Origin of the sequence: Pseudomonas sp. RGM2987, assembly GCF_022952855.1 — a bacterium.
Lineage (GTDB): Bacteria > Pseudomonadota > Gammaproteobacteria > Pseudomonadales > Pseudomonadaceae > Aquipseudomonas.
The window spans coordinates 1-55,576 of record NZ_JALJDX010000201.1 but is presented as its reverse complement, the minus strand read 5'-3'; the positions used below and the strand labels follow the sequence as shown (position 1 = coordinate 55,576).

55 protein-coding genes, 3 tRNA genes and 1 pseudogene (1 of these 59 cut by a window edge) are annotated in these 55,576 nt (G+C 60.0%); 26 read left to right on the top strand and 33 right to left on the bottom strand.

The annotated features are described in order from the left end of the window. From tig to RGM2987_RS15945, 4 genes are all read right to left on the bottom strand, one after another. On the bottom strand, positions 1-749 hold the 5' portion of the coding sequence (gene tig, locus RGM2987_RS15960) for a trigger factor (protein WP_245142920.1). Its footprint begins 562 nt before the window's first position; 749 of the gene's 1,311 nt are visible here — the first part of the coding sequence; the start codon lies at positions 747-749; its stop codon lies off the left edge, out of view. A gap of 423 nt (positions 750-1,172) precedes the next feature. Next, positions 1,173-1,257 (bottom strand) — tRNA-Leu (locus RGM2987_RS15955). 58 nt (positions 1,258-1,315) lie between these two features. After that, positions 1,316-1,391: transfer RNA gene (locus RGM2987_RS15950), tRNA-His, on the bottom strand. 41 nt (positions 1,392-1,432) lie between these two features. Continuing rightward, a tRNA-Arg gene (locus tag RGM2987_RS15945) sits at positions 1,433-1,509 on the bottom strand. A 281-nt stretch (positions 1,510-1,790) separates the two neighbouring features. On the opposite strand from RGM2987_RS15945, the gene folD reads away from it, so the two are divergent. After that, complete coding sequence (gene folD / locus RGM2987_RS15940; protein ID WP_245142918.1) at positions 1,791-2,645, top strand: bifunctional methylenetetrahydrofolate dehydrogenase/methenyltetrahydrofolate cyclohydrolase FolD; 855 nt, start codon at positions 1,791-1,793, stop codon at positions 2,643-2,645. Positions 2,646-2,898: 253 nt separating this feature from the next. Continuing rightward, entirely contained in the window at positions 2,899-3,837 is a 939-nt protein-coding gene (gene pbpG, locus RGM2987_RS15935; protein ID WP_245142916.1) for a D-alanyl-D-alanine endopeptidase, read from the top strand. A 191-nt stretch (positions 3,838-4,028) separates the two neighbouring features. Here pbpG and RGM2987_RS15930 read toward each other — a convergent pair whose 3' ends face one another. Both RGM2987_RS15930 and RGM2987_RS15925 read right to left on the bottom strand, forming a co-directional pair. After that, complete coding sequence (locus RGM2987_RS15930; RefSeq protein WP_245142914.1) at positions 4,029-4,226, bottom strand: DUF6021 family protein; 198 nt, start codon at positions 4,224-4,226, stop codon at positions 4,029-4,031. Between the two features lie 100 nt (positions 4,227-4,326). Continuing rightward, positions 4,327-5,004 (bottom strand): peptidase C39 family protein, encoded by a 678-nt coding sequence (locus RGM2987_RS15925; protein ID WP_245142911.1) that lies wholly within the window; start codon positions 5,002-5,004, stop codon positions 4,327-4,329. A 224-nt stretch (positions 5,005-5,228) separates the two neighbouring features. On the opposite strand from RGM2987_RS15925, the gene RGM2987_RS15920 reads away from it, so the two are divergent. Then, positions 5,229-5,393, top strand: a complete 165-nt coding sequence (locus tag RGM2987_RS15920) for a hypothetical protein (protein WP_245142908.1) — start codon at positions 5,229-5,231, stop codon at positions 5,391-5,393. A gap of 74 nt (positions 5,394-5,467) precedes the next feature. Here the strand turns inward: RGM2987_RS15920 and RGM2987_RS15915 are convergent, their stop codons facing one another. Both RGM2987_RS15915 and RGM2987_RS15910 read right to left on the bottom strand, forming a co-directional pair. Further along, positions 5,468-6,217: a TerC family protein gene (locus tag RGM2987_RS15915; RefSeq protein ID WP_245142906.1), complete on the bottom strand. Its 750-nt coding sequence runs from the start codon at positions 6,215-6,217 to the stop codon at positions 5,468-5,470. 26 nt (positions 6,218-6,243) lie between these two features. Next, positions 6,244-6,495 carry a hypothetical protein gene (locus tag RGM2987_RS15910; RefSeq protein WP_245142904.1) on the bottom strand — a complete coding sequence of 84 codons (252 nt, stop codon included), beginning with the start codon at positions 6,493-6,495 and terminating at the stop codon, positions 6,244-6,246. A gap of 136 nt (positions 6,496-6,631) precedes the next feature. Between RGM2987_RS15910 and nhaR the strand changes: the two genes are divergently transcribed. Next, the gene (nhaR, locus tag RGM2987_RS15905) at positions 6,632-7,528 is read left to right on the top strand and encodes a transcriptional activator NhaR (protein WP_245142900.1); all 897 of its coding nucleotides are present in this window, start codon (positions 6,632-6,634) and stop codon (positions 7,526-7,528) included. Here nhaR and RGM2987_RS15900 read toward each other — a convergent pair. After that, positions 7,525-8,685: an MFS transporter gene (locus RGM2987_RS15900; RefSeq protein ID WP_245142897.1), complete on the bottom strand. Its 1,161-nt coding sequence runs from the start codon at positions 8,683-8,685 to the stop codon at positions 7,525-7,527. The two genes, nhaR and RGM2987_RS15900, sit on opposite strands and share 4 nt — an antisense overlap. 277 nt (positions 8,686-8,962) lie before the next feature. Here RGM2987_RS15900 and sstT point away from each other — a divergent pair, with 277 nt between their 5' ends. After that, positions 8,963-10,195, top strand: a complete 1,233-nt coding sequence (gene sstT, locus RGM2987_RS15895) for a serine/threonine transporter SstT (RefSeq protein ID WP_245142894.1) — start codon at positions 8,963-8,965, stop codon at positions 10,193-10,195. Positions 10,196-10,584: 389 nt separating this feature from the next. Here sstT and RGM2987_RS15890 read toward each other — a convergent pair whose 3' ends face one another. Further along, entirely contained in the window at positions 10,585-11,094 is a 510-nt protein-coding gene (locus tag RGM2987_RS15890) for a DUF1993 domain-containing protein (RefSeq protein WP_245142892.1), read from the bottom strand. A 129-nt stretch (positions 11,095-11,223) separates the two neighbouring features. Between RGM2987_RS15890 and RGM2987_RS15885 the strand changes: the two genes are divergently transcribed. Next, entirely contained in the window at positions 11,224-11,871 is a 648-nt protein-coding gene (locus RGM2987_RS15885) for a DUF480 domain-containing protein (RefSeq protein WP_245142889.1), read from the top strand. Between the two features lie 3 nt (positions 11,872-11,874). Here RGM2987_RS15885 and RGM2987_RS15880 read toward each other — a convergent pair whose 3' ends face one another. Beyond that, positions 11,875-12,696: a shikimate 5-dehydrogenase gene (locus RGM2987_RS15880; RefSeq protein ID WP_245142887.1), complete on the bottom strand. Its 822-nt coding sequence runs from the start codon at positions 12,694-12,696 to the stop codon at positions 11,875-11,877. A 178-nt stretch (positions 12,697-12,874) separates the two neighbouring features. On the opposite strand from RGM2987_RS15880, the gene RGM2987_RS15875 reads away from it, so the two are divergent. Further along, positions 12,875-13,228 (top strand): hypothetical protein, encoded by a 354-nt coding sequence (locus RGM2987_RS15875; protein ID WP_245142885.1) that lies wholly within the window; start codon positions 12,875-12,877, stop codon positions 13,226-13,228. A gap of 227 nt (positions 13,229-13,455) precedes the next feature. Here the strand turns inward: RGM2987_RS15875 and RGM2987_RS15870 are convergent, their stop codons facing one another. From RGM2987_RS15870 to RGM2987_RS15850, 5 genes are all read right to left on the bottom strand, one after another. Next, positions 13,456-14,979 (bottom strand): nucleobase:cation symporter-2 family protein, encoded by a 1,524-nt coding sequence (locus RGM2987_RS15870; protein WP_245142883.1) that lies wholly within the window; start codon positions 14,977-14,979, stop codon positions 13,456-13,458. A 109-nt stretch (positions 14,980-15,088) separates the two neighbouring features. Then, positions 15,089-15,916 carry an arylamine N-acetyltransferase gene (locus tag RGM2987_RS15865; protein ID WP_245142880.1) on the bottom strand — a complete coding sequence of 276 codons (828 nt, stop codon included), beginning with the start codon at positions 15,914-15,916 and terminating at the stop codon, positions 15,089-15,091. Between the two features lie 104 nt (positions 15,917-16,020). Next, positions 16,021-16,815, bottom strand: coding sequence for an exodeoxyribonuclease III (gene xth, locus RGM2987_RS15860; RefSeq protein ID WP_245142877.1), 795 nt, complete (start codon positions 16,813-16,815; stop codon positions 16,021-16,023). 69 nt (positions 16,816-16,884) lie between these two features. Further along, the gene (locus tag RGM2987_RS15855; protein ID WP_245142875.1) at positions 16,885-19,461 is read right to left on the bottom strand and encodes an EAL domain-containing protein; all 2,577 of its coding nucleotides are present in this window, start codon (positions 19,459-19,461) and stop codon (positions 16,885-16,887) included. 66 nt (positions 19,462-19,527) lie between these two features. Then, a complete protein-coding gene (locus RGM2987_RS15850) occupies positions 19,528-21,099 on the bottom strand; it encodes a GGDEF domain-containing protein (protein WP_245142871.1) in 1,572 nt (523 codons plus the stop codon). A 409-nt stretch (positions 21,100-21,508) separates the two neighbouring features. Here RGM2987_RS15850 and chrA point away from each other — a divergent pair, with 409 nt between their 5' ends. Then, positions 21,509-22,855 carry a chromate efflux transporter gene (gene chrA, locus RGM2987_RS15845; protein WP_245142868.1) on the top strand — a complete coding sequence of 449 codons (1,347 nt, stop codon included), beginning with the start codon at positions 21,509-21,511 and terminating at the stop codon, positions 22,853-22,855. 192 nt (positions 22,856-23,047) lie between these two features. Continuing rightward, positions 23,048-23,536, top strand: coding sequence for a hypothetical protein (locus tag RGM2987_RS15840; RefSeq protein ID WP_245142866.1), 489 nt, complete (start codon positions 23,048-23,050; stop codon positions 23,534-23,536). Between the two features lie 50 nt (positions 23,537-23,586). Here RGM2987_RS15840 and RGM2987_RS15835 read toward each other — a convergent pair whose 3' ends face one another. Next, positions 23,587-23,835: a hypothetical protein gene (locus RGM2987_RS15835; protein WP_245142864.1), complete on the bottom strand. Its 249-nt coding sequence runs from the start codon at positions 23,833-23,835 to the stop codon at positions 23,587-23,589. Between the two features lie 143 nt (positions 23,836-23,978). Next, positions 23,979-25,202, bottom strand: coding sequence for an MFS transporter (locus tag RGM2987_RS15830; protein ID WP_245142861.1), 1,224 nt, complete (start codon positions 25,200-25,202; stop codon positions 23,979-23,981). Positions 25,203-25,821: 619 nt separating this feature from the next. On the opposite strand from RGM2987_RS15830, the pseudogene RGM2987_RS15825 reads away from it, so the two are divergent. Next, positions 25,822-26,102, top strand: a pseudogene (locus tag RGM2987_RS15825) (AraC family transcriptional regulator); the annotation flags it as partial. Positions 26,103-26,235: 133 nt separating this feature from the next. On the opposite strand, the gene RGM2987_RS15820 reads toward RGM2987_RS15825, so the two are convergent. Together RGM2987_RS15820 and RGM2987_RS15815 are read right to left on the bottom strand one after the other, a co-directional pair. After that, entirely contained in the window at positions 26,236-27,117 is an 882-nt protein-coding gene (locus tag RGM2987_RS15820) for a TIGR03915 family putative DNA repair protein (RefSeq protein WP_245142858.1), read from the bottom strand. Continuing rightward, on the bottom strand, positions 27,108-28,328 hold the full coding sequence (locus tag RGM2987_RS15815) for a putative DNA modification/repair radical SAM protein (RefSeq protein ID WP_245142856.1): 1,221 nt from the start codon (positions 28,326-28,328) through the stop codon (positions 27,108-27,110). Before RGM2987_RS15815 ends, RGM2987_RS15820 begins: the two co-directional genes overlap by 10 nt. Before the next feature lie 166 nt (positions 28,329-28,494). Between RGM2987_RS15815 and RGM2987_RS15810 the strand changes: the two genes are divergently transcribed. The 4 genes from RGM2987_RS15810 (at position 28,495) to RGM2987_RS15795 (ending at position 32,363) form a co-directional block, all read left to right on the top strand. Beyond that, the gene (locus tag RGM2987_RS15810; RefSeq protein WP_245142854.1) at positions 28,495-28,665 is read left to right on the top strand and encodes a YhfG family protein; all 171 of its coding nucleotides are present in this window, start codon (positions 28,495-28,497) and stop codon (positions 28,663-28,665) included. Further along, entirely contained in the window at positions 28,665-29,273 is a 609-nt protein-coding gene (locus RGM2987_RS15805; protein ID WP_245142852.1) for a putative adenosine monophosphate-protein transferase Fic, read from the top strand. The genes RGM2987_RS15810 and RGM2987_RS15805 overlap by 1 nt, the downstream gene beginning before the upstream one ends. Positions 29,274-29,447: 174 nt before the next feature. After that, positions 29,448-31,595: a WG repeat-containing protein gene (locus tag RGM2987_RS15800; RefSeq protein ID WP_245142850.1), complete on the top strand. Its 2,148-nt coding sequence runs from the start codon at positions 29,448-29,450 to the stop codon at positions 31,593-31,595. Between the two features lie 45 nt (positions 31,596-31,640). Next, positions 31,641-32,363 (top strand): metallophosphoesterase, encoded by a 723-nt coding sequence (locus RGM2987_RS15795; protein ID WP_245142848.1) that lies wholly within the window; start codon positions 31,641-31,643, stop codon positions 32,361-32,363. Between the two features lie 191 nt (positions 32,364-32,554). Here RGM2987_RS15795 and RGM2987_RS15790 read toward each other — a convergent pair whose 3' ends face one another. Then, entirely contained in the window at positions 32,555-32,908 is a 354-nt protein-coding gene (locus RGM2987_RS15790) for a DUF6124 family protein (protein ID WP_245142846.1), read from the bottom strand. Between the two features lie 751 nt (positions 32,909-33,659). Here RGM2987_RS15790 and RGM2987_RS15785 point away from each other — a divergent pair. Then, the gene (locus tag RGM2987_RS15785; protein WP_245142843.1) at positions 33,660-33,938 is read left to right on the top strand and encodes a hypothetical protein; all 279 of its coding nucleotides are present in this window, start codon (positions 33,660-33,662) and stop codon (positions 33,936-33,938) included. After that, entirely contained in the window at positions 33,935-34,420 is a 486-nt protein-coding gene (locus RGM2987_RS15780) for a PIN domain-containing protein (RefSeq protein ID WP_245142840.1), read from the top strand. Before RGM2987_RS15785 ends, RGM2987_RS15780 begins: the two co-directional genes overlap by 4 nt. A gap of 137 nt (positions 34,421-34,557) precedes the next feature. On the opposite strand, the gene RGM2987_RS15775 is transcribed toward RGM2987_RS15780, so the two are convergent. Then, positions 34,558-34,950, bottom strand: a complete 393-nt coding sequence (locus RGM2987_RS15775; protein ID WP_245142838.1) for a hypothetical protein — start codon at positions 34,948-34,950, stop codon at positions 34,558-34,560. Between the two features lie 13 nt (positions 34,951-34,963). Then, entirely contained in the window at positions 34,964-36,463 is a 1,500-nt protein-coding gene (locus RGM2987_RS15770; RefSeq protein WP_245142836.1) for a polymorphic toxin type 44 domain-containing protein, read from the bottom strand. 430 nt (positions 36,464-36,893) lie between these two features. Between RGM2987_RS15770 and RGM2987_RS15765 the strand changes: the two genes are divergently transcribed. The 4 genes from RGM2987_RS15765 to tal all read left to right on the top strand — a co-directional run bounded on the left by RGM2987_RS15765 (position 36,894) and on the right by tal (position 39,953). Then, positions 36,894-37,214: a transcriptional regulator gene (locus tag RGM2987_RS15765; protein ID WP_245142834.1), complete on the top strand. Its 321-nt coding sequence runs from the start codon at positions 36,894-36,896 to the stop codon at positions 37,212-37,214. Then, positions 37,201-37,512: a helix-turn-helix domain-containing protein gene (locus tag RGM2987_RS15760; RefSeq protein WP_245142832.1), complete on the top strand. Its 312-nt coding sequence runs from the start codon at positions 37,201-37,203 to the stop codon at positions 37,510-37,512. The genes RGM2987_RS15765 and RGM2987_RS15760 overlap by 14 nt, the downstream gene beginning before the upstream one ends. Positions 37,513-37,852: 340 nt before the next feature. Continuing rightward, positions 37,853-38,848, top strand: a complete 996-nt coding sequence (dusA, locus tag RGM2987_RS15755) for a tRNA dihydrouridine(20/20a) synthase DusA (RefSeq protein ID WP_245142829.1) — start codon at positions 37,853-37,855, stop codon at positions 38,846-38,848. A gap of 178 nt (positions 38,849-39,026) precedes the next feature. Continuing rightward, positions 39,027-39,953 (top strand): transaldolase, encoded by a 927-nt coding sequence (gene tal, locus RGM2987_RS15750; RefSeq protein WP_245142827.1) that lies wholly within the window; start codon positions 39,027-39,029, stop codon positions 39,951-39,953. A 163-nt stretch (positions 39,954-40,116) separates the two neighbouring features. Here the strand turns inward: tal and rssC are convergent, their stop codons facing one another. The 3 genes from rssC to RGM2987_RS15735 form a co-directional block, all read right to left on the bottom strand. Next, entirely contained in the window at positions 40,117-40,605 is a 489-nt protein-coding gene (gene rssC / locus RGM2987_RS15745) for an anti-sigma factor antagonist RssC (protein ID WP_003183367.1), read from the bottom strand. Further along, positions 40,605-41,786 carry a two-component system response regulator RssB gene (rssB, locus tag RGM2987_RS15740; RefSeq protein WP_245142825.1) on the bottom strand — a complete coding sequence of 394 codons (1,182 nt, stop codon included), beginning with the start codon at positions 41,784-41,786 and terminating at the stop codon, positions 40,605-40,607. The genes rssC and rssB overlap by 1 nt, the downstream gene beginning before the upstream one ends. A 345-nt stretch (positions 41,787-42,131) precedes the next feature. Continuing rightward, positions 42,132-42,821 (bottom strand): VacJ family lipoprotein, encoded by a 690-nt coding sequence (locus tag RGM2987_RS15735; RefSeq protein ID WP_245142822.1) that lies wholly within the window; start codon positions 42,819-42,821, stop codon positions 42,132-42,134. Between the two features lie 201 nt (positions 42,822-43,022). Here RGM2987_RS15735 and RGM2987_RS15730 point away from each other — a divergent pair, with 201 nt between their 5' ends. Together RGM2987_RS15730 and RGM2987_RS15725 are read left to right on the top strand one after the other, a co-directional pair. Continuing rightward, the gene (locus RGM2987_RS15730) at positions 43,023-43,643 is read left to right on the top strand and encodes an HAD family phosphatase (protein WP_245142820.1); all 621 of its coding nucleotides are present in this window, start codon (positions 43,023-43,025) and stop codon (positions 43,641-43,643) included. Between the two features lie 109 nt (positions 43,644-43,752). Continuing rightward, positions 43,753-44,019 carry a DUF4404 family protein gene (locus tag RGM2987_RS15725; RefSeq protein ID WP_245142817.1) on the top strand — a complete coding sequence of 89 codons (267 nt, stop codon included), beginning with the start codon at positions 43,753-43,755 and terminating at the stop codon, positions 44,017-44,019. Between the two features lie 226 nt (positions 44,020-44,245). Here RGM2987_RS15725 and queF read toward each other — a convergent pair whose 3' ends face one another. Both queF and RGM2987_RS15715 read right to left on the bottom strand, forming a co-directional pair. Continuing rightward, a complete protein-coding gene (queF, locus tag RGM2987_RS15720; RefSeq protein ID WP_245142814.1) occupies positions 44,246-45,076 on the bottom strand; it encodes an NADPH-dependent 7-cyano-7-deazaguanine reductase QueF in 831 nt (276 codons plus the stop codon). A gap of 61 nt (positions 45,077-45,137) precedes the next feature. Beyond that, on the bottom strand, positions 45,138-45,662 hold the full coding sequence (locus tag RGM2987_RS15715) for a cupredoxin family protein (RefSeq protein WP_245142811.1): 525 nt from the start codon (positions 45,660-45,662) through the stop codon (positions 45,138-45,140). Between the two features lie 149 nt (positions 45,663-45,811). Here RGM2987_RS15715 and RGM2987_RS15710 point away from each other — a divergent pair, with 149 nt between their 5' ends. Together RGM2987_RS15710 and RGM2987_RS15705 are read left to right on the top strand one after the other, a co-directional pair. Beyond that, entirely contained in the window at positions 45,812-46,492 is a 681-nt protein-coding gene (locus RGM2987_RS15710; protein ID WP_245142809.1) for a heavy metal response regulator transcription factor, read from the top strand. Continuing rightward, on the top strand, positions 46,489-47,841 hold the full coding sequence (locus RGM2987_RS15705) for a heavy metal sensor histidine kinase (protein ID WP_245142807.1): 1,353 nt from the start codon (positions 46,489-46,491) through the stop codon (positions 47,839-47,841). The genes RGM2987_RS15710 and RGM2987_RS15705 overlap by 4 nt, the downstream gene beginning before the upstream one ends. 121 nt (positions 47,842-47,962) lie before the next feature. Here RGM2987_RS15705 and RGM2987_RS15700 read toward each other — a convergent pair whose 3' ends face one another. The 3 genes from RGM2987_RS15700 to RGM2987_RS15690 form a co-directional block, all read right to left on the bottom strand. Continuing rightward, a complete protein-coding gene (locus RGM2987_RS15700) occupies positions 47,963-49,207 on the bottom strand; it encodes a lipoprotein-releasing ABC transporter permease subunit (RefSeq protein ID WP_245142805.1) in 1,245 nt (414 codons plus the stop codon). Positions 49,208-49,270: 63 nt separating this feature from the next. Next, complete coding sequence (gene lolD, locus RGM2987_RS15695; RefSeq protein ID WP_175459445.1) at positions 49,271-49,954, bottom strand: lipoprotein-releasing ABC transporter ATP-binding protein LolD; 684 nt, start codon at positions 49,952-49,954, stop codon at positions 49,271-49,273. Between the two features lie 7 nt (positions 49,955-49,961). Beyond that, positions 49,962-51,212 (bottom strand): lipoprotein-releasing ABC transporter permease subunit, encoded by a 1,251-nt coding sequence (locus RGM2987_RS15690; RefSeq protein ID WP_245142802.1) that lies wholly within the window; start codon positions 51,210-51,212, stop codon positions 49,962-49,964. A gap of 94 nt (positions 51,213-51,306) precedes the next feature. On the opposite strand from RGM2987_RS15690, the gene RGM2987_RS15685 reads away from it, so the two are divergent. Together RGM2987_RS15685 and RGM2987_RS15680 are read left to right on the top strand one after the other, a co-directional pair. Further along, positions 51,307-51,903 carry a PilZ domain-containing protein gene (locus tag RGM2987_RS15685; protein ID WP_245142799.1) on the top strand — a complete coding sequence of 199 codons (597 nt, stop codon included), beginning with the start codon at positions 51,307-51,309 and terminating at the stop codon, positions 51,901-51,903. Next, positions 51,900-52,622 (top strand): glycerophosphodiester phosphodiesterase family protein, encoded by a 723-nt coding sequence (locus RGM2987_RS15680; RefSeq protein WP_109751590.1) that lies wholly within the window; start codon positions 51,900-51,902, stop codon positions 52,620-52,622. Before RGM2987_RS15685 ends, RGM2987_RS15680 begins: the two co-directional genes overlap by 4 nt. A gap of 42 nt (positions 52,623-52,664) precedes the next feature. Here RGM2987_RS15680 and sthA read toward each other — a convergent pair whose 3' ends face one another. Continuing rightward, a complete protein-coding gene (sthA, locus tag RGM2987_RS15675) occupies positions 52,665-54,059 on the bottom strand; it encodes a Si-specific NAD(P)(+) transhydrogenase (protein ID WP_245142796.1) in 1,395 nt (464 codons plus the stop codon). Positions 54,060-54,416: 357 nt separating this feature from the next. Further along, positions 54,417-55,406: an FAD:protein FMN transferase gene (locus tag RGM2987_RS15670; protein WP_245142793.1), complete on the bottom strand. Its 990-nt coding sequence runs from the start codon at positions 55,404-55,406 to the stop codon at positions 54,417-54,419. Positions 55,407-55,576 lie beyond the last annotated feature (170 nt).

Here is a 55,576-nt window from a genome sequence, read left to right as displayed (position 1 = left end):
TCGTTCAGCTCAGGCAGCTTCGGCTCGGAAACACTGTTGACGGTCACGGTGAACTCGGCGGCTTTTCCAGCCAGGTCCAGGTTCTGGTAATCCTCGGGGAAGGTCACGTTCAGGACGCGCTCTTCACCGGCTTTTGCACCGACCAGGCCATCTTCGAAGCCTGGAATCATGCGACCGGAGCCCAGCACCAGTTGGGTAGCCTTGGCGGAACCACCGGCAAATACTTCACCGTCGACCTTGCCAACGAAATCGATGTTCAGCTGGTCTTCGTTCTGGGCAGCGCGATCGGCCACTTCGAAACGGGTGTTCTGCTTGCGCAGGATGTCCAGCATCTTGTCCAGGTCGGCATCCGACACGTCAGCGCTCAAGCGCTCGACGGCGATGGAGTCGAAACCGGCAACGGTGAACTCAGGGAACACTTCGAATGTCGCGACGAATTCCAGGTCCTTGCCCTTTTCCAGCACTTTAGGCTCGACGGACGGTGCGCCGGCCGGGTTCAGCTTCTGCTCGACCACGGCTTCGTAGAACGAAGACTGGATCACGTCGCCCACGGCTTCCTGGCGCGCATCAGCTTCGTAACGCTGACGGATCACGCTCATCGGCACTTTGCCTGGGCGGAAACCTGGGATTTTGGCCTTTTGGGCAGTCTGCTGCAGACGCTTGTTGACCTGAGTCTCGATGCGCTCAGCCGGCACGGTGATGCTCATGCGGCGCTCAAGAGCAGAAGTATTTTCAACAGAAACTTGCATGGATATTCCTCGTTGCACAGACGTTGGCCGGGCGTTTCCGACCCCAGAATCAAGGGCATGCATTCTAGTAGGTCAAACTCAAGAAGTCACCCTACTGAAAACACGCAGGAAACAAGCGCCGAATTTAGAGGCAAGGCAAATGAAGCCGTCCTGCCCGGTTTGTAAATACAGCTGATCAGCCCGAGGCTCTGCGACAACGCTTCTATATATAAGAGGCGCAGCCTCCAAGCGCAGGACACCAAGCCCCTTCAGGAGACAGACGGCATACCGCGCATCATCGAGAAACACAATTACCCTGAGCCAACCGCTGCGCGCCCTCCGCAAACGGAACGGGCGATCAAGCACAAAAAACCGTGGAAACAAAAACGGCGCAGCCCTTTTCAGGTACTGCGCCGTTCTCTGCTATTTAAATAGCGACTTGTATGGTGCGGACGGAGAGACTCGAACTCTCACACCTTGCGGCGCTGGAACCTAAATCCAGTGTGTCTACCAATTCCACCACATCCGCGTTTCAAGCTTTTAAAGCAAAGGCGCCAGACCGTTAAATCTGGCGCCTTTCTAGAATATGGGGTGGACGATGGGGATCGAACCCACGACAACGGGAGTCACAATCCCGTGCTCTACCAACTGAGCTACGCCCACCATATTGCCTTGTTGCCTTACTTGTGCCAAAGCTGCCTAATTGGCGCACCCGGCAGGACTCGAACCTGCGACCATCCGCTTAGAAGGCGGATGCTCTATCCAGCTGAGCTACGGGCGCCTTTTTAATCTGTATTCTTGGACGATTACAAACTAAGTGCTTTCAGTTTTGCCGAGTTGAAACAACCAACTCCGCTCAACCTTCTTAACCAGTGCTAGGCTGTGCCCGACAAGTGCGACGAATGTTATAGACGGCCTGATAGGTCGTCAACTCTTTTCTAAAAAAAATTCATTTAATTAAAGGGGTTAGGGGAATTTGCAGACCAAGCGCCTTTGCCCTCACGCCCTGGCATGCGAGAATGCGTGCTCTTTTTTTCCCCTCTCGATGGTTAACCACGCGCAATGACTGCACAACTTATCGACGGCAAATCGATCGCCGCCAGCCTGCGCCAGCAGATCGCCCAACGAGTCACCGAGCGCCGCCAGCAAGGCCTGCGCACGCCCGGCCTTGCGGTGATCCTGGTCGGCAGCGATCCTGCCTCTCAGGTTTATGTCTCGCACAAGCGTAAAGACTGTGAAGAGGTCGGCTTCCTTTCCCAGGCCTACGACCTGCCTTCCGAAACCACTCAACAAGCGTTGGCCGATCTGATCGATCGCCTGAACGACGACCCGAACATCGACGGCGTTCTGCTGCAACTGCCGCTGCCTGACCACCTCGACGCCTCCAGGCTTCTGGAGCGTATCCGCCCGGACAAAGACGTCGACGGCTTCCATCCCTATAACGTCGGCCGCCTAGCCCAACGCATCCCCTTGCTGCGGCCCTGCACCCCCAAAGGCATCATGACGCTGCTGGAAAGCACTGGCGTGGATCTTTATGGTCTCGATGCCGTGGTGGTGGGCGCGTCCAACATCGTCGGCCGCCCGATGGCGATGGAACTGCTACTGGCCGGCTGCACCGTCACCGTGACCCACCGCTTCACCAAGGACCTGGCCGGCCATGTCGGTCGAGCGGACCTGGTGGTGGTGGCTGCCGGCAAACCCGGCCTGGTGAAAGGCGAGTGGATCAAGGAAGGCGCGATTGTCATCGACGTGGGCATCAACCGCCAGGAGGACGGCAAGCTGGTGGGCGACGTGGTCTATGAGACCGCCCTGCCCCGCGCAGGCTGGATCACTCCGGTGCCCGGCGGTGTAGGCCCGATGACCCGTGCCTGCCTGTTGGAAAACACGCTGTACGCAGCGGAAACGCTGCACAGCTGATACCCGCCCCCCACCCTGTGGAAGCAAGCCTGCTAGCGATCGCGACCTGCCAGTCAACATAAATGTCGACTGGCCCGGCGCCTTCGCGAGCAAGCCAGCTCCCACAGACAGCATCACACCCGCATTAAACTTTATTTATTCACCCTCTCCCGCCGCGCAGGCGTGTAGCGCTGTTGTCGCCCATACTTCTAAAATGCGACGGTTTTTAAAGTCGTTGCTCAACGACTCCTTCAACTCTATCGAGTCTACTCGCGTGAAAATCCGTCTTTCGATCCTCAGCCTGTTCTTCGCTTTCACAGGCCCTTTCATCACGCAGAATGTCGCCGCACAGGAAACGATCGCGCCCCCACGGGACACCACGAAGCTGCAAGTCGCCTCGGGGAGCGCAATACTGCTCGATCTGCAGACGGACAAAGTGGTGTATTCGAGCAACCCGGACGTGGTGGTGCCCATCGCGTCGGTGACCAAGTTGATGACCGGCTTGATCGTGCTGGACGCCAAGCAGAACCTCGACGAATACATCTCCATGACCATTGCCAACACCCCGGAGATGAAGGGGGTGTTTTCCCGGGTCAAGCTCAACAGTGAGTTGTCGCGCCGGGACGTGCTGCTGATCGCCCTGATGTCGTCGGAAAACCGCGCCGCCGCCAGCCTTGCCCATCATTATCCGGGCGGCTACGCGGCGTTCATCGCCGCCATGAACGCCAAGGCAAAGGCCCTGGGCATGACCAGCACCCATTACGTCGAACCCACCGGCCTGTCGATCCACAACGTTTCCACCGCCCGCGACTTGACCAAACTGCTGATCGCCGCGCGCAAGTATCCGTTACTGAGTGAATTGAGTACCACCAAGGAAAAGACCGTCACCTTCCGCAAGCCTGTCTACAGCCTGGGCTTTCGCAACACCGACCATCTGGTGCACAAGGCCAACTGGGACATCCAGTTGACCAAGACCGGTTTCACGAACGAAGCCGGCCACTGCCTGGTGCTGGTGACCCAAATGAACAATCGGCCGATGGCGCTGGTCATCCTCGACGCCTTCGGCAAGTACACCCATTTCGCCGATGCCAGCCGGATTCGAAGCTGGGTCGAAACCGGTAAAAGTGCCAGCGTTCCGGCGGTGGCCCTTCAATACAAGGCGGCGAAGAACCTCAAGAGCCGCCAGAGCGGCGTGGTGGAAGCTTCCAAATAATCCGTCGTGGTCATTCAGGGGACATAGATAACCCGTGGCGAGGGAGCTTGCTCCCGCTGGGCTGCGCAGCAGACCCATTTTGTGAGCGCTTCGCACTGGAGCGCCAGCCCGGTCAAGCGGGAGCAAGCTCCCTCGCCACAGGTTCAGCGTCCCTCAATGAAAAATGAGCCGACCCGTCGAGCTTTTTTTGTTCAAGGCTTCAAGTCGCCAAGCGGATCATGGGCCCTGGACTTCTCCTGCTCTTCTTTCTCATCCAGAGGCGCCTTGGCTGGGCCTACCGGATCGACCTGTGGATCATCGAGATCCGGCGAATCCGGATCGAATCCCAAATCATCGCCGCTTGAATGCTCGGAAGAATGTGGTCCCCTGGGTGTATTGGACTGCGCCATGCTTGCCTCCTCAAATCACGGCCTGGAAACGCCAGGCCCTGATTATCAGAGCCTTGGCCGTGACGGGTCGTGCCCGGCAAGTGACGAACGGGGCGCGTGATCAATGTGCCGCGTCCAATGCCTGGGTCGCCCGCGCAGCCGCTTGTTCCTGCCCTGCCCCGGCCAGATCCCGAGCAGCGTTCATCCAACGCTGCGAATCGACATTGGCCGGAAGCTGCGTGGGCCGCTGGAGCAGTACCGCCCAGCCATCTGCGCCGGTGAGGGCTGACTCAAACGCAGCAAAACTCAGCAACTGACGCCGATTCATGCCCGAACGCAACAACACCGTCTGCTTCTGACGGTTGTAGCCGGCAACGATCCCATACCGTGGCTGCGCCCAGAATGCCGAACCGTCGGTATAGCGCACGAGGACGGGATAACCGGCTGCAACCTGCTCAAGCAGCGCCGACAGCTTGTTGTCGAGGGGGTAGACCACCAACCCGTAGTCACGCGCAACGGTTTGCATCGCGCGCTGCAGGTCCGCCTCGCCGCCCGGCAGGTGCAACGACTTCTCCAGCAAGCCCGGCGTGATCACCGTGCCTTGCAATGTCAGCAAGGCGGCCAGCGATTGCGGGGCACCCTGGTACATTTCGCCCCGATAGAACGGCACGCTGTTGAGTTCTACCCGCTCGGGCAGGCGCTGGATCTGCGGCGACACGCTGCCCGCGCAACCCGCCAGGGCCGCGAGGCAGGCCGTCGCGAGTACCAGTGATCGAAAAAAGGAAATTCCCGGCAACATGATGACTCTCTTGTACAGGCACCTGACATTCGAGCCAGGCTTGGGGAGTCGATCATAAGATGCCCACCGGCTCGGGTATAGCCTTAAACAACAGTCCCGGGGCTTTGATAGAACGAAGCGGTCCGCTCCCGATGCCGGCGAACGACTGCTTGCAACACTTGAGCGACTAGACTGTCCATTGTACTGAATGCGTTGCCCCGAACCGGGGATATAAGGAGGCACAGATGAGCCTGACCTCGACAATCCTGATGCTGATATTCGGCTGGCTGAGCGTAGCGGCTGCCATGCTGTGGGGTGTGCTGCGGATTGCCCGGCGCCATCATCACGCGCCATCCGTCCCTTCGGATAAAACCGTGAAGACCGCCCGGCGCCACGTCGCCGCGCACTGACCAGAACCCTTTATCCAGATCGAAAAAAACCGCCCGGGCATCGACCCGGGCGGCTTCTGTCTGTCTGCCTGAAATCAGGCGTTGTCAGCCAACGCCTTCTGCTTGGCACGGCGCGACAGCATGTTCAGCACTTCGATTGCCGCCGAGAACGCCATGGCCGCGTAGATGTAGCCCTTAGGCACGTGGGCACCGAAACCTTCGGCGATCAGCGTCATGCCGATCATGATCAGGAAGCCCAGGGCCAACATCACCACCGTCGGGTTATCGTTGATGAACTTGGCCAACGGCTCAGCAGCCAGCAGCATCACCAGGACCGATACCACCACGGCGATGATCATGATCGGCAGGTGCTCGGTCATGCCCACCGCGGTAATAATGCTGTCGATGGAAAACACCAGGTCGAGCATCAGGATCTGACTGATAGCGGCGGCAAAGCCCAGGGTCACGCCGGAAGTGGCGGTCTTCGGGTCATTCGGCGCAGGGTCCATGCTGTGGTGGATTTCAGTGGTGGCTTTCCACAGCAGGAACAGGCCGCCGGCAATCAGGATCATGTCTTTCCAGGAAAACGCCTGGCCCAGGATTTCGATCACAGGCTCGGTCAGCTGCACGATGAAGGCAATGGTGCTCAACAAGCCCAGGCGCAGGATCAATGCCATGCCGATACCGATACGCCGCGCCTTGGCGCGATGCTGTTCGGGCAGTTTGTTGGTCAGGATCGAGATGAAGATCAGGTTGTCGATGCCGAGCACGATTTCCATGACGACCAGGGTAGCCAAGGCAATCCACGCGGTGGGGCTGGCGGCGAGCTGTAAAAGATAATCCATGGGTCAGTCCTGACTGATGTGGCGCGTTAAAGGGTTTTGGTGGAGGGTTCGGATTCGTCAGCCTCGTCCGCCGGCTTTTTCCCGGGCTTGATCAACCCGCCGGTGGCTTCGCTGAGGGCTTGCTCGGCAGCCTTATGGGTGTCATCGATGGCCTGCTTGGCGGTTTCGGCCGCCTGCCCCATCAGTTGCTGGGCACTTTTCTCGGCTTGGTCGCAGCCTGCCAGGGTCATCGAAGACATCGCCAGCAAAGCGGCAAGTCCGAGGGATTTGTAGGTCATGAGTAGCTACCTCTCAGCGCGAGTAAGAGCCTTATAAGACGGCCCATCAATGACTCGGCATTCTAGAGAGCAGAATACTTCAGGAAAATTCGTATTTTTAGCGGTTATACTTCGGTTTTTACGAATATGTGACCCCATGCTCAATTACCGGCAGTTGCATTACTTTTGGGTGGTGGCAAAGACAGGCAGCATCGTGCGGGCCTGCGAGCAACTGAATCTGACCCCGCAAACCATCAGCGGACAGATTTCCCTGTTCGAGCAGACCTATAACATCAAATTGTTTCGTCGTGTCGGGCGGCAGTTGGAGCTGACCGAAGCCGGCCGACAGACGCTGCCCTACGCCGAACACATGTTCCAACTGGGCGGCGAACTGGAGCTGATGCTGCGGGCCCAGCCCAACGAGCAACAGACCCTGTTCCGGGTCGGGGTGGCGGACGTGGTCCCCAAGTCCATCGTCTATCGACTGTTGGCGCCGACCATGGAATTGAGCGAGCCGCTGCGCATCACCTGCCGCGAGGACAAGCTGGAACGGTTGCTGGCGGACCTGGCAATCCAGCGTCTGGACCTGGTGATTTCCGACAGCCCGATGCCAAGCCACCTGGACATCAAGGGCTACAGCCAGAAGCTGGGAGAATGCGGGATCAGCTTTTTTGCCACCGACGCACTGGCCGAACGCTACGGGCAGGGTTTTCCCACCGGCCTGCATGACGCCCCGCTGTTGATTCCCGGGCCGGAAACGGTGGTAGGCAGCCGCCTGCAACGCTGGTTCGCCGAGCAGCAGATTCAGCCCCGTATCGTGGGTGAGTTCGACGACAGTGCCTTGATGCAGGCGTTCGGTCAGTCAGGCAGCGGAATCTTCATTGGCCCCAGCGTGATCGCCGAAGAGGTGAAGCGCCAATACGGCGTCGAGGTGATCGGCCAGACCGACGCCGTACGCGAGTCTTTCTACGCCATCTCGGTGGAACGCAAGGTCAGCCACCCAGGCATCGTGGCGATTGCCGAAGGGGCGCGTCGCGAACTGTTCAGCGCCTAGCCCTCCATGCAGGTCGCACGGGGCTTGAAGGTCATCAGCAACAACGCCAGCAGGATCGACACCAGGATGAACCCCGCCGCGGCGAAACCGACGCTGCCAAGGCCCAGGGTATCGATCACCCGGCCACCGACCATCGCCCCCAGGCCGATCCCCAGGTTGGCACCGGCGATGTTCAACGAGGCGGCAAACGCCGGCGCCTCGGGAGCTGCCTTCATCAACCGCACATGGCTGACCAGAAATAACGCCGCCTGGGTCACGCCCCAGATTCCCATCGCTGCCGCCAGCCCGAGGGCCGAATGGATGCTCGGCACCAACGCCACCATGCCGCCGATCATGAACAGGCAGAACACCATCGACGCAATCAACGGATGCCGGTCCACCGCGCGTCCGCCCAGGGAGTTACCCACCAATCCCACGGCGCCGAAGCCCATCAGGCACCAGCCCACCAGCGTGCCATCGAACCCGGCAAGGCGCTCGAGGATATCCGCCAGGTAGGTGTAGGCGGTGAACATGCCGCTGAAGACCAGGATCGACAACAACACGTGACCTTGCATCAGCGGGCTGCGCAGGATCTTCAATTGCGAACGCAAGCTCACCTGATGCTGGTGCAGGTTGGTTTTCGGCAAATAGATGAACAGCAGCAACGCCTTGGCGAAGGCGATGACCGCCAGGATCGCAAAAGCGCTGCGCCAGCCGAACGCATCGGAGATCAGCGTGCCCACCGGGATGCCGAATACCGTTGCGCAGACGATGCCAAAGCCGATCCGGGCGATGGCACGGCCGGCGTACTCGGGGCCGACAATATCCACGGCCGTTTCACTGGCGAGCGCCCAGAACACCGGCAGGCCAAGGGCCGGAACCAACCGGGCAATCGCCATCACCCAGATGTTGGGCGCGAACGTCGCCAGCAGATTGGCGAGCCCGAACATTACCAGCACGCTGATAAACAACTTGCGCCGCTCGAAGCGAGCGAAGAAAGCCGTCAGGAACGGGCCGAACGCCGCCACTGTGAACGCGAACAACGTCACCAGCAGCCCGGCCTGCGGAATGCTGACCTGCAAGTCGCGAGCGATGGAAGGCAGCAGGCCGACGATGATGAATTCCGTAGTCAGCACCGTGAAGCCAGCGGCCGACAACAGGAAAATGGGTAACAACATGCAAAACTCCAGCAAAACGACAACACCAGCGTTCTAGCCCTGAGGCCCGCTGGCGGAAGATAAGTGAGAAGGACACAGCCTAACAGAATGCCAGCGCCGGACAAAAGCGCTCAAACATCCGGGTGACGTATCGTCACAGGTCCGTCAGATCTTTTACCGGGCTGTGGTAAAGTCCGCGCCCTGCAAACGCCGTACTTCCCCCCGGTCCGCTCATGTGGCCTGCCCGCTTGTTGCCCTGATTCGCAGACCGTCGCACACAATAAATCGAGATGCCGCTATGACTGCTTCCTCCCCTTCTCTTTTTCAACGCCTCAAACGCACCGGCCTGGTGACGCAGATCGTCATCGGCCTGGTCATCGGCATTGCCCTGGCCTGGCTGGCGCCCGAGGTGGCGAAGTCCAGCGCCTTCATCGGCAAGGTCTTTGTATCCGCGCTCAAGGCCGTGGCACCGATCCTGGTCTTCGTGCTGGTGATGGCGTCGATTGCCAACCACAAGCACGGCCAGGAAACCCACATCCGGCCGATCCTGTTCCTGTATCTGCTGGGTACTTTCGCCGCGGCCGTGGTCGCGGTCGTGGCCAGCACGCTGTTTCCGTCCAGCCTGGTGCTGTCGACCCATGATGTGGCCGTCACCGCTCCCGGTGGCATCAGCGAAGTGCTGCAAAGCCTGCTGCTCAGCGTGGTGGATAACCCGGTACGGGCGCTGATCGACGGTAACTTCATCGGCATCCTGGCCTGGGCCATCGGCATGGGCATTGCCATCCGTCACGCTGGCGAGACCACGCGCACCGTGCTGGGGGATCTGTCCGAGGGCGTGACCGTGCTCGTACGCCTGGTCATCAGCTTCGCCCCGCTGGGAATTTTCGGTTTGGTAGCCTCGACTCTCGCCACCTCTGGCTTCGGCGCCCTGCTCGGCTACCTGCAACTGCTCACCGTGCTGATCGGCTGCATGCTGTTCGTCGCGCTGGTGGTCAACCCGTTGATCGTGTTCTGGAAGTTGCGTCGCAACCCGTTCCCGCTGGTATTCACTTGCTTGCGCGAGAGCGGCATCACCGCGTTCTTCACCCGCAGTTCGGCGGCGAACATCCCGGTGAACCTGGCACTGAGCAAGCGCCTGGGCCTGCACGAAGACACCTACTCGGTATCCATCCCGTTGGGCGCAACCATCAACATGGCCGGCGCCGCCATCACCATCACCGTGCTGACCCTCGCGGCGGTGCACACCCTGGGCATCGCGGTGGACGTGCCGACGGCCGTGCTGCTGAGCGTGGTCGCAGCCATCTGCGCCTGCGGTGCCTCCGGCGTGGCCGGTGGTTCGCTGTTGCTGATTCCGCTGGCGTGCAGCCTGTTCGGCATACCCAGCGAAATCGCCATGCAAGTGGTCGCGGTGGGGTTCATCATCGGTGTTTTGCAAGACTCGGCGGAGACGGCGTTGAACTCGTCCACCGATGTGTTGTTCACCGCAGCGGCTTGCCTGGGTGAGGAACAGAGACTCACACGTACGGCTTAATGACCGCGTCGCCTGTACCGACCTCATCGCGAACAAGCTCGCGCTCCCACAGGTAACGCTGTTTACTTAAGGGCATCGCTGAACCCGTGGCGAGGGAGCTTGCTCCCGCTTGAGTGCGAAGCGCTCACAAAAAAAGGGCTGCTGCGCAGCCCAGCGGGAGCAAGCCCCCTCGCCACGAGGAGTTCATACGCATTAAGAGAACCGCATTGCGCTCCCACAGGGGATTTATGGTGGATGCGGATCCTGTGACCACCCACGAACCCCTGTGGGAGCGAGCTTGCTCCGGGCGGCGATCCGACGATGACGGCGGTACATTCACCGACAATGCCACAGACAAAAAGAAGCCCGGAACGGCGTAAACCGTTCCGGGCTTTTTTACATCGGCGTGATCAGAACGCGCCCATGTAATCCCGCTTGCCCACTTCCACGCCGTTGTGACGCAGCAAGGCGTAGGTGGTGGTGACGTGGAAGAAGAACTGCGGCAGGCCGTAGGTCAACAGGTAGTTCTGGCCGGTGAAGCGTTTTTCCTTCGGCGTGCCCGGACGGGTGACGATTTCGATGCCTTCCTTGCCATCGATCTGCGCCGGGCTGATGCCTTCGATGAAAGCCAGTACCTTGGCGATCAGCGCTTGCAGGTCGGCGAAGGTGGTTTCGCTGTCTTCATACTTTGGCACTTCGATTTCAGCCAGACGCGCCGAAACACCTTTGGCGAAGTCCACGGCAATCTGCACCTGGCGCACCAGCGGGAACATGTCCGGGTACAGGCGCGCTTGCAGGAAAGCGTTCGGCTCGATGTTCTTCGCGGTGGCGTGGGCTTCGGCCTTGTTCAGCACGTCGCTCAGGGCGTTGAGCATCTGTTTGAAGACCGGAACGGAGGCAGCGTACAGGGAAATAGTCATGGCAATCTCATGCAGGTGGCAGGAAAGGACAATCGAACGGAGGCGATTATAGCCACGGCTGATTGCACAGCTTGTCTTTTATTGCGCAAGGATTAGGCTAGGCGGCTTCCATAGCATAGGGAACGCGCGATGAGCATCGAAGAACAAAGCCAGGCTGCCGAACCACGGCTCAACAGCACGGAAATCCGCATCCTGGGCGCCCTGGTCGAAAAGCAGGCGACCAATCCCGAGACCTACCCGCTGACCCTCAACGCCCTGGTGCTGGCCTGCAACCAGAAGACCAGCCGCGAACCGGTGATGAACCTCAACCCGGGCCAGGTCGGCCAAAGCCTGCGGGCGCTGGAAGGTCGCGGTTTTACCCGACTGGTGATGGGCAGCCGCGCCGACCGCTGGGAACATCGGATCGACAAGGCCCTGGAGCTCGTGCCGGCCCAGATGATCCTCATGGGCTTGCTGTTCCTGCGTGGCCCGCAGACGATCAATGAGCTGCTGACCCGTAGCGGTCGGATGCACGACTTCGAAGATGCCGAACAAGTGGTGCATCAGCTTGAACGGTTGATTGCCCGCGGATTGGCGCTACTGGTGCCGCGCCAGGCCGGCCAGCGTGAAGACCGCTATGTGCACGCCATGGGCGACCCGGCGGACATCGAAGCGATCCTTGCCGCCCGCCACCAACCCACCGAGCGCCATGCCGGCGGTGGCGTCTCGCTCGAGCGCTTCGAAGAGCTCGAAGCGCGGATTGCCGCTCTGGAAGAGCGGCTGGCGCGGCTGGAATAGCCCCTACGCAGGCCGGGCAAACGCCACGGCTTTTTCGAACTGTTCCAGGCTGGGGCGCACGCCGGTGTACAACACGAACTGCTCCAGGGCCTGGATCGCAATCACTTCCAGCCCGGTGATAAGCCGCTTGCCTTCGGCCCGGGCGCGCACGATCAGCGGTGTTTCCGGCGGGATCGCCACCACGTCGAACACCGTTTGGGCCGCGACGATGGCTTCGGGGGCAAATGCCAGGTGATCGGCCTCCGGCCCGCCGGTCATGCCGATTGGCGTGACGTTGATCAGCATCCGGGGCCGCGCGTCCCCCAGCTCGGCTTGCCATTCGTAACCCAGGGACTTGGCCAGGGCCCGTCCGGTGGTTTCGTTGCGGGCCACGATCAAGCCGTTCTGGTAGCCACCATCGCGCAGGGCACTCGCCACGGCCTTGGCCATGCCACCGCTGCCGCGCAGGGCAAAGCTTGCGTCCTTGGGTACTGCGTGGGTTTCGAGCAACTGCGCAACAGCGATGTAATCGGTGTTGTAGGCCTTCAAATGGCCGTTGGTGTTGACAATGGTGTTGATGGACTGGATGGCCGCGGCAGAAGGATCCAGCTCGTCGACCAGAGCGATGCAGGCTTCCTTGAACGGCATCGACACCCCGCAGCCGCGAATGCCCAGGGCGCGAATACCCCGGACTGCGCCTGGCAGGTCCTGGCTGCTGAAGGCCTTGTAGTAGAAATTCAGGCCCATCTGCTCATACAAGTGATTATGAAACCGCAGGCCGAAATTGCCGGGACGCCCCGAGAGCGACATGCACAGCTGCGTGTCTTTGTTGGGATTGATTTGCATGTTGGTTCCTTGCGTTCACTTTCAGACAGACGGAAGCACCGCCCCCGCAGACCTTACACAATATTTACCCAACGGCGTCGCAAATCCTGTGAAAATCGCTGTCATAGCAAGTAACCCCGCGACCCTCATCGGGTCTGTTGCAGACCACAGGCGCCGGGGCCGGAACGAGGAACAAGCCATGAAGCGTAAACTTCCCTTAATCGCCCTGCTCGTGGGGGCACTCGCGGTCACCGGCCAGGCATCCGCCCATGGCCGTGGTGGTTGGGAGGGGCCCGCCGTGTTTGGCGCCATCGTCGGTTCGGCCATCGTCGGCTCAGCCATCATCAACCGTGATCGGCCGGTGTATGTGCAGCAACAACCGGTCTACGTCCAGCCGCAGCCGGTCTATGTGCAGCAACCACCGCCGGTCTACTACCAGCCGCAGCCGGTGTACGTGGAGCAACCGATCTACTACCGCCCGGCGCCGGTGTATTACGGACCACCACGGGGCTATTACTACGGCCCGCCACGTGGGCATTACGGCCGCTGGTAACTGGAACGAAAAAAGCAGCCTGTGATCGAGATCACAGGCTGCTTTTTTATTGAGGCGCCAAAAAACCTGTGGAAACACTGATGTTTGTCGACACTGCAAATCCCCTGTGGGAGCGGGCTTGCTCGCGAAGTCGTTGGGTCAGCCAACGATGATGTCGACTGACACGCCCTCTTCGCGAGCAAGCCCGCTCCCACAGGGATTTTGCAGCATCTGCCTACGGGTACCGATCAGACATGCTCGCTACTCTTCAACCGTACCGGGGCTGGGTCGGCCGATGCATGGGCGGCAGGGTCGGTCACCACGGGGATCTCATTGCCGTCGCAGTCGTGCAGCTTACCGTCACTGAAGTAATCGCCTTCGCGCAGCGCCGCCAGGTCCTGGTAGCGCAGCACCCGTTCGGTGCCGGCGGCAAAGACCGACTGCTGGTCGGAGTTGCCGGCGGTGAAGTGGTTGAACGCCAGGTTCAGTACGATGGCCATGATCGCCGAGGAACTGATGCCCGAATGGAAAATCGTCGCGAACCAGCTCGGGAAGTGATCATAGAAGTTCGGCGCAGCGATGGGGATCATGCCGAAACCGATGGAAGTGGCGACGATGATCAGGTTGACGTTGTTGCGGTAATCGACCTTCGACAGGGTCCGGATGCCGCTGGCGGCCACTGTGCCGAACAGCACGATACCGGCGCCGCCGAGCACCGAGGTGGGGACGGCCGCAATCACCCGCCCCATGAACGGCAGTAGCCCAAGCACCACCAGGAACACCCCGCCGGTCGCCACCACGAAACGACTCTTGATCCCGGTCACCGCCACCAGTCCGACATTCTGGGCGAAGGCACTCTGGGTGAACGAGCCGAAAATCGGCGCGATCATGCTCGACAGCATGTCGGCGCGCAGGCCGTTGCCCAGGCGCCGGGAATCGACCTTGGTGTCGATGATCTCGCCCACGGCCAGGATATCGGCAGAGGTTTCCACCAACGTCACCATGATCACGATGCACATCGACAGGATCGCGGCGATGTGGAAAGTCGGCATGCCGAAATGGAACGGTGTCGGGAAGCCGAACATCGGCCCCTGGCTGACCGAGGAGAAATCCGCCATGCCGAGGAACACCGCGATGACCGTGCCGATGACCATCGCCAGCAGGATCGACAGCCGGGAAATGGTCGCGCTGCCCAACTTGCTCAGCAACAGCACCAACACCAGGGTCACCGCCGCCAGGCCGATGTTCGCCATGCTGCCGAAATCGGCGGCATGGCTGTTACCGCCCATTGCCCAGCGGGCGGCCACCGGCATCAGGGTCAAGCCAATGGTGGTGATGACAATGCCAGTGACCAGGGGCGGGAAGAACCGGGTGATCCGCGAGAAAACCGGTGTGATCAACAGACCAATCAGGGATGCGGCGACTACCGCGCCAAGGATGGCCTGGAAACCGCCCTCCCCTGCGGTGCCGACAATTGCCACCATGGTCGCAACGCCCGAAAACGACACACCCTGGACCAAGGGCAGCTGGCAGCCGAAGAACGGCAGGCCAAGGGTTTGCAACAACGTCGCCAGGCCTCCCGCGAACAATGACGCCGCAATCAGCAGACCGATGTCCGCCGATGACAGACCGGCCGCCTGGCCGATGATCAACGGCACCGCGACGATGCCTCCGTACATGGTCAACACATGCTGCAGGCCGTAAGCCATATTCGCGCCGACGCCGAGGTTTTCATCCTCGGGCCGTGGGAGTGAAACATGGGGCATTTTCATGGTTCGGAGTTTCCCTGGTTTTTGTTATGCGCACACTGTATTCAAAACTAAAGACAAATGTCTATAGAGTTGTATACAACTTATAGCGCAACGTATCGTGAACAGGGACTTACGCTGCCACCAACAAATGCTCAACCGCCGGCCGTAGCAGCTCGCGTGGCGGCACGCGCAAGCCAAACTCGGTTTCAAGCAAGTCAATCAACGCATCCGCGTTGGTGATCGTTCGACGTTCGCTCTCCTGCCCCATCCGATGCAATGCAAAACTGTTGCCATTAAGCGTCTTGCGCAAGCCGTCACCGGTCCGGGCCACCATCAAACGGCCCATGAACGGCGACTCAGGATGGTTGCTGACGTACCAGTTGCCGACGATGTAGTCGATGTCCTCCTGGCGTTGCAGGTCAAACAGATACATCGGCCGCCACTCGCCGGCGACGTTGGCGCGCAGCAGGTAGCCGTCCGCCTGGCTGTCGATGCGATACGCCTCGTGAGGGGTGGATTGGCTGTCACGGCTGTCCAGCAGCAGCGGCGCGGTAGGCACCATGCCACCAAAGCCGACATCGGTGATGTAGCGCACGCCGTCGAATGTCACCAGGCTGAGACGGTGGGTCCGGGCTGGCCAAGCGCCTTCGGGCGCATTCATCACCACCCGTCCGCTGATGCCCCGGGCGTCGAAACCCAGCTCCAGCAACAGCGCCAGGAACAGCTGGTTGAGTTCATAACAGTAGCCGCCACGGCCCTGCTCGAAGACCTTTCGCTCCACTGATGCAAGGTCGATGGGCACCGGTTGGCCCAGCAAGGTCGAGAGGGTTTCAAACGGAAACTCGGCGGTATGGCGCCATTGAAGCTGGCGCAACGTCTCGAGAGTGGGCGGTGGTGGTGCGTCGAAACCCAGGCGCCGCAGATAGCGGGCCGTATCGCTCAGTCTGGAATCGCTCATGAGGGTGTCCTTCCCTGATCGGTGCAGCGCAACGAAGCGCGCGGCTGTCGGGCAGGTATAAGGCATTCCTCATTTACAGACAATAATGGCCGGGCGCTGCTCCGTTACCGCCGTTTGCGCGATGCCAGCCGGATCCAGGTCGGCGCATGGTCGCTGGGATGGGGTTGGTTCCTGACCCAGGCGTCGACGCCTGCCTCGCTCAAGTAAGGACTGGCTGCCGGGTTGAGCAACAGGTGATCGATACGCAGCCCGGAATTTTTCTGCCAGTGCTGGCGGAAGTAATCCCAGAAGGTGTAGATCCGCTCGTCCGGATACAGGTGACGCAGCGAATCGGTCCAGCCCTGATCCAGCAAGCGCTGGTAGCACTCGCGGCTTTCGGGCTGTAACAGCGCGTCCTTGAGCCAGGAGCGCGGGTTGTAGATGTCCATGTCGGTGGGCACCACGTTGTAGTCACCGGCCAGTACCACGGGATGATCGCTGGCCTGCAAATCCTTGGCATAATCGATCAAGCGCTCGAACCACGCCAGCTTGTAGTCGAACTTGGGGCCGGGCTGCGGATTGCCATTAGGCAGGTACAGACATCCCACCAGCACACCATGCACCGCGGCTTCCAGGTAGCGACTGTGGCTGTCGTCTTCGCCACCCGGCAAGCCGCGACGGCTCTCCAGCGGTTGCGCATCCCGCGCCAGGATGGCGACACCGTTCCACGACGCTTGCCCATGCCAGATCGACCCATAGCCCACTGACTCCAGCTCCGCTGCGGGGAAATCCTTGTCCGTCGCCTTGAGCTCCTGTAAGCAGGCAATGTCCGGCTGTTCGCGCTCCAGCCATTCCAGCAGGTTGGGCAGCCGGGCCCGGATGCCATTGATATTGAAGGTTGCGATGCGCAGGTTTTTCATGGGCCAGAACTCGAAATGCCAGGACACTAGCTGTGACCGACAACCGCTCGCAGTGGTTGCAACGGCTATTCAGGAACCGGTCTTCAACAAGGGGCGAGCGCTCTCCAGCAACTGCGCGAAGGCTTGTTTGTCGATAGGCCGGCTGAGGAAATAGCCCTGCACCTCGTGACATTGGTCAGAGTCCAACGAACCGAGCTGCGCCAGGGTTTCCACGCCTTCGGCGGTGACGGTCAGGCCCATGGCCTTGCCCAGGTTGATGATCGCCTGTACCACGGCGCGATCGTTGCTGCTGTTGCTCATCGACGCGATGAAACGCTTGTCGATCTTGATGCCGTCAAACGGATAGGTGCGCAGGTAACCCAGGGACGAATAACCGGTGCCGAAGTCGTCCATGTTCAAACGCACGCCTAGCTCCTTGAGGTCATTCATGACCTGGAGCGCCCCGTCCACATCGTTGAGCATCACGTTCTCGGTGATCTCCAACTCCAGGCGGCTCGCCGGGAACCGGGTTTCGATCAGCGCCTGGCGCACGTCGGCGACCACATCACTGCGCTCGAATTGGGCAGGCGACAGGTTGACCGAGACCATCAGTTCCCCGGGCCAGGTCAGCGCGGTTTCGCAGGCCTCGCGCAACACCCAATGGGAAAGCGGGACGATCAGGTCGGTCTGCTCGGCCAGCGGAATAAAGGCATCGGGGCCCAGCAGGCCCTGGGTCGGATGTTCCCAGCGCACGAGCGCCTCGACGGCCACGATCTCCCGGCCGTCAACTTTGTAGCGCGGCTGGAAATGCAGGACGAACTCATTATTCTTCACCGCCTGGCGCAAGTCGCTTTCCAGTTGCCGGCGATGCTGGATCTGATCGTTCATCTGCGAGGCGAAATAGCACCAGGTCTTCTTGCCCTCGGACTTGGCCTGGTACAAGGCAATGTCGGCACAACGGATCAACTCGCCGGGGACATAACCCTGGCGCCGGCTCACCGCAATGCCGATGCTGGCACCGATGTGCAACGAATGGGTTTCGTAATGGATCGGTTGCTGCAAGCTTTCGATCAGCCGCGCGCAGAACCGGTCGATTTCGGTGGTGCTCTCCATGCCGTTGAGTACCACCACGAATTCGTCGCCGCCCAGGCGCGCCACCAGGTCCTGCTCGCGGGTGCTGTCGCGCAGGCGCTGGGCCACTTCCAGCAGGACCGCATCGCCCGCCGGGTGCCCGAGAGAATCGTTGATCGGCTTGAAGTTATCCAGGTCCACCATCAGTAGGGTCAAGGGCGCCGAATGTTCCTTGGCCAGCAACGCATCGTCGAGATGTCGCGCCAGTTTGTTGCGGTTCGGCAGGCCGGTCAGCGCATCGTGCAACGACAGATGCTGGACCTGGGCATGAGCCGCCACTTCGTCGGTGATGTCGCTGGCGGTGCCGCGATAGCCCACCACCGCAGCCTTGTCGTAGATCGGGCGGGCCGACACCCGGCAGAAGCGCAACTGCCCGGAATAGTCGCGGTAGGAACAGCGCAGGTTGCCCGTACTCTGCTCTTCGGTCAGCTTGCCCAGCCAATGGACAATCGGCGTCGTGTCGCAATACAGCAACTGCTCGATGTCCTGCCCCAGCCATTGCTGGTCGGAGAACCCGGTGACGGTGTTGAAGCGCCCCGACAGATAAGTGATGCGTTGTTCGCCGTCGATTTCCCAGATCCAGTCGGACGCCGCCTCGGCCACGGCGCGGAAACGCTCTTCGCTGGCTTCCAGGGCCTGGGTCGACATTTGCAGCCGGTCGTAACTGGCATCCACGTGGCGGGCGGTGCGCAAGGCGTAGCGGAAAAAGTAAGCGGTCAGCAACGCCAGAATCAACAGCGCGCCCCCCAACGGCGGCAGCAACGACCAGAGCAGTTGATGCCCCGGCTGCTGCAAATGGGACACCAGGCTGTAACCGGTGCTGTCCAGGGGTACAGCGGGCTGGCCGGGCGCCAATTCCGTGTCTTTCTTCAGGCTCAGGTCAGTCAGGCCATAGCTTCTACCCAGCTTGCGCAGCTTCACTGGCGTCAGCTGGTCGACGAACAGCAGGACCGAAGTGCCTCTGGCGTCGACCCGGGGGCGCTCGTCATTGGGCAGGATGACCGACGCGGTGACGATGGCCGGCCAGCCCTTGAACAAGGTGTAGCTGATCACCGGCTGCGTCAGGTCGGCTTGCGCCCGGAGCTTGTCCACCAGCGCCTGAAGCGGCGTGTCGATGTAGTTCGCCGCATCGCCCTGGACGTTCTGCCCAAGCACCACGGCGTACTTGGTGCGCTCGCGGTCGATGACAAACACCCCCTCGTAGCCGTCCTTGGTGAACAGGGTCTTGCCCATGTTCTGGTCGGCATAGGCCCACTGCACATCGACTTCGCCATTGAGGTGCTCGTAGGCGGTGGTCCAATAGGTGTAGCTGGCGATGTAATTTTTCGAGGCGGTGATGCGATTCTCGAGGGCGCGCTCGGTATAGAAGAGGGTCTTGCGCACGTCCTCTTCGTCGAGCTTTTGCGCAATGTTGAACAGCGCGGCCACCGCTACCAGCAGGCCCAGTAGAAACATCCCGCCGAACGCCGCCACCAGGCGGCGAGTAATCGGTGTGTGACGCGCAGGGGTTGAAGGGGTATCGGCAGCGCAATCCATTTGGCCTGCTCCTGTCCTGGAATCTGAGCAGTTGACCGTGACAGGTCGTCGATGATTCCAACGAACTCAACGATCCGAGCGCTGCAACCCATCGAGCCCGCTGTCCATGGACAGCGCCGCCACGCGGTTGCGACCGCTGTGCTTGGCCTGATACAGCGCGGCGTCGGCGCGCTGGATAAATACCTCGATGCTGTCCAGGCTGCTGGGAACGAAGGCGTAGCAGCCCAGGCTCACCGTGACGTGGCCGGTCGGCGAGCCGGAATGGGTAACGTGTCTGGCGATGACCTTCTGCCGGATCTGCTCAGCCAGTACCATCGCGCCGTGCAGGTCGGTATCGGGCAGCAGCACTGCGAACTCCTCGCCGCCATAGCGCACCGCAAGGTCAGCCTTGCGATGGCAACAATCCCTGAGCACTTTCGCCACCTCCACCAGGCAATGGTCGCCGGCCACGTGCCCGTAGGTGTCGTTGTAGCGTTTGAAGCAGTCGATATCGAGCATGATCAGGCTCAGCGGACTGCGCTGGCGAGCGCCTCGGCCAAACTCGACGTCCAGGGCCCGCTCGAACAGCCGGCGGTTCGCCAGGCCGGTCAGGCTGTCATGGGTGGCGATCAGTTCCAGGGCCTCCTGGGCTTTGCGCAAATCCGCTTCGATCCGCTCGCTGTTGCGCACCTGACGCGCGAATACCCAGCCAAACAGACAGATACCCAGGACCACCAGCGCCACGATGAGGCTGGATTGGAAGGCCCGGTCATGCCAGCCCGTCAGGATGGCTTCCTCGGACATGGCTGCCGTGACCACCAACGGATAGGCTTGCAAGTGCTGGTGTCCGTAGAGCCTGACGACGCCATCAACGGCGGAACGGATGATTGCGTCGCCGGAGGTCGCGCCTGGCAAGTCATGCTTGAAGATATGTTCTTCGGTCAGCGGGTGGCCGATCCGCGCCTCATCGAATGGCCGGCGAGCCAATAGCGTGCCGTCGGACAAGGCCAGGGCCATCTCGCCTTTATCGTCCAGGCTGAAGCTTTTGAAGAACCGGTCGAAGTACGACATCTTGATCCCGGCCATCAGCACGCCCTGGAAATTGCCGTCCCGGTCATTCACGCGCCTGGAAACCGGGATGATCCACTCGCCGTTCTGTCGACTGCGGATCGCCGGCCCGATATGGGCGACCAGCGAGGCGTTCTGCTGGTGGAAAGCAAAGTACTCCCGATCCGCCACCCCCGGGCCCCTTTGCAACTGATCGAAGGAGGTCACGACCCAGTGGCCCTTTTTGTCGAACAGGAACAGGCCGTGCAATTGCTCAAGTGATTGCACGCGTCGGGCGAAGGTCTGGTGCAAGCGTGACCGGGAGGCCGGGGCAAAACCGTCGAGTTGGATCCAGTCGGCCTGACTGGCCAGGACCAGGTCGGCCTGCAGGAAAGTATCCTGAGCCTGTTGCGCCATGGCCCGGGTCAGATTGGCCGACGCGATGCGGGCGAACTCCAGGTCGTGACGCCGGGACTGCTCCAGTTGCAAATAAAGCAAACCGCACAGGCACAGGCAGACCGCCGCGATAAACGCCACCGCTGCCTTGAGCAAGGGCAGGCGTTTCAGGGCACCGTCGGGGGGATGGAGCGGATCGTGAATGGGGATAGGCAAGCGAGTTCCTGGGGAGGCTAAAACATGAGCGAGGTCGCTCAAAGCCGCCAATAATCGAGAGCTTAGCCTACCGCTTGAGGGGCGGCAATTTGCCCGTATCGTGCAGCCGATAAGAGGCAAAGTGGATCCAAAAAGATCTATTCCTTTGAATAGCCACACGCTCGAAAACGCTGAAAACCTCGTGGCGAGGGAGCTTGCTCCCGCTCGACTGCGCAGCAGTCGCCCTCTTTCCCAAAAGGCCCCTTTGGGCTGCTTCGCACCCCAGCGGGAGCAAGCTCCCTCGCCACGGGCGGTGGTGCTCGGCGCCCATGAAACGCTGCGTTTTTTTCACGAGCCCCCATCACCGAGGCTATCTAAATCGGACGACGCCCCCTAACGTATGGTCGCCTTCTATTTCTGCGTGCCCGCCATGAATAAAGCGTCCGATACATCCCTGAGCAGACCCTCTGTCGTCAGCCTGCGTGAAGCCTTCTGGTTCTGGCTAAAACTTGGTTTCATCAGCTTTGGCGGGCCGGCCGGGCAGATCTCGATCATGCACCAGGAACTGGTGGAACGTCGGCGCTGGATTTCCGAGCGGCGCTTTCTGCATGCCCTGAACTACTGCATGCTGCTGCCAGGGCCGGAAGCCCAGCAGCTGGCGACGTACCTGGGCTGGCTCATGCACCGGACCTGGGGCGGGGTCATCGCCGGTGCGCTGTTCGTACTGCCGTCGTTGTTCATCCTCATCGGCCTGTCGTGGTTGTACATCGCCTTTGGCGAAGTGCCGGTGGTGGCGGGGATTTTCTATGGGATCAAGCCGGCCGTGACAGCCATCGTGGTACATGCCGCCCACCGGATCGGTTCCCGTGCACTCAAGAACGGCTGGCTGTGGGCTATCGCCGCCGCCTCGTTCACCGCGATTTTCGCCCTGAACATTCCGTTCCCCCTGATCGTGCTGGGCGCCGCCGTAATCGGCTACCTGGGCGGGCGCTGGGCACCGGAAAAATTCAGCCTGGGCGGCCACGACGCCGCGCATCGATCATTCGGCCCGGCATTGATCGACGACGACACTCCAAGCCCGGACCACGCCCGGTTCAGCGCCTTGCGGCTCGCTCGCCTGGCGATTGTCGGTGCCCTGCTGTGGATGTTGCCGATGGGCGTGCTGACCCTGGCGTTCGGCTGGGAAGGTACCCTGACGCAGATGGCCTGGTTCTTCACCAAGGCTGCGCTGCTGACATTCGGCGGCGCCTACGCGGTCTTGCCCTACGTGTACCAAGGCGCCGTCGTGCACTTCGGGTGGCTGACGCCCACGCAAATGATCGACGGGCTGGCCCTGGGCGAGACCACGCCCGGACCGCTGATCATGGTGGTGGCGTTCGTCGGCTTCGTCGGCGGCTACGTGACGCAAGTGTTCGGCGCCGAGCAGGCGTTCCTGGCCGGCGCCGTCGCGGCCACGCTGGTGACCTGGTTCACCTTCCTGCCTTCCTTCCTGTTCATCCTGGCCGGTGGCCCGCTGGTGGAGTCGACCCACAACGAGTTGAAATTCACTGCTCCGCTGACAGCGATTACCGCAGCGGTGGTCGGCGTCATCCTCAACCTGGCCTGCTTCTTCGGCTACCACGTGCTCTGGCCCAACGGCTTTAGCGCCGCGCTGGACTGGCCATCGGCGGTCATCGCCCTCCTGGCGGCCATTGCGCTGTTTCGCTACAAGCGCGGCGTGATCCAGGTGCTGCTGGCGTGCGGGCTGGCGGGGTTGGGGGTGCATTTGTTGCGTTAGCTGAAGCGTTCGACAAGCGGATAACATCATTCGAAGTGAACCCCAGCCGCCCCACATGGCCAGGGAGCTTGCGCCCGCCGGAGAGCCAAGCGACCCATCCGGCGGCAGCGCACCTTCCAATGACCCAGCGCAAGCAACCCCGTCAGCCCCTCAGCTAAGCTCAGTCCAATCATCACGACAGGGACCATCGACATGAGCAAGGCAGACGAACTGGCCGCCAAACTGAAGCAAGCCCAACAGGCCCAGGCCGACAACGACCACGGTGCCGACCTGGCCATCGAACATTGGCCCAGCCAGGTCAACGAGTTGTACCGCCAGATCGAAAACTGGCTGGCCCCGCTTTGCGAGGCCGGCCTGGACATCCGGCGCAATCCTACCCACGTGTTTGAAAGCCACTTCAGCGGTTCGACGTACCACTACGCGATCGATCAACTGGTCATCGAGGGCAACGCCCGTCGCATTACCTTTGATCCCATTGCCCGTTTCACCCTGGGAGGTGCCGGGCGCGTCGACATCCAGATGGCGGGGCAGGAAAGTTACATGCTTCGCAGCGTCGGCGAGCACGGCGAATCGATGTGGCACATCAAGACCGTCCCTCGAGCTGGGCAGCAGCCTGCCGAGCCCGTCGGGTTGCACGAAGATGCGTTGCTCTCGGTGGTGGAAAAAGGCTTGGGGCTTTAACGCAAATGGGCGGCCTTCTCAGGTCGCCCATTGGTGTTGAATGAAACCGATTAACCGTTGGTTTGAATGGCTGCCGCGATGACCGCATCGGAGGGGATTTCCATCGCCGGCACTGTCAGCCCGATCGCCTGCCTTCCCACAAGCCGGCTCAAGGCGTTGTCGATTTCATCTGCCGCACCTTGAGCGTAATGGGCGTTTGCCCAAGTCCAATAGCGCTCAGCCATGAGCCCGCCTACCGCCTGGGCACACAGTTCATCGCTGCTGACACCCATCTTTCCCGCAGCAGCGATCACGGCCATAAGGGCTTGTTCCAACTGCGAAATACGCTCGGTAGTCACAACTCAAAACTCGGAAGATCACGAGTGCGAAGTCTACCAGCATATCAATGTGCCACCAACCGAAGGCGCTCAACGGTCGCCCTTCCATTGAAGTGCAATTCCAATCACCCCATCGGGTTATACGTCGCTACGTTCGAAGGCGCCGACTCTCGGACCGCCGCGCGTGCAGCCAGGAGCGTGAGCACGGTCGCAATCACCAATATGGCCGCGCTGGTTTCGAACGTCGCCTGGTAGCCCCGCAGATCAAACAGCACACCACCCAGCGTCGCGCCCGCGCCGATGGCGAGCTGGACAATGGCGACCATCAATCCGCCGCCGGCTTCGGCATTGTCCGGCAGTGTTCGCGACAGCCAGGTCCACCAGCCTACCGGCGCCGCCGTCGCCACCAGCCCCCAAAGCCCCAGCAGGACGGTCGTGATCGTCACCGACCCGCCAAACCCTACGAGCGCAATGGCAATCGCGGCCATCAACAGCGGGATGACAACGAGGGTCCGGTACAGCGCGTTTTTCAGGAATGCACCAATCAGGAAGGTCCCCAGAAACCCCGCCAACCCGATCACCAGCAGCATGAAGGACAGCATGGACACGCTCACCTGCGTCACCGTCTCAAGGAACGGGCGCAGGTAGGTGAACAGCATGAACTGGCCCATGAAGAATGTGCTGACAGCCAGCATGCCCAGCACGACCGGAGCCCGGGTCATCAACATGAAGACGTTGCTACTGCCCTGCTTTGTCGGCTGCGAGCGCATCGAAGGCAGGCTCAGCAGCAACCAGACCAAGGCAATGGCCGCGATCGGCACAATGCAAAAAAACGCGCCGCGCCAACCGATGATCGCCCCGAGGAAACTGCCCAGCGGTGCCGCGACCACGGTCGCCAATGCGTTGCCGCCATTGACGATGGCCAGGGCGCGCGGGACCTTATCGGCGGGTACAAGGCGCATGGCCGTGGCCGCCGACAGCGACCAGAAACCGCCGATCGCCACGCCGATCAACGCGCGGCCGACCATGAATATCGCGTAGTTGGGCGCCAGGGCGACCACTGTTCCAGACACGATCATCAGTAGCGTCAACGCCGACAGCAACACCTTACGGTCGACCCGGGCGGCGATCGAGGCAATGAACAGACTGGTGATCAAGGCAAAGGCGCCCGAGACGGCAATGCCCTGGCCGGCCTGGCCTTCGCTGACCTGGAGATCGGCGGCTACCGGTGTCAGCAGGCTGACGGGCATGAACTCGGAGGCCACGAGGGCGAACGCGGCAAGCGACATGGCAAGCACCGCGCCCCAGGCCGGTTGGCCTGAGGTTTTTGGTAATGAGGTGTGAGGCATTGGGATGCATCCTGTGTCGCTGGGTGTAGTTGGAAGTCGGTCCGGTTGAGGGCCGAGTGACGGGGGCACTTTCGATGTTTGTGCAAGCTGATCCATTGCCTTCGCGGGCAAGCCCGCTCCCACAGGGGCTCAGTGGCGGGCATTGGGTTTGTGAACAACATCAAATTAATGTGGGAGCGGGCTTGCTCGCGAAAGCGGGGTGTCAGTCGCCGAATAGGTTGAATGACACACCGCCTTCGCGCTCCCACAGGGGGCCTGTGGCAGGCACTGGATTTGTGAATAACCTCGATCAAACTGTGAGGGCAGGTTTACTCGCGAAAGCGATTGGTCGGCCACGGCGATGCGTGTTTGACCTGAAGACCCAGTGTCAGGGATCGACTCCGGCGACCGGTAGCGCATTCCTCCGGAGTTCTTGCCCGATCCTGTGACGGCACAAATGACCGATAGGCAGCGCTTCGCTTGGCGGGTTAATGTCCTGCCCATAGCTCTTGACCTGATGGCATCCGACCCGACATGACCCTCCAGCGCCGCCCCTTTCAAGAGACCCTCGCCAACACGATTGGCGCGCGGACCACCGGCACGGGTGACTTCGAGACATCGATACTGCACCACGCCCTTTCGCGTCGACGACCTGGCGGCACGGGTGCAGATGAGCGCGCCGACTTTCCTCACCACTTCCGCCAGCTCACGGCGATGAGCCCACTGCAATACCAGAAATGGCTGCGCTTGAACGAGGCCAAGCGCCTGATGCTGAAGGAGCATCTGGACGTGGCGAGTGCAGCGTTCAAGGTCGGTTATGAAAGCCCTTCCCAATTCAGCCGCGAATACGCCCGCTTGTTTGGCCTGCCCCCAAAGCGCGACATTGCGGCATTGCGCAGCCCACCCGAAGGTATCCGTTGAATCGTGGTGAGAGAGCATGCTGCGCAGCAGAATTCCCGTGGCGAGGGAGCAACCCCCTCGCCACGGTTGGTATCCGATCGTTGGAAAGACATTGGCTTAAATCCAAAGCATCGGTATGAACTGAAAGCCCCGACTACTCAGGTGCAGGGCTCGATCCCAAGGGAGCGCTCTCAACCCTCGCCCCCACAACAATCCGCTTGCCCACCTGTTCCCTCACCTCCAAGGCCTGCCCATCGCGCTGCTTCCCCTGCCGCGCCAGCCCCACCAATTGCGGAATCAACCCGCCCTCCGGCAAGTGCTGCCAGAAACGTCCGGGCATGTGCTGCCTTAACGCCTGGGGATTAAGCCGCGCCGGGTTGAAGATGTGTCGATAGTAGGTGCGCCACAACTCGGCGCCGGGGTCGTCGGCATGACGTGCCCATTGGCGCCACTCTTCGGGGCATTGGCGCCTGTAGTCAAGCGACTGGCCGTCGAAGCGGATGCCGTCGCGGGGTGTTGCGATCAGCCAGCGTTGTCGTCCCAGGCGTTCGGCAAAATGGCTGCTGGCGCTTTCGAGGATGTCGTGGGCTGGCTCGTGGAAAGACACCAGGTCCAGCTGCAACCGCTCGGCCAGCGCCTGGGGCAAGGGAATGAAACGCACGAAAGCATGCAGATGGTGCGCCTCGCGACTGACCTGCTTGATCCGTCGCTGCAGCTCACTGCCCAGCCGATCACCCGCAAGCATGGCGGTGCGGTCGCCATGGGCAACGCGCCAGAGTACTTCGTACAGCAGGTTCCAGCGTTGTTCGCCCAGGTAACGGCTGGCCTGTTCGAGTTGTGTCAACAACGCCGCCGGGATCCGCGTGCGGAACGGCCCCGGGCCCGGTGGGAGCGGCGTCGGTACAGCCAATAAGTCAGTGACAGGGCCTTGGGCCCACGTGACGTCACTCGGGTCGATGCCGTGGCCAAGCAGGGCCCGGGCCTGGTCACGCCAGGTGGAGAAGTCGTCATCGCAATCCAGCGCGATCACCCCCATAACCCCATCTGCACCGGCCGTTGGGGATCGCGCAGGCGCGCACGCAACAGGCCGCTGCGCACCTGGGCTTCGGCGGGCCGGTAGTCGCTGGTGATGATGAACGGTCGCGCCTTTTCCAGCACGCAGCGCAACTGCACCAAATCGTCATAGCGAACCCGTCGCTCCCGCCGTAGCGCCACCAGGCGTTGCACACTACGCAGGCCGATGCCGGGAATGCGCGCCAGCAAAGCAGGCTCGGCGCGGTTGACGTCCAGCGGGAAGACCTCACGATTGGCCAGCGCCCATGCAAGCTTGGGGTCGATGTCCAGATCGAGGTTGGTGGCGCTGCTCAGAAGCTCGCCCGCCTTGTAGCCATAACCGCGCATGAGAAAATCCGCCTGGTACAGCCGGTGCTCGCGCAGCAAGGGCGGCGCCGCCAACGGCACACTGGACGGGCTGTCAGGGATTGGGCTGAATGCCGAGTAATAGACCCGACGCAAACCATACCCCTGATAGAGCGATTCAGCGTTCTGCAGGATGGCGTGGTCGTCGGTGGCATCGGCGCCCACGATGACCTGAGTGCTTTGCCCGGCCGGCGCGAAGCGCGGCGCCCTCGCCTCGCCGGCCACCGCCTGCTGCCCCTCATGAATAGTGCCCATGGCCTGGCGGATCGTGGTCAATTGCTTTTCCGGCGCCAGCCGCTTGAGGCTCACCTCGCTGGACAGCTCGATGTTCACGCTCAGGCGATCGGCCAGCCGTCCGGCCTCCTCGATCAACAACGGATCCGCATCGGGAATGGTCTTGAGATGGATATAACCGCGAAATTGATGTTCTTCGCGCAGCAAACGCGCCACCCGCACCAACTGCTCCATGGTGTAATCGGCTGAACGAATGATGCCAGAGCTCAGGAACAGGCCACTGATGCAATTGCGACGATAGAAATCCAGCGTCAAGCGCACCACCTCCTCCGGCGTAAAGCGCGCCCTCGGCACGTTGCTGGAGCGACGGTTGACACAATACTGGCAGTCATACAGGCAGAAATTGGTCAGCAGCACCTTGAGCAATGAGACACAGCGCCCATCGGGCGTGTAGCTGTGGCAGATGCCCATGCCATCCGTGGCACCGAGCCCGTCGCGCCCCCGGGAACTGCGCTTGGGCGCGCCACTGCTGGCGCAGGAAGCGTCATACTTGGCAGCGTCGGCGAGAATGCCGAGCTTGGCGATGAGTTGCATGGAGGACTCTCGATACTGGACATAAACACAGTATTTTGAGATGAACTGCATTGCAAGGGCCATTGATCAGTTCAATGTCCATTCGCGAGCCCATAGAGGTCGCCACATAGGCCACGCCAAGCCGATGGGCTATAATCCGCGCATCATTGCGAGTGAGGTAAGCCCCATGGGCACTGTCAGCCTTGAAGCGAAAAAGGCCTACGCGGCCAGAACGCGCCGATCCAACTATGCCGCCAGCCTGCGCCTTGAAGGCTTCAAAGTGACCTTCTCCGACGGCGAATGCAAAATGCCCACGCGCGAAGAAGTCTTGAAGTCCTTCACCAAGACCCGAACCTGATGCCGGACAAATATGGTGTCGGCGAAGACGCCTACTGCTATCCCGGCTCCACCGTCCTGCGCAACAAACTCGATATCCGTGACGAACTGACCTTGAGCGAGGCCGAGCAACAGCTCTCGGCCATCGCGGCGGACAACGTCGAGTTCAGCCCTCCTCCTTACAACTTGGCTTACCTTCAAGGCATACACCAGGTTCTATTCAGTGACTTGTACGAATGGGCCGGGGAGTTGCGCACGGTAGGGATGGCCAAGCAGGACACCCGCTTCTGCCAGCCGCAATTCATGGAAGCGGAAGCTGCAAAGATCTTCAAGCACATGGCAGCGAAAAACTGGTTCGAAGGCATGAGCCGTGCAGCCTTGATCAACGCGGTTGCCGATGCCTACTCGGACATCAACGTAGTACATCCCTTCCGCGAGGGAAACGGCCGCGCACAGCGGATTCTCTTTGAACACCTCATCATGAATGCCGGGTTCGAGATCAGTTGGTGGGGCATTGAGAAAGAGGAGTGGATTTACGCAAACATCGCCGCTTACAACTGCGCGCTCGGGCCCATGGAGCAGGTGTTTGAAAAATGTATCGGCCAGGAAATTCGCACACCGATAGCGTGAACGTTGAAAAGCTCGCTCGGGCCGACCTGGATCGACCCGGCGCTTTCGAACCCGCCGCCGCGGGCGCCCCTTAAACCGTCAAGACAGGGTTGGCATCATCCAGCCTATTGGCAGGCGGCCAGGCCGTGTGGTTAGCTGGCCGCACTTTCCCGCCCCCTGACTAACGAAGCCACGATGAACCTTCCCCAGCCTCGCTTGAGATTGCTGTCGATACTGAGTGTGACCCTGTTAGTGGTGGGCTGTTCGTCCTACTACTTGTTTCGCCAAAGTAATGTCTCAGCGAGTGAATACTTCGCAGCCGAGGACATGAACGAAGGCGGCGTAGAGGACATCGGCACACTGGCGCTGCCGGATGTGGAGAAGCGCCTGAACTTCCTGATCAACGACACCGATGAAACCCTCCGGTCGTTGGAATTGGTCAGCCAGACGGAACTCAGCCTGAAGGTTGAGGGAACCCAACCCGCCGGCGAGCAGGAACTGCAATACGAGGAACTGTTCGTTCCTTTCACCAGCGCAGAGGTCAAAACTGCGCTGGCGTCAGTCCAAGACATTCATTTCGCCCAAAAGCTGTTTGCTGACGGTTCCGAAGTGCGGCTTGAGACCAGCAGTCTTGATCCTTTGTGGAAACGCGCAGCCACTCCGGATGAACCAACGGCCGAACAGTACCGCCCGGACCGCCTGCGTTTTCGCGATGGCAGCGAGACGCTTTTCGCCGATATCAAGAAGCAGCCCGAAGCGGAGTCGGACGATATTCCGCTGTCCCGTGACGTCATCACACTCTCGGTCAACAAACCCTTGGCCAGTCTCGACCTGACGATCGCCTACCGCAGTTATCCGGCGTTCAAGAAAGTCGTCCTGGACAAGGATCACCCGAAGGTCACCCTCGGCGACGGCCAACAATTCCAGCTCACCGCCCTGGGCGACGACAGTGCTTCGCTGCGACTGAGCACGCCCAAAGCGTCGACCTTCGTCGTGCAGGGCCTGACCGACACGGGCAAGGCGCTTTACAGCAATGGCAACAACACCCGCTCGTTCCCTTCGGAGGGCGACATTGACGCGTTGCGTGACTACTACAAGGCGTTGCGCAAGACCAAGGATGATCTCGCACAGTTCAAGACCAGCCAGGCGGTACAGCAACGGCTGGAGCAGTTGGTCGAAATGCTTTCCACCCAGGCCGGGCCGCTGAAAAACACCGAGGCCGATTATCGCTTCGAGGCCACGCCGCGGCGTATCGTCATCCACGTGCTTGCTCCGATGGAAGACAACAGCGCCGTATTCGCAGGTGTGCCCAACCTGCTTGCAGCGCAAACCCGTTACATCGCCCTCGACCGAAACGCTGACCTCTACGGTTTCATCGACCAGAGCGGCCAGTGGTTGATCAAACCACGCTGGCTACAGATTCAAGCACCCGATCAAGGCGCCGCGCAAATCTACACGCTGCTTTCGCTGAAGAACGCCCGCGACCCTGACTCCGAAGTACTGGAGCAAACGGCCTACTTCCCTGCGGGCAGCAATAAACCCGTCAATCTACCGTTCGAACTCATATCCCAGGCAATGGATAACGGCCTGCTGTTGGTGGAGCGGGAAACCAATGGCCCTTATGGGCTCTACGACGCCAAGCATCACCGTTTCATCCTGCCGATGAAGTTCGTCAACCCCACGGTGATCGGCAATCTGTTCATCGCCCGTCTGGGCACCAAAACCTATGCCACGGAGGGTCACTACGGCGCCTATACCCTCGCCGGCAAAGAGATCCTGCCAGCGCAGTTTTCCGCGATCGAGCAAAGCGGTGACCTCCTCTACACCACCTCAGCCGATCAGAGCCGCCGGGACGTCCACGACCTGCAAGGTAAACGGATCAACCTTCAGGGTTACAACGTGATCGGTCGATTCTTCGGCGAGCAACCGCTGCTGGTGCAAGACGCCAAAAACAAGACCTTTGCCTTTATCAACCGCCAAGGCGCGCTGCTCCCCATCAAGTTGCCGTATGACGAAGTGGAGCCGTTCTCCAACGGCATGGCCGTGGTCGGGCGCGATAGCAGTTACGGCGCCATCGACTTGGCCGGCAAACTGCAGATTCCGCTGGAGTATAACCAGATCAGCGCGTTCCAGAGCCGCTACGCGGCTGCGGTCCGGGAAGGCGACAGTGGCCTGGTATTGATCAGCCAGAACAATACACTGGTGAAGAAACTGGGCTCCTATACGAGCCTGAAAGTCCCAGATAACGGTAACGAGGCGCGCTACTATGTGAGGGCTCCGGGCAATAGCGATGAGTATCTGGTCTATGACGCCGATGGGAATCTTGTGGAGAAAGAGCAATAGGAGCATCCCTAGCCGTCCCGTTTCCATTAACAACTACACCGACGAATGAACACGATAAAAACATTCCCATCCAACGAGAAAGGCCGTGACTTTGTCGTGGGTGACGTTCACGGACACTTCGAGCTTTTAAGGGCGCTTCTGAATCGCTCAAAGTTTGACCTTGAACAGGATCGTGTTTTCTCCGTGGGTGACCTGATTGATCGCGGCCCCGACTCCGTGGAGGTCGTGAACTGGCTTTCACAACCGTGGTTTCATGCGGTTCGGGGCAATCATGAACAAATGCTGATTGACTGCGTCTCGGGACACGGCGACATTCCCAGGCACACCCGAAACGGTGGGGCCTGGCTCTACGAGCTGGCGCCAACGCTCCAAGATGAACTTTCCACGGTCCTCCAAGCGCTTCCGACGATCATTGAAGTCGACTTGTTGGACGGGAGAACAGTGGGCATCGTACACGCCGAAGCCCCGCTGACGCTGATAGATGACGATTGGCAGAAAGCCAAGGAAGCGTTATCCGGGCAACTGGGGGAGATTTGTCGGCTGCGAGCCGTGAGCATGGCGCTGTACGCTCGGGAGAAAATCGAGCGGCAAAACCATGATCCTGTCAGAGGAATAGACCAGCTCTACGTGGGCCACTCGACCGTGCCGAGCGTTACGCGCCTGGGTAACGTCGTTTATATCGACACGGGTTGCTCCTTTGGGGATGGCGCCTTGAGCCTGGTCGAGCTCACTGACGGAACTGTTACCTGCATTAACATGAGTCAGTGATTTCAGATGTTCCCTGGATACGCTCCTTCTTCAAGGATGTCCGTACGCCGTTAAGATAGTCGGCCATGGATTGCCTGCGCAGTGTTTGAAGGACACTGCACAGGCTGCTTCGCCCGTGCCTGTTCGAGTCGGCGGCTCTGTAGTCAGGGGGGCTACAAGGTCCGGCTCAGCTTTACGTCACGGGCACGGCGCTAGCGCGGATCGACGTTATCCAACGCCCGATTCGCCAACAGCTCGCTCAATTCGATGACTTGTAGAATGCCCAGCGCAACATGCCGCCGCGACCCTTCAAGGTCGAACGCAAGGATGTTTATCATGGCGTTGGCCGAAGCCAGGCTTTCGCTGAGGTTGGCGAGCAGACTTTCAGTGTCGATACCGTCGATGACGGTGAAGAGCTGACCCGGTGATGGGTCCGTTTTGGCTTCGCTTTCTTTCGGTTTCAGGTAGAAATCCAGCGCGCGATCGGTGGCCTCTTGGACTTTCTTTGGATCGAGGCCGGCAGAGCTGGGGTCCGTTTCCGGAGGGTTGGGAGTTACTTTGTGCATGATGACGCTCCTAGGGGTATTGGAGCTGCCAATCTCGCTGCTATACGAGAGGGTGGCAGCTGTACGCGGGTTAGCAGACCGGACCCCTAGAGCCGGTAGACCCGAAGGTCTCCCACGCACAACCGCCATTACATAGGTGCAGACACTAAAGCCTGCTCTCGAATGCAGAGCACTGTGCGTTTGGGGAGTCAGGCTGCTAAACCCGATCGCTGATTTTCAGCGACTCGGAAACAATAGAGCCCCGGCCCAATGGCGCACAAGCGGGCGGATTCTGTCTTAGTTGTAGGCAATGGCGCAAGGTGACGTAGCCTCGGGACTAGGGCTCGGTGTTACGAGTTATGTGGCTGTAGGACTCGATGACAACCGTCGTTACACCAGGGACAGCACCCGTGTTTACTGAGTCTGGACAGGCACCTATGACGGTGGCTCAGGCAATGGTCCGACCTGGCGAGATCGGGTGCAACCGGCCAGTAACGAAAGGCATGGACGTCATCCGGCAGCTCTCTCAGCGGGTACAGCATCGCCTCTACGCCCCGTGCGCAGATTCTGCATATCAGCGGGGCTGACTTCAGCTCCCCTGCCGCTCACCTTCGCTTTCCTGGCTGGTTTGAATGGCCGTCACAGACGCCCAAATCTCAGCGGGTGCCGGACACTGTAATCTCCTGACTGCCTTTATAGGTATGAGGCGCCGCAAGGTGAAGTGCTATGATCAGGGAGCTTACACGTACCCAGACCCGATGAAGGAGCTGAAATGATAGAAGTGAAGGATGCGGTTCAGGTTGCCAAATCGGCAGCAAATGATTTCCTAGGGCAAGAGATGGCGCTCAACGATCTCTTACTCGAAGAAGTCGAGCTCGACAAAGCTAATAGAGCATGGGCGATAACTTTAGGATTCAACGTCCCTGCTGCCCACAAATTTGATCGATTAGGCGCAGCACTAGCCGGGCAGATGTACACGCGAAAATACAAAACCTTCATTATCGATGCGGAGACTGGAGAGTTTCGCTCTATGAAGATCCGTGAAGTATGATTGATGCCTATATAAAGCAATATCGCAAAAAAGGAATTATAGTTGACACCAATCTATTACTACTAGTGATCGCTGGAGGCACACCCAGCATCGTTGACTTTAAGCGTACCAGTGGATATACATCTGACGACTACCTGCTCCTGATTAACGTAATTGATAAATTCGAAAAGCTTATTTCAACACCCCACATTCTCGCAGAGCTGAGCAACCTTACAAACGGCCTATATGGCAAACACCTGCAAGAATTCTACGAAACCTTGAAAAATTCACTATCTTCCATATCTGAAATCCATTGCCCCGCGTTAGATATTTCCAAAGACTTTGAATTGTTTCCTTATGGACTGGCGGATGTAGGAATCATTGCCGCAGCAAAAAACAATTATCTTGTACTCACCGATGACTTAAGGGTTGCCAGCTTCGCCCATCAGCATTGCGTTGACGTTATAAATTTCAATCATCTCAGGGAGGCAAACTGGGGATAATCCAGGCTGATCGAGCTGCCTTTGCGAAGCGTCTATTCTTAGGAAAAGTAGGAAAAGGGGACAAATTCATTAATCTCGGTCCGTCCTTACCAAGTAATCAAAAAAAGACGCCTATGGCGCCTTTTTGGCTTTTGCCCTTAGGGGATATCTGAAATCAGGTCAAACTTAACCTGTTTCCACTCCCCATTGACCTCATAATAAGCAACGTTCCTATATTCATATACCACATCCAAGGTCCTGAGTTTGACCCTCCCGGGTAGAGCTGTACGTACCGCATCAGGACTCTGCGTCACCAGGAACGGGCTAAGTGACTTTACCTTGTTAAGCACCTTGATCGAATCATCATCTTTCTCCATAAGAAAATACCGATAGACAAATGGAACGGTTGCCCCTCCTGAGTCATAAAGAACTTCGTAGACAGCACCGACTGAATCAACTGGCGTCACAGACACTATTCTTGACGGCTCTGGCGAAGCAGGGCTTGTCGTAAAAATATACGCCGCCTGAGCCACACAAATCATTAGCAACATCAAAAACGCCCACTTAGAAGCCTTTAGATTTAGCATAATCTATACCCGCTTTTATCCATATCTGGTCCATGCGATCATCACCATAAGGCGACTGCCCCCACCACTTCCCAAACTCCTCCCTTGAAGTTCCTGCTACGGATTGAGCGGCTCCGGCAGCTCTTAATAGAATCTGCTCCGGAATGCCTGCCGCCGTTCCAGTAGCACCATAATTGAAATTACCAAACTCTTCAAACTCCCTGCCACGCTGTTTATAATCCCAATCACCATTATTTCGAACCTTAGAATAAAATACCCCAAGGACGTAAGCCTCTCCCCCTGCGATAATTTCAGCCGCCTGCCTTAATTTTTTTGCCTCCTCCAAGTTAGCATCCAATTTAACATCAGGAGGCGATAATGGTGGGATACCAGTGGCCGCTCGCTCTTCCGCTTGTTTTTCCTGAGCAGCAATTAATTTTAACAACCTCTGTTCAAGACTCCAAATTTCATCATTTAAAACATCACTTCGATAGGCAGCTTGAATAGCCAAGAGCTCTTGGGCAAATGACACATCAGGATCTATATTTCCATCTCGTGTGCGTTCGAGAAACGCCCTGAGATCTTGATTTTTAAAGTCTATGTCTGAGTGCCTTGCCAATACTGAACCAAGGACTGACAGCTCCCTGCGATTATCGCTTAATACCTGCGTTACTACCTGAATAGCCTTGTTGACCCAGTCGGCAGGTGTAACTATAGAGCCCGAAATGGTTGCGGAAGCGACATCAAGCTTCGATTGCACATTCCTTTCGACATTAGCCTTATCAAAATTGTACTGCTTGACAATCGGCTCTTTCCTTGAGTTGTATTTAGCTGCCCAAGCAATAACGCCTCCCCATACTCTAAAATTTTCCTCCGCTTCCGCCGCCGAAATGGCAGCAGCTAGAGCTTGCGATTTCTCAGTTAATATCCTTACTCGCTCCGCGAGCACCCTTCTTCTATACGCCGCAGCAATGGATTTCAGCCAGTCTTTATAGGTATTCAATGGCGATCGGCCGTTACGCTTACCAAGGATATTTACAAAATCAACTGCCCTTTTCTTCATAGTCCTATCAAACGGACTGCCTCCAAAAAAAGCACTTGCCGTTATTGAACTTGCGGCTAGCTCTGGCACCTCCTTCGCCAAAAGCATAGCAACAACATTTCTTTCAGCCTTCAGCCTATCCAAGGGAAAACGGCCAACAGATCCGACAGCAGCAGTGATTTCTGCGTTTAACTCAGAACTTAATCTAACAAAATAGGTATTATAGGAATCATCAATACTCTTGTTCAGCTGAAAAACTGTAAAAATCACGGTCATCACATTATGCTGACTTGTCACATCCCGCCGCTTGAAAAAACTTTCAAGTTCCGCGACCTCTACAACTTGTCCATTCCAAGGTATTGGCTTTGCAATGATTCCTGAAATAGGTCCCGGAGGATTGGGTAGCGGGCCATCGGGGGTAATAAGCAGCGGCGGTAAATCTAACGTTCCTGTCATTTACTTCTCCAATAACTTTTACAACACTGGTGCATATGATAAACAGCGGATTTGCAGGCCAAATCAGGAATACAGGTCCAGCTCTGATGTCGATGGCTTGACTAATGAAACTGTATAAAAACAGTACAAAACTCAACCCTTTTATGTGTTTTTTGCATATCAAGATGCGACAGGTCTCCCCACCACCCCTGCTTCCATCCCTGATAAACTGTGCTCTCAGCCCTCCCGATTCAGATTTCCCGCTCAACTCTTCCGCCGCTTCTCTGTTGCCCCCATGATGGATTGGGGCTATTAGTCACCAACACCTCCGTAGACATTGGATATCTAGCGTATCGAATTGTCCTCTGTAGCAAATTTCAAGCAACCAGCCTCCCCAACCTAAAGAAGCGGGCTCTTGTATTATCCTACGTCAAAGACGTATGATCCCCGGATGCTCACAATTATCGAATCCCCGTTGTTCACCAAGCTTTGGCCCGATTACTGGACTGAAGAGGAGCGCGGCGCCTTCATGTCCTTCCTGGCCAACAACCCGGATGCCGGAGCGGTGATACCTGGATCAGAGGGTTGCCGTAAAATACGCTGGAGCATGGAGGGTCGCGGCAAAAGCGGAGCAGTGAGGGTCATTTACACCGCGCAACTCGCAAGTGGAGCATTGGTTGCCCTGCTGATCTACGGCAAAGGCGTTACCGAGAACATACCGGCGCATGTCCTGCGCAAAATCGCAAAGGAGATGAATCATGGTCCTGACTGAAAAAGAACTCTTGGCACGCGATGCCAAACGCAACCTAGGCGAAGAACTGCTAGCCGCCATCATTGATGTGAAGGCAGGCCGCCATGGTGAGGTGCATCAGATCGAGGTCACCGAAGCCGCTGAAGCACGCAGCAAAACGGGGCTGTCTCAACCCAAATTCGCAGAACTTCTGGGCGTGTCGGTGCGCACGCTGCAGGAGTGGGAACAAGGGCGCCGCTCACCCTCTGGTGCAGCCAGGTCCCTATTGCACATCGCAGCGCTTCGACCTGATGTGTTCCGCGATGTTCTGGCAAACTAAGCCAACGTCTCCGAATCCGGAATGAGGGATGCAACGCAAAATGATGAATCCCTCTTATAAAGCGCCGTGCTGGGCGCTTGCTTTTGGCTTACCGCGAATGGCCGCACACATCAGCTCCAGTGTTTGAGGTATCCAATTCCGGCATCCACCGGGAACGGGCTCAGACACAATCACCTTAAGCGGCCTGACGAGGTCGGGAAAAGGGAATAGGTTTATTAACCTCGGCTTCCCACTGCGCCGATCGCCAACCAGCGAAGCACGCTGCTCAGTCCTCCTCCAGAACCTCGCCTACCTCATTCCTGTTAAACTGCGGCACTCCGCCTCTCCATCCAGATCCCCGATGCCTCTATACCCAGCCCCCCAGCAACCCTTGTCCCGCCGCTTCAGCGTCGCACCGATGATGGATTGGACTGACCCCCACTGCCGCTACTTCCTACGCATCCTGTCCAAACACGCCCTGCTCTACACCGAAATGGTCACCACCGGTGCCTTGCTCAACGGTGACCACGAACGCTTCCTGCGCCACCACGAATCCGAGCACCCGCTGGCTCTCCAGTTGGGCGGTAGCGTCCCGGCCGATCTGGCGGCTTGCGCGCGCATGGCCCAGGAGCATGGCTATGACGAGGTCAACCTCAACGTCGGCTGCCCCAGCGACCGGGTGCAGAACAACATGATCGGCGCCTGCCTGATGGGGCATCCGCAGTTGGTGGCCGATTGCGTGAAGGCGATGCGTGATGCGGTGTCGATTCCGGTGACGGTCAAGCATCGGATCGGGATCAATGGGCGTGACAGTTATGAGCAGTTGTGTGACTTCGTCGCCACGGTGCGTGACGCCGGTTGCACCAGCTTTACCGTGCATGCGCGGATTGCGATTCTGGAAGGGCTGTCGCCGAAGGAGAACCGCGATATTCCGCCGCTGCGCTATGACGTGGTGGCGCGGTTGAAAGCGGACTTTCCGGAGCTGGAGATCGTACTCAACGGCGGGATCAAGACGCTGGAGGCCTGCCATGAGCATTTGCGGACCTTCGACGGTGTGATGCTGGGCCGCGAGGCGTATCACAACCCGTACCTGCTGGCCGAGGTGGATCAACAGCTGTTCGGCAGCAGCGCGCCTATCATCAGCCGGGCCGAGGCGCTGGCACAGTTGCGGCCTTATATTGCCGATCATCTGGCCGCCGGTGGCGCGATGCATCACATCACCCGCCATGTACTCGGGCTGGGCACGGGTTTTCCGGGGGCTCGGCGGTTTCGGCAACTATTGTCGGTGGATATCCACAAGACCAAGGATCCGTTGGCGCTGCTGGATCAGGCGGGGCAGTTGCTGGAGGGGCGTTAACGGTCACTTGCTTTGAACCTGCGCGCGGTTTTGGCATCGTATCTACCGATACCCGCCCCGGCCTTTCAAACAGCCGTTTTCAGGTTGTTGCCGCCGGGGCCTTCGATACCTCTTCACGCCCTTGAGTGGCTGCCGGCCCTCGGGTAATGTCAACAGACCCATAGGACAGAGCACGCTCATGACTTCCAAGCTGGAACAACTCAAGCAATTCACCACCGTAGTGGCCGACACCGGCGACTTCGAAGCCATCGCCCGCATCAAACCCGTGGATGCCACCACCAACCCTTCCCTGCTGCTCAAGGCCTCGGCCATCGCGGGCTACGCCGAGCAGCTGAACGCCTGCGTGGCGGACTGCAAGGGCGATGTGGGCCTGGCCAGCGACCGTTTTGCCGTGGCGGTCGGGCAAGAAATTCTGAAAGTGATCCCGGGGCGTATTTCCACTGAAGTGGACGCGCGCCTGTCGTTCGACACCGAGGCCATGTTGAAGCGTGCGCATCGTCTGATCGATCTGTATGAAAAGGCCGGCATTGGCCGGGATCGCGTGCTGATCAAGATTGCATCCACCTGGGAAGGCATCCGCGCCGCCGAGCAGTTGGAGCGTGAAGGCATTCAGTGCAACCTGACCCTGCTGTTCTCCTTCGCCCAGGCCGCCGCCTGTGCCGATGCCGGGGTGTTCCTGATCTCGCCGTTCGTAGGCCGTATCTACGACTGGTACAAGAAAGCCAATGGCAGCGACTACACTGGCGCCGACGATCCGGGCGTACAGTCGGTGACGCGCATCTACAACTACTACAAGGCCAACGACTACAAGACCGTGGTCATGGGCGCAAGCTTCCGTAATCTCAACCAGATCGAGCAACTGGCCGGTTGCGACCGCTTGACCGTCAGCCCTGAATTGCTGGAGAAACTGGCGGCCGATGAAGGCAAGCTGGAACGCAAGCTGGCGCCAGGACAAGCCGGGGAAGCCCGCTTGAACCTCAATGAAGCGCAGTTCCGCTGGCTGTCCAACGAGGACGCCATGGCGACCGAGAAACTGGCCGAAGGTATCCGTCAGTTTGCCCGGGACCAGGAGAAGCTGGAGGCGTTGCTGCAAGCCAAGCTTTGAGTGAAACAGAGGCAAACAAAAGGGGCGAACCTTGATGGGTTCGCCCCTTTTTGCTTCTGTGGGAGCGGGCTTGCTCGCGAAGGGGCCTGCACTCCAACATTGATGTAGCCTGTCAGCCCGTCTTCGCGAGCAAGCCCGCTCCCACAAGGGGATTGAGGGGACTTCAGCCGCCCGGGCGCTCCAGCGCGTTGACCAGGTCATGAAAGGCTTCACGATTGGAGTCGTTCAGCCCCATCAGGATCTTGTGCGCTTCCAGCACCTTGATCCGCACCTCTTCTTCGGACTGGTCCTGATCAGGCAGGTCGTCCAGGCATTCAGGGCAAGGCACGGGGTCGCCAACAATGTTGAACACCTGGTCGAAGCCCATTGATTGCAGCAGACGGGTGATGTCGTTGTGGGTGGTGACGACAGTCGGCAGCAAACCGACCTTTTGCCGCGACAGGATCGACAGTTTGGCCAGCAGGCCCAGGGTGGTGCTGTCGATGCTGCGGGTTTCGGTCAGGTCGATCACGATGGCGCTGAAGTTCAGCGCGGTGAAGATCCGCTCAATAGTCGCATCCAGCGCCGAACACAGGGTCAGGCGCACTTCACCGACAAACTTCAGGACAAAGGTGCCGTCCTGCTCGGCGAACTGGATTCTACCGGTACTCATCAAAGGTTCCTGCTCAACACTAACAGGGCGATATCATCCGGCATCTCCCCGAGCGTGGCTAATCCAAACACTTGACGCAAGCCTTCCAGGCTGCCGCCCGCTGCACTCACCCGCTCAGGCAAGGCCGCTTCTTTCTCTTTGAGTGTAGGTTCCGTCAAAAGGTCCAGAATGCCATCAGACATCAGCGTCAGGCTGAACGTCGGAGGCAGTTCCAGCACGTGGTCTTCGTAGGTGGCCTCGTTGAACAGGCCCACCGGCAAACCACGCCCTTCCAGGTAACGCACACTGTCTGGCGTATACAACACAGGCAACGGCAGATGCCCGCCGATGCTATAGGTCAACAAGCCAGTCTCCTCGTCGATGACTCCACCGACCATCGTGACGTGTTTGCCCAGCTTACAACTGATCAGGCCCCGGTTGATATGCCCAAGGACCTCAGAAGGCTTGAACTCGGGCAACGTGCCGTTGCGCTTGGACTCAAACAACAGGCGCGTGGTCATGAATTTCAGCAGCACCGTCACGAATGCCGAAGAAGCACCGTGCCCGGAAACGTCCGCCAGGTAGAACGCTACCCGCCGCTCGTCGACGCGGAAATAGTCGACGAAATCTCCCGACAGGTACAACGACGGGATGATCTGGTGGGCAAAGCGGAAACCGTCGACGGTCCAGGGGCTGACCGGCAGCATGTTCATCTGCACCTGGCGACCGGCGTTCTGGTCTTCCTGCAGCAGGTTCAGGCTGGCTTCCAGCTCGCGGTTGGCGGTTTCCAGTTTTTCGCGGTAGCGCTGGTTTTCCAGCAACAGGCGCGAACGATCCAGGGCCCGGCGCACCGAATGCTCGAGCACCGCCAGGTCTTCAAGAGGCTTGATCAGATAGTCCGCCGCGCCCAGGCGCAAGGCCTCGACCGCGTCGCTCATTACGCCGGCGCCAGAAACGACGATTACCGGGGTCTGCGAGGAAATCTCGGTGACCTGGCGAATGAGTTCGAGTCCGCCCATCTGCGGCATGCGCAGGTCGCAGATGACCAGGTCGGGCTTGTCTTGCTCGAATACCTGAAGACCCTGTTGGCCGTTGCTGGCCTGCTGGACGCTGAAACCACTGTCTTCCAAGTAGGCCGCGAGACTGGCTCGCACCACTTCGTCATCATCGATTATCAGCAGCGTGGCACTGGTTTTTGGCATGTGGGCAAACGGCGCCAGAATTAGGTTGGCGTAGCGGGCTGGGCTGTCTGGCCTGGCACGCACTACTGGATTCGCTTTCTAGCCACTCTGTTCTTACCGTTTTCAGGCCGCGCCTTACACACGATTACATCAGAGGTGCCCTTCTAAGGCGCAGACGGTACTCCCATCCGCGGGGCGTTTCAAGCTCATGCGGATAGCCGCTCGCCGTCTTTATTTGTCAAAGCACAGAGAGTTATAAGAACCGAGCGAAGCGTAACTCAATGAAAGGACCAGTCCGGGGGCGCCCTGCGCAAAAAACACGAAAGGCGGCCTTTTTAGGCCGCCTTCTGGCTTGCCAGGGTCGAATCAGAAGTCGTCCTCGACTTGACCATCCTTGACCTTGAATTCGCGATTTTGCAGGTAGGCATTGCGGATGAACACGTACTTGTCACCGCTGACCATTTTCTCGGCCGAAAGCAGGCTGGCACGGGTGTCGACGATGTTCAGACCGAAGATCGAGTTACGCACCGAAACGTTGTCGATGTAACGATAGGGGCCGGTGTAGCTGTCGACATACTTGGCCGGCGCATCCCGCAGGGTGCTCGGGCCCAGCAGCGGCAGCATCACGTAGGGTCCGCTGCCTACGCCCCAGTAACCCAGGGTCTGGCCGAAATCCTCGTCGCTGCGCTGCAATCCCATCTGGGTGCCGACGTCGAAGAACCCCAGCAGGCCGAAGGTGGTGTTGAAGATCAGCCGGGCAGTGTCGACCCCGGCGGCGGCCGGTTTGGCCTGCAGCACGTTATTGGCCAGGTTGCCGACGTCACCGATGTTGCGGAACATGTTGTGGATGCCGTCTTCGAGAAACTGCGGCGTCACGTACTGATAACCCTGGGCCAGCGGCTTGAGGGCATAGGTATCCAGGGTGTCGTTGAAGGTGAAGATCGGACGGTTGATACTTTCCCAAGGATCTTCCTCCGTGGCGGCCTGGGCAGCGAACGGAACCAGCAGGACGCTGGCGGAAAGACACAGCTGAGCTAGATGATGGCTCCAGCGCATAAGGGAGAACTCCTTGGTTTATTCAGGCAAGGGCGCCGAGCCCAGGCGGTAAGATGGCTAGTATAAGACGGAACGCGCGGATAGGCAGCACCGAAAAGAAGCGCGCCGTAGGACGTTTCCGCTAGCCAAGCGCAGTCACTCCACTGTCATTGGACTGTCATTAAGGGCCGGTAGGCTGGCGTTTATTTCAAGGACGTCCCCATGCCCCGCGCCGAAGCCCTGCCCCTCCCCGCGCCCAGCCTGACCGCCGTACTGTTTGGCCTGAGTGGATGCCTGGTGGATTTCGGAGCACGGGTTCGACAACCGGGAGCCGCACCGGCCGAACACGCGCAACCGACCCCGGGGGCGCTGGACAGCCTGCACCGCCTGCAACTTCAAAAGATCCCCTGCGCCTGGCTGGACGAATTGCCACCGGCGGTCAGCCATGCCCTGGCGGCTTCGCTGCCAGGTTGGATCAAACCGCCGCAACTTCCTGCAACAAATTATCCATGGCCGGCCCCCCACGCTTGCTGGCAAGCGCTGATGGCATTGAATGTCCAGCAACTGGACGGCTGTGTATTGGTCAGTGGCGAACCTCGCCTATTGCAGTCGGGACTCAACGCCGGCCTGTGGACCATCGGGCTGGCCTCCTGCGGCTCGCTGTGCGGCCTCACGCCCGGTGAATGGCAAGCGTTGAGCCAACAGGAAAGGGAAACCAGACGTGCCAAGGCGACGGTGCAATTGTTCAGCCTGGGCGTGCACTCGGTCATCGATCACCTGGGCGAACTCGACACCTGCCTGGCAGACATCAACCTGCGTCGGTTCAAAGGCGAGAAGCCATGACTGGGATCATGCAGGGCGCTTGAGGGTGGATTACTCTTAAGGCAAGCCACGGACTTTTACCGCACCGTCGCGGTCCATGGCTGTGCCTATCCATAAAGGGAGTACGTCAATGCCTGCCCGCCGCGAACTGCAAGAACAACTCGATACCCTGCGCGAGCAATTGGACCAGACCCCGCCACTGTCTGAGCCGGAGCGCGAACACCTACATCAGTTGATGGCTCAGATCGAAGCTGAAATCCAGCTGGAAAACCAGCTTCAGGACACCAACCTGGTCGACGGCGTGAACCTTGCCGTGGAAAGCTTCGAATTGAAGCACCCCGCCATTGCGGGAACCCTGCGCAACATTGTGCTGACGCTGGGCAATATCGGGATTTGAATGGCAGAGAAGCCCGCTATTGATAGTGGGCTTCACTTTTATCCCTGCGCTCCCACAATGAATCCGGGGTGAATACAAATCTTATGTTCAACCCCACGCCCCTGTGGGAGCGGGCTTGCCCGCGAAGACGGAGGCACATTCAACCTATGTGCTGACTGACCCAACGCTTTCGCGAGCAAGCCCGCCCCCACAATTGGATTGGGTACAGCCGCAAGAAACAGTAACGTTACTGGCGCACCAACCGATGGTTCGGCAACTGCTCCGCTTCCGTGCTGCGATACGGATTGATATCCAACCCACCCCGCCGCACATACCGCGCATACACCGTCAACGTCTCAGGCTTGAGCAAGCGCTGCAGGTCGAGAAAAATCCGCTCCACACATTGCTCATGGAAATCCGAATGCTGGCGGAAGCTGACGATGTAGGCCAACAGGCTCGCATGATCCAGCGCCGCGCCGCGATAGTGCACCGCCACGCTGCCCCAGTCCGGCTGGCTGGTCACCGGGCAATTGGATTTGAGCAAATGGCTGTGCAGGCTTTCCTCGACGACACGCGATTCATCACACCGCAGTAGTTCCGGACGCGGGTGCTCGTAGGAATCGACGCTGATGTCCAGATCGTCGATACACACGCCGGGCAACGCGACAACGCCCTCGTTTTCCACGTCCTTGAGATTGCGGATCCGCACGCCAACCGGCTTGCCGGCGGCCGCCGACAGATCCTGGCGCAGGGTCGCCTCCAGGCTCGCGGTATCAGCGAATGGGGTCTGGTTCAGTGAGTTGAGGTACAACTTGAAGGATTTGGATTCGATGATGTTCGGCGAGTCCGCCGGGATCGCGAACTCACCGATGGCTACCACCGGCTTGCCAGACGGCAACAGCCAGGACAGCTCGAAACAGTTCCAGAAATCCACGCCCTTGTACGGCAGCGTGTCGGCCGTCAGCCCCAGTTCCGCCCATTTCGCGGTGCGCGGGATCGGGAACAGGAGTGACGGTGTGTAGGTCGCGACGTATTCGCTGGATTTGCCCAGCGGCGAATGTTCGGCTGCGGGATGCATGACGGAAACCTGACTGAAGAATCAGCGGATTCTAACAGCCTTTGCCGCAGCCTTTGAGCGCTTACTGACTGACAGTCAAATCGCCTTTCATACCGGCCTGGTAATGCCCGGGCACATTGCAGGCGAATTCCAGGCGGGTGGCCTTGGTGAACGTCCAGGTCAGCTCGGACGTCTTGCCCGGCTCCACCAATACACTATTGGGGTCGTCGTGGCCCATGCCGGCCTGATCGTGCCCCATGGCCCCATGCTCCATGCCGGCCTTCATCGCCGTCGGCGTCAGTTGGCCGTCCTGTTGCATCTGCTGCATTTGCTGTTGGTGTTCGGTATGCATCGCGGCGTTGCCCAGGTTGAATTCGTGGAGCAACTGCCCTTTGTTGATCAGTACGAAACGAACCGTCTCGCCCGCCTTCACTTCAAGGGCACCGGGATTGAACGTCATGTCGCCCATCACCACATCGATGCTGCGACTGGCCTTGGCTGCCGGAGCTGGCTGGCCGAATTCAAAATGCTGGCCGGGCGATGCCCACGACGACGCAGTGAACAACAGCGCACAAGCGGCCAGGACCCAAGGTTTTCCCATCAACATGTTCGTACTCCAACCGGATAAGCTTGGGAAACCTTACCGTGGCGTGGCTGCCATCCGACTGACAGCATGATTACAACTTTGTCAGCTTGCGCCGTAGCCCAGCCCGCCAAGGTATAACGCCCACGTCCGAACCATCCCTTGAGCCCGCCATGAAACTGCTGATCGTCGAAGACCAAACGAAAACCGGCCAATACCTGCGCCAGGGCTTGAGTGAAGCAGGGTTCAACGCCGATCTGGTGGCCGATGGCATCACTGGCCAGCAACTGGCCTTGAGCGGTGACTATGCGCTGTTGATCCTCGACGTGATGCTACCGGGTCGCGATGGCTGGCAGATTCTGCAAGCCGTCCGCGGTGCCGGCCTGGAGACGCCGGTGCTGTTCCTCACGGCGCGGGACGCGGTGCAGGATCGGGTGCACGGCCTGGAATTGGGTGCCGATGATTACCTGGTCAAACCGTTTGCCTTCTCCGAGTTGCTGGCCCGGGTGCGCAGCCTGCTGCGCCGGGGCAGCTCGATGCAGCAGGAAACGAGTCTGCAACTGGCGGACTTGCGCCTGGACCTGATGCGCCGCCGCGTTGAGCGCAGTGGCCGACGCATCGACCTCACCGCCAAGGAATTCGCCTTGCTGGAATTGCTCCTGCGCCGCCAGGGTGAAGTGCTGCCCAAGTCGCTGATCGCCTCCCAGGTTTGGGACATGAATTTCGACAGCGACACCAATGTCATCGAAGTCGCGATCCGGCGCCTGCGACTCAAGATTGACGACGATTTCCCCGGCAAACTGATCCACACCGTGCGGGGCATGGGCTATGTGCTTGAGGAGCGCAGCCTGTGACGGGCCGCTGGTCGCTGAGCAGCCGTCTGGCGCTGCTGTTTGCCGCCTGCACCGCCGTGGTGTCGCTGTTTGCCGGGGTGTCGTTCAGCCGTAGCAGCGAGGCGCATTTCATTGAGCTGGACCAGCAACTGCTCGAAGGCAAGCTGATCGGCCTGCGCCGCGCCCTGCAAGACCTCGACGCCGGGCAGACGCAACGCCGCCTGGAAGATGAATTGAGCCGCCAGGCCGACCTGGCCCTGCGCGTCAAAGGCAGCGACGGGGTGCGCTGGTATGACAGCTCGATCCGGATTCCGGCCCGGTTGCCGGAAACGCCCGGCCTCGCCACCCTCAATGATGGCGACGTTGATTATCGCGTGTTGAACGCGCCGCTCTTTCCCGACCGCCCAGGCTCGCCACAACTGACGCTGCTGCTGGACATCACCCATCACCAGCACTTCCTGCAACGGATGCAGCGCCTGATCTGGCTGACCGTCGGTCTATCGGCGCTGGCCACCGCCCTGCTTGGCGCCTGGGCGGCTCGCCGCGCCTTGCGTCCATTGCGCCGCATGGGGGCGATTGCCGGCAGCGTCTCGGCCCGCTCCCTCAACGCCCGGCTGCCGGAAGAGCAAATGCCTACGGAACTGGCGGAATTGGCCCACAGCATCAACGCCATGCTCGCACGCCTGGACCATGCGTTTCAGCGGCTATCGGCGTTCTCCGCCGACATCGCCCATGAGTTGCGCACGCCCTTGTCGAACCTGCTGACCCATACCCAGGTCACCCTCACCCGCGAGCGCTCGCCGGAGGATTACCGCGAGGCGCTGCACAGTAATCTGGAAGAACTGCAATGGATGGCGCAACTGGTCAACGACATGCTCTACCTGGCCAAGGCCGACCATGGCCTGCTGGCGCCGAATCGCGAAGCGCTGGAGTGTGCAGAGGAAGTGGACGTGCTGCTGGAGTTCTTCGCGCCCCTGGCCGAGGACGCCGATGTCCGCTTGAACCGCGAGGGCGACGGCCGCCTGCAGGGTGACCGCAATATGTTGCGCCGGGCTCTCTCCAACCTGTTGGACAACGCCCTACGCTTCACCCCCGAGGGCGGCGTTGTGCAGGTGCGGATTATCGACGGGGCCGAAGTAGTCAACGTCAGCGTAGAGAACAGCGGCGCAGGGATCCCGGAGGACTTGCTGCCACGCCTGTTCGACCGTTTCTACCGCGCCGACCCAGCCCGCCAGGAAGGCAGCAGCGAGCATGCCGGACTGGGCCTGGCGATCACCCGCTCGATCATCCGCGCCCATGGTGGGGAGATCCGCTGTGAATCAGCCGATGGCTGGACGCGCTTTCTGATCGAGTTGCCGAAGCAAGATTGAGCGGACGCAACCCCCTGTGGCGAGGGAGCTTGCTCCCGCTGGGCTGCGTAGCGGCCCCGTTTGTGAGCGCTTCGCACTCAAGCGGGAGCAAGCTCCCTCGCCACGGAGCGCTGCGCCGGGCTCAGGAATACCGCAACGCCTGCGCCGGTTCGATCTTCGCCGCGCGCCAGGCCGGGTACACGGTGGCCAGGAAGCTCAGGATGAACCCGGCGGAGCAGATCAACACCACGTCGCCGCGCTGCAGCTCCGAAGGCAGGTTGCTGACAAAGTACACATCGGAACTGAAGATGTGCTGGCCGCTGACCCGTTCCAACCAGCCCACCAGCTCACTGACGTTCAACGCCGCAATCACCCCCAGCACGCCGCCGATGAGCGTGCCGACGATGCCGATCACCGTCCCCTGGACCATGAAGATCGCCATGATCTGCCGGGGCGTGGCGCCGATGGTGCGCAAAATCGCGATGTCCGCGCCCTTGTCGTTCACCACCATGATCAAGGTGGCGATGATGTTGAACGCCGCCACCGCGACGATCATCAGCAACAACAGGCCAATCATGGTTTTTTCCATTTTCATGGCGCTGAACAGGCTGCCCTGGGTGTGCGTCCAGTCATCGGCCTTGTAGTCGGCACCGAGGCCGGTGGCGATGTCACCGGAAACCTTCGGCGCCGCGTACAGATCCTTCACGGCCAGGCGCACGCTCTGTACCTGGTTCGGCTGCCAGTGCTGCATCTGCGCCGCGTCGGCCACATGGATCAACGCCATGGAGCCGTCCAGCTCCGCGCCAACCTTGAACACGCCCACCACGTTCAGCCGCTGCATCCGCGGGGTAATCCCGCCAGGCGCAGTGCTGACTTCCGGCACGATCAGGGTCAGTTTGTCGCCCACGTTCAGGCGAAACCGCCGGGCGGTGATCTCACCGATCACCACGCCAAACTCACCCGGTTTCAAGGCATCGAGACGCCCCTGGACAATGTGCTGGGCAACGATCGACACCTTACCTTCCTGGGCCGGGTCGATGCCGCTGATCTGGATCGGCTGCATCGAGCCCTTATGACTGAGCATGCCTTCCAGCTCGGTGAACGGCACGGCGGCGGTCACCTCAGGATTTTTCAGCGCCGCGGCGGCCACCGGCTGCCAATCGTCGATCGGGTTGACGCCGACGATGGTCGCGTGGGGCACCATGCCCAGGATGCGCGAACTCATTTCACGCTGGAAGCCGTTCATCACCGACAGCACCACGATCATCGCCAGCACGCCCAGGGCGAGGCCGATCATCGACGTCATGGAGATGAACGAAACGAAGCGATTGCGACGCTTGGCGCGGGTATAGCGCGTGCCGATAAAGATCGATAACGGTCTGAACATTCGCGGGGCACCGTAAAAAGATAAAAGACCCGGCGCTTGCAGCAAACGCCGGGTTGCGGTCGGTCAGATGGGTGTCAGGCAACCTTCCTGCAAGTGCAGGACGCGGTCCATCTGCCGGGCCAGGTTCATGTCGTGGGTTACCACCAGGAACGCCGTGCGCATCGAGGTGCTGAGTTCCAGCATCAGGTCCTGGATACCCTGGGCGGTGTGGGAGTCGAGGTTGCCGGTCGGCTCATCGAGCATCACCAGGCCTGGCTTGTTGACCAGCGCCCGGGCAATCGCCACGCGTTGGCGCTCGCCACCCGACAGCTCCGCCGGCTTATGCTCCAGGCGATGGCCCAGCCCTACCCGCTCCAGCAACGCCGTGGCGCGCTGACGGGCTTCGGGAATCGCCGTGCGACCGATCAGCAGCGGCATGCAGACGTTTTCCAGTGCAGTGAACTCGGGCAGCAGATGGTGGAACTGGTAGACAAAGCCCAGGGAGCGATTGCGCAACAGGCCACGGGCCTTTTCGTTCAATGCCGAGAGCTCTTCGCCGGCCAGCCAGACGCTGCCTGTGGTCGGCGTATCGAGGCCGCCAAGCAGGTTCAGCAAGGTACTCTTGCCCGAGCCGGAAGTACCGACAATCGCTACGCGCTCGCCAGGATGCAGTTCCAGCTGCAAGCCCGACAATACCACCACCGATTCCGGGCCCTCCTCGTAGGATTTGCCCAGGTTGCGGCAGCTCAAGATCGCTTTTTCACTCATGCCCGACTCACTCATAACGTAACGCCTCCGCCGGCTGGGTGCGCGCGGCACGCCAGGCAGGATACAGGGTGGCGAGGAAACTCAGGACCAACGCGGCGCCGCAGACCATCAACACATCGTCCGCCTGCAATTGCGACGGCAGGTAGTCGATGAAGTACACGTCGGCGTTGAGAAACTTGTGTCCGATCAGGCCTTCGAGGCCGGCAATCGCGGCGCTGACGTTCAACGCGGCAAACATGCCAACCAGCGCGCCGGCCAGCGTGCCAATCACGCCGATCACCGTGCCCTGGACCATGAAAATGCGCATGATCTGCCCGGGCGTGGCGCCCAGGGTGCGCAGGATCGCGATGTCGCCCTTCTTGTCGTTCACCACCATCACCAGCGTGGAAATGATGTTGAAGGCCGCGACGGCGACGATCAGCAGCAACAGCAGGCCGATCATGGCTTTTTCCATGCGGATGGCCTGGTAGAGGTTGCCGTGGGTCCGGGTCCAGTCACGGGCGTAGTAGCGGTCCTCGCCAAGTTGCTGGGCGATGGTCCACGCCGCACGCGGCGCCTGGAACAGGTCGTCGAACTTCAAGCGCAAACCCTGGACCTGGTCGGCTTTCCAGCGATGCAGGCGCGCCAGATCTTCAAGATTGGTCACGCCCAGGTAACCGTCCAGCTCACCGGCGCCGACATGGAAAATGCCCACCACGGTGAAACGCTTCATGCGCGGGAACATGCCGCCCGGCGTTACGGTGACCTCCGGCGCGACGAAGGTCAGCTTGTCACCGATGGACGCGCCGAGCTTGGCCGCCGCCTTGTCACCGATGACGATGCCGAAGCTGCCCGGCGCCAGGTCGTCGAGTTTGCCCTGCTGCATGAAGTTATCGATGATCGACACCTGCCGCTCGAGCGTGGGATCGATGCCATTGAGCAACACTTTGGAGACCTTGCCATTGTTGGTCAGCAGGCCCTGCATCTGGGTGAACGGCGCAACGGCCAGTACCTGCCGGTTCTGCTTGACCTTGGCGGCCAGGCTCGGCCAATCGCTGATGGCCTCGCCGGTTTCGAGGGTCGCGTGGGGCACCATGCCCAGCACGCGGGTGCGCATCTCATGATCGAAGCCGTTCATCACCGACAGCACGACAATCATCACGACCACGCCGAGGGCCAGGCCGATGATGGATGTCAGGGAAATGAACGATACGAAATGATTGCGGCGTTTTGCACGGGTATAACGCGTGCCGATGAATACGAAGAGTGGTCTGAACATGTCGGGGCTTGTTCGGAGGGAAAAGGAACGTCCTTGTGGCGGGGGTCACAAACCAGCTTTACACTCAGACCACCGCCGCTACCATGGGTTCGCCATGTCGACATTAGATGAAGAAGATCGCCGCGAATACTACCGTATCGAGGACATGATCGCACTGGAAATTCGGCCCCTGTCCATTCCAGAAGCCGCCGGCCTGGAAGTGTTGCAGGATGCTTCCCCACTGTTCAATCTGCTCAGTGAACTGCACCTGAGCGAATTCGAGTCCCAGCACCTGCTGCGCCAGATCAGCGAGCGCGAGCGCAGCATCGCGGCGTACCTCAAGGTGATGAACAAACGCATCGACCTGCTCAGCCAGGTCATCGCCCTGACGGTGCTCGGTGAGATCGGCGAACCGCAGCCGGTGATCATTTCCGAAGGCGGCATCGACTTCCAGTACCCAACGCCGGTCGCCGTCGGCTCGCACCTGTCGGTCAAACTGGTGCTGATGCCCCAAGCGCTCGGGCTTTTGCTTCGGGCCCGTGTCACCCACTGCGATCCCAAGGGCGACGGCTTTGACGTGGGCACCGAGTTCGAACGCCCGACCGACGCCCAGCGCCAGTTGCTGGCGCGCTACATCCTGCAGAAACAGGCGCAAGAACGACGCCTGGCCCGGGAACTGAACGAATCAGGTATCAATAAGGAAGAACCGTGACCCTCATTTATGGCCACCGCGGCGCCAAGGGCGAAGCACCGGAAAATACCCTGACCGGTTTTCAGGAGTGTCTCAAGCACGGCGTGCGCCGTTGCGAACTGGACCTGCACCTGTCCATGGACGGCGAGTTGATGGTGATCCACGACCCGACCCTCAAGCGCACTACGGATCGTCGCGGCAAGGTGGTGGAACATTCCGCCGCCGAGTTGGTGACCTACGATGCGCGCAAGGGTGGCCCGGGCTGGATCAAGCCATGCCCGATCCCGCGCCTGGAAGAGTTGTTCGAGAAATGTGATTTCGAGCATTGGCAACTGGAGGTCAAAAGCGCTTCGCGCACCCGCGCTGCCGCAACGGTGCTGGGGATCCGCGAAATGGCCCAGCGTTTCGGACTGCTGGACAAGATCACCATCACCTCCAGCTCACGGGAAGTGCTCAAGGCCGCCCTGGACCTGACCCCGGACATTTCTCGCGGGCTGGTGGCCGAATACGCCTGGCTCGACCCGTTGAAGGTCGCCCAGAGCTATGGCTGCGAGATCCTGGCATTGAACTGGACCCTGTGCACGCCGGAGCGCCTGGCCAAGGCGCAGCGCCAGGGCTTGCATGTGTCGGTGTGGACGGTCAACGAACCCGCGCTGATGCGCAGGCTCGCCGACTTTGGCGCTGACAGCCTGATTACAGACTTTCCCGGTTTGGCCACCGCCACCCTCGAGAATTGCTGAAATCGGTCTCCCCGGCCGGCTCAGGCCACCGGCCGGAGCCGCTCAAAAAAGCCGGTTGAGCCCGTCGTAGGCCGCTACCCGATAGGCTTCGGCCATGGTCGGGTAGTTGAACGTGGTGTTGACGAAATACTTCAGGGTGTTCAACTCGCCCGGCTGGTTCATGATCGCCTGGCCGATATGGACGATCTCCGAAGCCTGGTAACCGAAGCAGTGCACACCCAGCACTTCCAGCGTTTCGCGGTGGAACAGGATCTTCAACATGCCTTGCGGCTCACCGGCGATCTGCGCCCGCGCCATGCTCTTGAAGAAGGCCTTGCCCACTTCATAGGGTACCTTGGCCTGGGTCAGCTCCTGCTCGTTCTTGCCGATGGAACTGATCTCCGGAATCGTGTAGATACCGGTCGGTACGTCGTTGACGAAGCGCCAGCTGCCGTTGTCAACGATGCTGCCGGCGGCCGAGCGACCCTGGTCGTGGGCGGCACTGGCCAGGCTCGGCCAGCCGATCACGTCACCGGCGCCGTAGATGTTAGGCACGCAGGTGCGGTAGTTCTCGTCGACTTCGATCTGGCCGCGGCTGTTGACCTTCACGCCGATGTTTTCCAGGCCCAGGGTGTCGGTGTTGCCGGTGCGACCGTTGCACCAGAGCAAGGCGTCGGCCTTGATCTTCTTGCCGGACTTGAGGTGCAGGATCACGCCGTTATCCACGCCTTCGACACGCTCATAGTCTTCGTTGTGGCGCACCGTGATGTTGTTGTTGCTGAAGTGATAGCTCAGGGCCTGGGAGATTTCCGAGTCCAGGAAGCTGAGCAACTGGCCGCGGTTATCCACCAGTTCCACCAGCACCCCCAGACCACTGAAGATCGAGGCGTATTCGCAACCGATCACGCCCGCGCCGTAGACGATGAGTTTACGTGGGGTGTGGCCCAGGCTCAGGATGGTGTCGCTATCATAGATACGGGCGTGGTTGAAATCGATGTCGGCCGGGCGATACGGGCGCGAGCCGGTGGCGATGATGATGTGCTTGGCCACCAGCTTCTCGACCACGCCATTGCCGCAGACCACTTCGACGGTCTGCTCGTCGGCGAAACTGCCGGTGCCGAAGAACACGTCGACCCGGTTACGGGCGTAGTAGCCGGTACGCGAGGCGACCTGCTTGGAAATCACCTTCTCGGCGCTCTTGAGCACGTCAGGAAAGGAAAACCAGCGCGGTTCGCCGATGGCCCGGAACATCGGGTTGGTGTTGAACTGCATGATCTGCCGCACCGAGTGACGCAAGGCCTTGGACGGGATGGTACCCAAGTGGGTGCAGTTGCCGCCGACCTGCCGACGGCTGTCGACCATCGCCACCTTGCGCCCTGCCTTGGCGGCGTTCATTGCCGCGCCCTCCCCAGCCGGGCCGGAACCCAGTACCACCACGTCGTAGTTGTAGACAGCCATGCGTACTCCTCAGAACAGGCCGTGGCACCGACTAGGGTACCGACGGCTAAATCACGTCGGGTTGCGACATGAAGGAACAATTTTCAGGCCGGTTCACGAGCCCGGCCACAGTCTATAGAAGCGTCAACGCCGCGCACATTACCCCTTGGTCGCGTCAGAGGCTAGTTTTGCCTGCGCTATTTCGCCACACCTACGCTTTCACCAGCCTGTCATCGCAAGCCGGAAATTGCCTAAGTCACCGTGGCGAGGGAGCTTGCTCCCGCTTGAGTGCGAAGCACTCACAAAAGAGGGCTGCTGCGCAGCCCAGCGGGAGCAAGCTCCCTCGCCACGGGCCATCTGCAACCAACGTTGCTGTCATCATTGGGTTTTCCCGCTACTTATCCGTTCAAACGCATCGTTCGTCCGGGTGACAAACCGCTCACCATCACGCAGCACGAAAAATACCCCAATGCCGTGTTTTTCGGCATAGTCCCAGCCCCGTTCAGGCCCGAGAATCAGCAACAGCGTCGATAGTTCATCGGCCATCAACGCCGAAGGATGAATCACCGTGACTGACGCCAGGTTGTGTAGGACCGGTGCACCGGTGCGTGCGTCGAAGGTGTGGGAATAACGTGCGCCGTCCTGCTCGAAGTAACGCCGGTAATCACCGGACGTCGAAACCCCGTAGCCATCGACCTCGATCACCCGCTCGGCCACTTGGCGGTCGTCCCGGGGCTCTTCCAGGGCGACGCGCCAGGCCGAGCCATCGGGCTTGCGGCCGACGGCCTTGAGTTCGCCGGTGGCTTCGGCCAGGTAGCTGTCGATGCCCAGGGCCTGGAGCCTGGCGGCGATCCGGTCGACCGCATAGCCGGCGGCGATGCTGTTGAAGTCGACTTCCACGGCGGCATCCTTGCACAGCCGGTCGCCGTCGATGCGCAAATGTCCGTGGCCTACGCGCTGCCGCACCCGGGCCAGGGCTTCGGCGCTCGGCACGCTTTCCTCCCGAGACTGTGGGCCGAACCCCCACAGGTTCAGCAGCGGCTCCACCGTCAGGTCAAAGGCGCCGTCACTCTGCAAGGACAGTTGCTCGCCCACGCGGATCAACTCCAGCACCGCACCGGGCATGACCTGGCAACTGTTGGCCGGCAGCGCGTTGAATCGCTCGATGTCGGAGTCGCTGCGGTAGGTCGAGAACTGCCGGTCGACGTCGACGAGGATAGTTTCCACCTCGGCCCGCACCGCCTTCGGACCGGGCGTGGCGGCATGCCTGACGTATTGGATGGAATAGCGGCTGCCCATGGTCGGGCCGTCGAAACGTTCCAAGGTGTCGCCGTAGCCGCAGCCGGACAGAACGCCCACCAAAACCACAAGCCCTCCCCACCGTCCAGTTAACAAATCTTCATCTCCCCTTAAAACCACGACGGCCATTATGGGCTTCAGCACCCGCAGCTGCGAGGCTCGTATACCGCGTACCTGTGGGAGCGGGCTTGCTCGCGAATGCGGAGGGTCAGTCACCAAAGATGTCGAGTGAAGGATCG

Excerpts from the sequence above, each read along its gene's own strand:
- folD (WP_245142918.1), top strand. The coding sequence starts at position 1,791 with ATGACTGCACAACTTATCGACGGCAAATCGATCGCCGCCAGCCTGCGC.
- RGM2987_RS15930 (WP_245142914.1), bottom strand. The coding sequence starts at position 4,226 with ATGGCGCAGTCCAATACACCCAGGGGACCACATTCTTCCGAGCATTCA.
- RGM2987_RS15925 (WP_245142911.1), bottom strand. The coding sequence starts at position 5,004 with ATGTTGCCGGGAATTTCCTTTTTTCGATCACTGGTACTCGCGACGGCC.
- RGM2987_RS15920 (WP_245142908.1), top strand. The coding sequence starts at position 5,229 with ATGAGCCTGACCTCGACAATCCTGATGCTGATATTCGGCTGGCTGAGC.
- RGM2987_RS15915 (WP_245142906.1), bottom strand. The coding sequence starts at position 6,217 with ATGGATTATCTTTTACAGCTCGCCGCCAGCCCCACCGCGTGGATTGCC.
- RGM2987_RS15910 (WP_245142904.1), bottom strand. The coding sequence starts at position 6,495 with ATGACCTACAAATCCCTCGGACTTGCCGCTTTGCTGGCGATGTCTTCG.
- nhaR (WP_245142900.1), top strand. The coding sequence starts at position 6,632 with ATGCTCAATTACCGGCAGTTGCATTACTTTTGGGTGGTGGCAAAGACA.
- RGM2987_RS15900 (WP_245142897.1), bottom strand. The coding sequence starts at position 8,685 with ATGTTGTTACCCATTTTCCTGTTGTCGGCCGCTGGCTTCACGGTGCTG.
- sstT (WP_245142894.1), top strand. The coding sequence starts at position 8,963 with ATGACTGCTTCCTCCCCTTCTCTTTTTCAACGCCTCAAACGCACCGGC.
- RGM2987_RS15890 (WP_245142892.1), bottom strand. The coding sequence starts at position 11,094 with ATGACTATTTCCCTGTACGCTGCCTCCGTTCCGGTCTTCAAACAGATG.
- RGM2987_RS15885 (WP_245142889.1), top strand. The coding sequence starts at position 11,224 with ATGAGCATCGAAGAACAAAGCCAGGCTGCCGAACCACGGCTCAACAGC.
- RGM2987_RS15880 (WP_245142887.1), bottom strand. The coding sequence starts at position 12,696 with ATGCAAATCAATCCCAACAAAGACACGCAGCTGTGCATGTCGCTCTCG.
- RGM2987_RS15875 (WP_245142885.1), top strand. The coding sequence starts at position 12,875 with ATGAAGCGTAAACTTCCCTTAATCGCCCTGCTCGTGGGGGCACTCGCG.
- RGM2987_RS15870 (WP_245142883.1), bottom strand. The coding sequence starts at position 14,979 with ATGAAAATGCCCCATGTTTCACTCCCACGGCCCGAGGATGAAAACCTC.
- RGM2987_RS15865 (WP_245142880.1), bottom strand. The coding sequence starts at position 15,916 with ATGAGCGATTCCAGACTGAGCGATACGGCCCGCTATCTGCGGCGCCTG.
- xth (WP_245142877.1), bottom strand. The coding sequence starts at position 16,815 with ATGAAAAACCTGCGCATCGCAACCTTCAATATCAATGGCATCCGGGCC.
- RGM2987_RS15855 (WP_245142875.1), bottom strand. The coding sequence starts at position 19,461 with ATGGATTGCGCTGCCGATACCCCTTCAACCCCTGCGCGTCACACACCG.
- chrA (WP_245142868.1), top strand. The coding sequence starts at position 21,509 with ATGAATAAAGCGTCCGATACATCCCTGAGCAGACCCTCTGTCGTCAGC.
- RGM2987_RS15840 (WP_245142866.1), top strand. The coding sequence starts at position 23,048 with ATGAGCAAGGCAGACGAACTGGCCGCCAAACTGAAGCAAGCCCAACAG.
- RGM2987_RS15835 (WP_245142864.1), bottom strand. The coding sequence starts at position 23,835 with ATGGCCGTGATCGCTGCTGCGGGAAAGATGGGTGTCAGCAGCGATGAA.
- RGM2987_RS15830 (WP_245142861.1), bottom strand. The coding sequence starts at position 25,202 with ATGCCTCACACCTCATTACCAAAAACCTCAGGCCAACCGGCCTGGGGC.
- RGM2987_RS15820 (WP_245142858.1), bottom strand. The coding sequence starts at position 27,117 with ATGGGGGTGATCGCGCTGGATTGCGATGACGACTTCTCCACCTGGCGT.
- RGM2987_RS15815 (WP_245142856.1), bottom strand. The coding sequence starts at position 28,328 with ATGCAACTCATCGCCAAGCTCGGCATTCTCGCCGACGCTGCCAAGTAT.
- RGM2987_RS15810 (WP_245142854.1), top strand. The coding sequence starts at position 28,495 with ATGGGCACTGTCAGCCTTGAAGCGAAAAAGGCCTACGCGGCCAGAACG.
- RGM2987_RS15805 (WP_245142852.1), top strand. The coding sequence starts at position 28,665 with ATGCCGGACAAATATGGTGTCGGCGAAGACGCCTACTGCTATCCCGGC.
- RGM2987_RS15800 (WP_245142850.1), top strand. The coding sequence starts at position 29,448 with ATGAACCTTCCCCAGCCTCGCTTGAGATTGCTGTCGATACTGAGTGTG.
- RGM2987_RS15795 (WP_245142848.1), top strand. The coding sequence starts at position 31,641 with ATGAACACGATAAAAACATTCCCATCCAACGAGAAAGGCCGTGACTTT.
- RGM2987_RS15790 (WP_245142846.1), bottom strand. The coding sequence starts at position 32,908 with ATGCACAAAGTAACTCCCAACCCTCCGGAAACGGACCCCAGCTCTGCC.
- RGM2987_RS15785 (WP_245142843.1), top strand. The coding sequence starts at position 33,660 with ATGATAGAAGTGAAGGATGCGGTTCAGGTTGCCAAATCGGCAGCAAAT.
- RGM2987_RS15780 (WP_245142840.1), top strand. The coding sequence starts at position 33,935 with ATGATTGATGCCTATATAAAGCAATATCGCAAAAAAGGAATTATAGTT.
- RGM2987_RS15775 (WP_245142838.1), bottom strand. The coding sequence starts at position 34,950 with ATGTTGCTAATGATTTGTGTGGCTCAGGCGGCGTATATTTTTACGACA.
- RGM2987_RS15770 (WP_245142836.1), bottom strand. The coding sequence starts at position 36,463 with ATGACAGGAACGTTAGATTTACCGCCGCTGCTTATTACCCCCGATGGC.
- RGM2987_RS15765 (WP_245142834.1), top strand. The coding sequence starts at position 36,894 with ATGCTCACAATTATCGAATCCCCGTTGTTCACCAAGCTTTGGCCCGAT.
- RGM2987_RS15760 (WP_245142832.1), top strand. The coding sequence starts at position 37,201 with ATGGTCCTGACTGAAAAAGAACTCTTGGCACGCGATGCCAAACGCAAC.
- dusA (WP_245142829.1), top strand. The coding sequence starts at position 37,853 with ATGCCTCTATACCCAGCCCCCCAGCAACCCTTGTCCCGCCGCTTCAGC.
- tal (WP_245142827.1), top strand. The coding sequence starts at position 39,027 with ATGACTTCCAAGCTGGAACAACTCAAGCAATTCACCACCGTAGTGGCC.
- rssC (WP_003183367.1), bottom strand. The coding sequence starts at position 40,605 with ATGAGTACCGGTAGAATCCAGTTCGCCGAGCAGGACGGCACCTTTGTC.
- rssB (WP_245142825.1), bottom strand. The coding sequence starts at position 41,786 with ATGCCAAAAACCAGTGCCACGCTGCTGATAATCGATGATGACGAAGTG.
- RGM2987_RS15735 (WP_245142822.1), bottom strand. The coding sequence starts at position 42,821 with ATGCGCTGGAGCCATCATCTAGCTCAGCTGTGTCTTTCCGCCAGCGTC.
- RGM2987_RS15730 (WP_245142820.1), top strand. The coding sequence starts at position 43,023 with ATGCCCCGCGCCGAAGCCCTGCCCCTCCCCGCGCCCAGCCTGACCGCC.
- RGM2987_RS15725 (WP_245142817.1), top strand. The coding sequence starts at position 43,753 with ATGCCTGCCCGCCGCGAACTGCAAGAACAACTCGATACCCTGCGCGAG.
- queF (WP_245142814.1), bottom strand. The coding sequence starts at position 45,076 with ATGCATCCCGCAGCCGAACATTCGCCGCTGGGCAAATCCAGCGAATAC.
- RGM2987_RS15715 (WP_245142811.1), bottom strand. The coding sequence starts at position 45,662 with ATGTTGATGGGAAAACCTTGGGTCCTGGCCGCTTGTGCGCTGTTGTTC.
- RGM2987_RS15710 (WP_245142809.1), top strand. The coding sequence starts at position 45,812 with ATGAAACTGCTGATCGTCGAAGACCAAACGAAAACCGGCCAATACCTG.
- RGM2987_RS15700 (WP_245142805.1), bottom strand. The coding sequence starts at position 49,207 with ATGTTCAGACCGTTATCGATCTTTATCGGCACGCGCTATACCCGCGCC.
- lolD (WP_175459445.1), bottom strand. The coding sequence starts at position 49,954 with ATGAGTGAAAAAGCGATCTTGAGCTGCCGCAACCTGGGCAAATCCTAC.
- RGM2987_RS15690 (WP_245142802.1), bottom strand. The coding sequence starts at position 51,212 with ATGTTCAGACCACTCTTCGTATTCATCGGCACGCGTTATACCCGTGCA.
- RGM2987_RS15685 (WP_245142799.1), top strand. The coding sequence starts at position 51,307 with ATGTCGACATTAGATGAAGAAGATCGCCGCGAATACTACCGTATCGAG.
- sthA (WP_245142796.1), bottom strand. The coding sequence starts at position 54,059 with ATGGCTGTCTACAACTACGACGTGGTGGTACTGGGTTCCGGCCCGGCT.